Source organism: Aeromonas simiae (genome assembly GCF_000820125.1).
In the GTDB taxonomy this organism is placed as follows: Bacteria; Pseudomonadota; Gammaproteobacteria; order Enterobacterales; family Aeromonadaceae; genus Aeromonas; species Aeromonas simiae.
On record NZ_CDBY01000007.1, the window covers coordinates 55665 to 113335 of the forward strand.

At 64.1% G+C, this 57671-nt stretch carries 48 protein-coding genes (1 of these 48 only partly in view); 27 read left to right on the forward strand and 21 right to left on the reverse strand.

Going from position 1 to position 57671, the window contains the following annotated elements; all coding sequences use genetic code 11:
* Positions 1-224 precede the first annotated feature (224 nt).
* Together BN1134_RS00915 and dusC are read right to left on the reverse strand one after the other, a co-directional pair.
* The gene (locus BN1134_RS00915; RefSeq protein ID WP_042044687.1) at positions 225-1049 is read right to left on the reverse strand and encodes an AraC family transcriptional regulator; all 825 of its coding nucleotides are present in this window, start codon (positions 1047-1049) and stop codon (positions 225-227) included.
* A 56-nt stretch (positions 1050-1105) separates the two neighbouring features.
* A complete protein-coding gene (gene dusC, locus BN1134_RS00920; protein WP_042044689.1) occupies positions 1106-2050 on the reverse strand; it encodes a tRNA dihydrouridine(16) synthase DusC in 945 nt (314 codons plus the stop codon).
* Positions 2051-2159: 109 nt separating this feature from the next.
* Between dusC and BN1134_RS00925 the strand changes: the two genes are divergently transcribed.
* From BN1134_RS00925 to BN1134_RS00995, 15 genes are all read left to right on the forward strand, one after another.
* Positions 2160-2534 carry a YbaN family protein gene (locus BN1134_RS00925; protein WP_042044690.1) on the forward strand — a complete coding sequence of 125 codons (375 nt, stop codon included), beginning with the start codon at positions 2160-2162 and terminating at the stop codon, positions 2532-2534.
* Positions 2535-2638: 104 nt separating this feature from the next.
* Entirely contained in the window at positions 2639-3184 is a 546-nt protein-coding gene (gene apt / locus BN1134_RS00930) for an adenine phosphoribosyltransferase (protein WP_042044691.1), read from the forward strand.
* A gap of 212 nt (positions 3185-3396) precedes the next feature.
* A complete protein-coding gene (gene dnaX / locus BN1134_RS00935; RefSeq protein ID WP_042044692.1) occupies positions 3397-5868 on the forward strand; it encodes a DNA polymerase III subunit gamma/tau in 2472 nt (823 codons plus the stop codon).
* Positions 5869-5979: 111 nt separating this feature from the next.
* Positions 5980-6309 carry a YbaB/EbfC family nucleoid-associated protein gene (locus BN1134_RS00940; protein WP_042044693.1) on the forward strand — a complete coding sequence of 110 codons (330 nt, stop codon included), beginning with the start codon at positions 5980-5982 and terminating at the stop codon, positions 6307-6309.
* Between the two features lie 180 nt (positions 6310-6489).
* Positions 6490-6972, forward strand: a complete 483-nt coding sequence (locus BN1134_RS00945; RefSeq protein WP_042044694.1) for a putative pterin-binding protein — start codon at positions 6490-6492, stop codon at positions 6970-6972.
* A gap of 1 nt (position 6973) precedes the next feature.
* Complete coding sequence (locus BN1134_RS00950; protein ID WP_042044695.1) at positions 6974-8884, forward strand: putative bifunctional diguanylate cyclase/phosphodiesterase; 1911 nt, start codon at positions 6974-6976, stop codon at positions 8882-8884.
* A gap of 71 nt (positions 8885-8955) precedes the next feature.
* A complete protein-coding gene (gene recR / locus BN1134_RS00955) occupies positions 8956-9558 on the forward strand; it encodes a recombination mediator RecR (protein ID WP_042044696.1) in 603 nt (200 codons plus the stop codon).
* Between the two features lie 160 nt (positions 9559-9718).
* Positions 9719-11629: a molecular chaperone HtpG gene (gene htpG / locus BN1134_RS00960; RefSeq protein WP_042044698.1), complete on the forward strand. Its 1911-nt coding sequence runs from the start codon at positions 9719-9721 to the stop codon at positions 11627-11629.
* Positions 11630-11839: 210 nt separating this feature from the next.
* A complete protein-coding gene (gene adk / locus BN1134_RS00965; RefSeq protein WP_042044701.1) occupies positions 11840-12484 on the forward strand; it encodes an adenylate kinase in 645 nt (214 codons plus the stop codon).
* A 72-nt stretch (positions 12485-12556) separates the two neighbouring features.
* Complete coding sequence (hemH, locus tag BN1134_RS00970; RefSeq protein WP_042044703.1) at positions 12557-13531, forward strand: ferrochelatase; 975 nt, start codon at positions 12557-12559, stop codon at positions 13529-13531.
* 31 nt (positions 13532-13562) lie between these two features.
* Positions 13563-13946 carry an MAPEG family protein gene (locus tag BN1134_RS00975; protein WP_042044704.1) on the forward strand — a complete coding sequence of 128 codons (384 nt, stop codon included), beginning with the start codon at positions 13563-13565 and terminating at the stop codon, positions 13944-13946.
* A gap of 152 nt (positions 13947-14098) precedes the next feature.
* On the forward strand, positions 14099-15403 hold the full coding sequence (locus tag BN1134_RS00980) for an inosine/guanosine kinase (protein WP_042044705.1): 1305 nt from the start codon (positions 14099-14101) through the stop codon (positions 15401-15403).
* A gap of 153 nt (positions 15404-15556) precedes the next feature.
* Entirely contained in the window at positions 15557-17188 is a 1632-nt protein-coding gene (locus tag BN1134_RS00985; protein WP_042044706.1) for a methyl-accepting chemotaxis protein, read from the forward strand.
* A gap of 108 nt (positions 17189-17296) precedes the next feature.
* Positions 17297-17662, forward strand: a complete 366-nt coding sequence (locus tag BN1134_RS00990) for a DUF2750 domain-containing protein (RefSeq protein ID WP_042044707.1) — start codon at positions 17297-17299, stop codon at positions 17660-17662.
* Between the two features lie 101 nt (positions 17663-17763).
* Complete coding sequence (locus BN1134_RS00995; protein ID WP_042044708.1) at positions 17764-20142, forward strand: DNA polymerase II; 2379 nt, start codon at positions 17764-17766, stop codon at positions 20140-20142.
* Between the two features lie 5 nt (positions 20143-20147).
* Here BN1134_RS00995 and BN1134_RS01000 read toward each other — a convergent pair whose 3' ends face one another.
* Both BN1134_RS01000 and BN1134_RS01005 read right to left on the reverse strand, forming a co-directional pair.
* Positions 20148-20426, reverse strand: coding sequence for a peptidylprolyl isomerase (locus BN1134_RS01000; RefSeq protein WP_042044709.1), 279 nt, complete (start codon positions 20424-20426; stop codon positions 20148-20150).
* A gap of 56 nt (positions 20427-20482) precedes the next feature.
* Complete coding sequence (locus BN1134_RS01005) at positions 20483-20851, reverse strand: hypothetical protein (RefSeq protein WP_042044710.1); 369 nt, start codon at positions 20849-20851, stop codon at positions 20483-20485.
* Positions 20852-21124: 273 nt separating this feature from the next.
* Between BN1134_RS01005 and tamA the strand changes: the two genes are divergently transcribed.
* From tamA to BN1134_RS01020, 3 genes are all read left to right on the forward strand, one after another.
* Positions 21125-22888 carry an autotransporter assembly complex protein TamA gene (gene tamA / locus BN1134_RS01010; RefSeq protein WP_456503096.1) on the forward strand — a complete coding sequence of 588 codons (1764 nt, stop codon included), beginning with the start codon at positions 21125-21127 and terminating at the stop codon, positions 22886-22888.
* The gene (gene tamB, locus BN1134_RS01015; protein WP_042044711.1) at positions 22885-26631 is read left to right on the forward strand and encodes an autotransporter assembly complex protein TamB; all 3747 of its coding nucleotides are present in this window, start codon (positions 22885-22887) and stop codon (positions 26629-26631) included. Before tamA ends, tamB begins: the two co-directional genes overlap by 4 nt.
* Positions 26632-26715: 84 nt before the next feature.
* Positions 26716-27195, forward strand: a complete 480-nt coding sequence (locus tag BN1134_RS01020) for a VC2046/SO_2500 family protein (protein WP_042044712.1) — start codon at positions 26716-26718, stop codon at positions 27193-27195.
* 54 nt (positions 27196-27249) lie between these two features.
* On the opposite strand, the gene hpf is transcribed toward BN1134_RS01020, so the two are convergent.
* Entirely contained in the window at positions 27250-27612 is a 363-nt protein-coding gene (hpf, locus tag BN1134_RS01025; protein ID WP_042044713.1) for a ribosome hibernation-promoting factor, HPF/YfiA family, read from the reverse strand.
* A 339-nt stretch (positions 27613-27951) separates the two neighbouring features.
* Between hpf and BN1134_RS01030 the strand changes: the two genes are divergently transcribed.
* The 5 genes from BN1134_RS01030 to yciA all read left to right on the forward strand — a co-directional run bounded on the left by BN1134_RS01030 (position 27952) and on the right by yciA (position 35474).
* A complete protein-coding gene (locus tag BN1134_RS01030) occupies positions 27952-30816 on the forward strand; it encodes an EAL domain-containing protein (RefSeq protein ID WP_084214658.1) in 2865 nt (954 codons plus the stop codon).
* A gap of 104 nt (positions 30817-30920) precedes the next feature.
* Positions 30921-32816: a transglycosylase SLT domain-containing protein gene (locus tag BN1134_RS01035; RefSeq protein ID WP_042044715.1), complete on the forward strand. Its 1896-nt coding sequence runs from the start codon at positions 30921-30923 to the stop codon at positions 32814-32816.
* A 167-nt stretch (positions 32817-32983) separates the two neighbouring features.
* Complete coding sequence (locus BN1134_RS01040; protein ID WP_042044716.1) at positions 32984-33982, forward strand: LacI family DNA-binding transcriptional regulator; 999 nt, start codon at positions 32984-32986, stop codon at positions 33980-33982.
* A gap of 242 nt (positions 33983-34224) precedes the next feature.
* The gene (locus BN1134_RS01045) at positions 34225-35025 is read left to right on the forward strand and encodes an NAD-dependent epimerase/dehydratase family protein (protein ID WP_042044717.1); all 801 of its coding nucleotides are present in this window, start codon (positions 34225-34227) and stop codon (positions 35023-35025) included.
* Between the two features lie 44 nt (positions 35026-35069).
* Positions 35070-35474: an acyl-CoA thioester hydrolase YciA gene (yciA, locus tag BN1134_RS01050; protein ID WP_042044718.1), complete on the forward strand. Its 405-nt coding sequence runs from the start codon at positions 35070-35072 to the stop codon at positions 35472-35474.
* Here yciA and BN1134_RS01055 read toward each other — a convergent pair.
* Entirely contained in the window at positions 35471-35689 is a 219-nt protein-coding gene (locus tag BN1134_RS01055) for a hypothetical protein (RefSeq protein ID WP_042044719.1), read from the reverse strand. The genes yciA and BN1134_RS01055 overlap by 4 nt on opposite strands.
* A gap of 100 nt (positions 35690-35789) precedes the next feature.
* On the opposite strand from BN1134_RS01055, the gene BN1134_RS01060 reads away from it, so the two are divergent.
* On the forward strand, positions 35790-36635 hold the full coding sequence (locus BN1134_RS01060) for an endonuclease/exonuclease/phosphatase family protein (protein ID WP_042044720.1): 846 nt from the start codon (positions 35790-35792) through the stop codon (positions 36633-36635).
* A 69-nt stretch (positions 36636-36704) separates the two neighbouring features.
* Here BN1134_RS01060 and ahpF read toward each other — a convergent pair whose 3' ends face one another.
* The 12 genes from ahpF to gloB all read right to left on the reverse strand — a co-directional run bounded on the left by ahpF (position 36705) and on the right by gloB (position 50255).
* Positions 36705-38285 (reverse strand): alkyl hydroperoxide reductase subunit F, encoded by a 1581-nt coding sequence (gene ahpF / locus BN1134_RS01065; RefSeq protein ID WP_042044722.1) that lies wholly within the window; start codon positions 38283-38285, stop codon positions 36705-36707.
* 85 nt (positions 38286-38370) lie between these two features.
* Positions 38371-38937 carry an alkyl hydroperoxide reductase subunit C gene (ahpC, locus tag BN1134_RS01070; RefSeq protein ID WP_042044724.1) on the reverse strand — a complete coding sequence of 189 codons (567 nt, stop codon included), beginning with the start codon at positions 38935-38937 and terminating at the stop codon, positions 38371-38373.
* A 250-nt stretch (positions 38938-39187) separates the two neighbouring features.
* Complete coding sequence (locus BN1134_RS01075) at positions 39188-39811, reverse strand: CDP-alcohol phosphatidyltransferase family protein (protein ID WP_042044726.1); 624 nt, start codon at positions 39809-39811, stop codon at positions 39188-39190.
* Positions 39804-40454: an ATP-binding cassette domain-containing protein gene (locus BN1134_RS01080; RefSeq protein ID WP_042044727.1), complete on the reverse strand. Its 651-nt coding sequence runs from the start codon at positions 40452-40454 to the stop codon at positions 39804-39806. The genes BN1134_RS01075 and BN1134_RS01080 overlap by 8 nt, the downstream gene beginning before the upstream one ends.
* Positions 40448-42097 (reverse strand): ABC transporter permease subunit, encoded by a 1650-nt coding sequence (locus BN1134_RS01085; RefSeq protein WP_042044728.1) that lies wholly within the window; start codon positions 42095-42097, stop codon positions 40448-40450. The genes BN1134_RS01080 and BN1134_RS01085 overlap by 7 nt, the downstream gene beginning before the upstream one ends.
* The gene (locus tag BN1134_RS01090) at positions 42073-43227 is read right to left on the reverse strand and encodes an ABC transporter substrate-binding protein (protein ID WP_042044729.1); all 1155 of its coding nucleotides are present in this window, start codon (positions 43225-43227) and stop codon (positions 42073-42075) included. The genes BN1134_RS01085 and BN1134_RS01090 overlap by 25 nt, the downstream gene beginning before the upstream one ends.
* 2 nt (positions 43228-43229) lie before the next feature.
* Positions 43230-45341, reverse strand: coding sequence for an FAD-dependent oxidoreductase (locus BN1134_RS01095; protein ID WP_042044851.1), 2112 nt, complete (start codon positions 45339-45341; stop codon positions 43230-43232).
* Between the two features lie 32 nt (positions 45342-45373).
* On the reverse strand, positions 45374-45943 hold the full coding sequence (locus BN1134_RS01100) for a carboxymuconolactone decarboxylase family protein (RefSeq protein ID WP_042044730.1): 570 nt from the start codon (positions 45941-45943) through the stop codon (positions 45374-45376).
* Between the two features lie 8 nt (positions 45944-45951).
* Entirely contained in the window at positions 45952-46587 is a 636-nt protein-coding gene (locus BN1134_RS01105; protein WP_042044731.1) for a DUF1499 domain-containing protein, read from the reverse strand.
* 151 nt (positions 46588-46738) lie between these two features.
* Positions 46739-47632 carry a D-alanyl-D-alanine endopeptidase gene (pbpG, locus tag BN1134_RS01110; RefSeq protein WP_042044853.1) on the reverse strand — a complete coding sequence of 298 codons (894 nt, stop codon included), beginning with the start codon at positions 47630-47632 and terminating at the stop codon, positions 46739-46741.
* A 237-nt stretch (positions 47633-47869) separates the two neighbouring features.
* A complete protein-coding gene (locus BN1134_RS01115) occupies positions 47870-49420 on the reverse strand; it encodes a lytic transglycosylase (RefSeq protein ID WP_042044732.1) in 1551 nt (516 codons plus the stop codon).
* A gap of 70 nt (positions 49421-49490) precedes the next feature.
* Positions 49491-50255, reverse strand: a complete 765-nt coding sequence (gene gloB / locus BN1134_RS01120) for a hydroxyacylglutathione hydrolase (protein WP_042044733.1) — start codon at positions 50253-50255, stop codon at positions 49491-49493.
* 70 nt (positions 50256-50325) lie between these two features.
* On the opposite strand from gloB, the gene BN1134_RS01125 reads away from it, so the two are divergent.
* Complete coding sequence (locus BN1134_RS01125) at positions 50326-51051, forward strand: class I SAM-dependent methyltransferase (RefSeq protein WP_042044734.1); 726 nt, start codon at positions 50326-50328, stop codon at positions 51049-51051.
* Here the strand turns inward: BN1134_RS01125 and rnhA are convergent.
* Entirely contained in the window at positions 51039-51503 is a 465-nt protein-coding gene (gene rnhA, locus BN1134_RS01130; protein WP_042044735.1) for a ribonuclease HI, read from the reverse strand. The two genes, BN1134_RS01125 and rnhA, sit on opposite strands and share 13 nt — an antisense overlap.
* Positions 51504-51552: 49 nt before the next feature.
* Between rnhA and dnaQ the strand changes: the two genes are divergently transcribed.
* Both dnaQ and BN1134_RS01140 read left to right on the forward strand, forming a co-directional pair.
* A complete protein-coding gene (dnaQ, locus tag BN1134_RS01135) occupies positions 51553-52290 on the forward strand; it encodes a DNA polymerase III subunit epsilon (protein ID WP_042044857.1) in 738 nt (245 codons plus the stop codon).
* Positions 52291-52301: 11 nt separating this feature from the next.
* Positions 52302-53576 (forward strand): TIGR03503 family protein, encoded by a 1275-nt coding sequence (locus BN1134_RS01140; RefSeq protein WP_332309652.1) that lies wholly within the window; start codon positions 52302-52304, stop codon positions 53574-53576.
* Between the two features lie 50 nt (positions 53577-53626).
* Here the strand turns inward: BN1134_RS01140 and BN1134_RS01145 are convergent, their stop codons facing one another.
* Together BN1134_RS01145 and fadE are read right to left on the reverse strand one after the other, a co-directional pair.
* Entirely contained in the window at positions 53627-55141 is a 1515-nt protein-coding gene (locus BN1134_RS01145; RefSeq protein ID WP_042044736.1) for an HD domain-containing phosphohydrolase, read from the reverse strand.
* A 138-nt stretch (positions 55142-55279) separates the two neighbouring features.
* A protein-coding gene (fadE, locus tag BN1134_RS01150; RefSeq protein ID WP_042044737.1) for an acyl-CoA dehydrogenase FadE crosses the window boundary here: on the reverse strand, positions 55280-57671 show its 3' portion. Its footprint extends 65 nt past the window's final position; only the last 2392 of its 2457 coding nucleotides appear in the window; the start codon falls outside the window, past its right edge; the stop codon is at positions 55280-55282.

The window sequence follows — 57671 nt, forward strand, 5'->3', positions numbered from 1 at the left end:
GCCAGCGGCAGCACGATGAGGCCGAAGGCGAGGTAGCGGCCGCTCGCCAGCAGGGAGGGCGGGTAATCCGGCACCAGCAGAGGGGCGATGAAGATCAGCCCCCACATCAGGCCGGCCAGCAGAGCAAACAGGACACCAAGCAGCATGACAGGCTCGCAGCAATGAAGAAGTGGAGTGAGCACGGTAACCCGAAGCGGGCGGCGCCGTATTGAACCAGATTGCGCTTATCGCAGGGCGAGCACTTGGCGTTGGTAGCGTACCGGCGTGGTGCCGTAGCGGCGTAGAAACGCACGGGTGAGGTGTGCCTGGTCGGCCAGCCCGCAAGCGGCGGCCACGTCGGCGGCGGGCATTCCACCGGCCAGTGCGGCCTTGGCGCGTTGCAATCTTACCGCCATCAGCATCTGCTGTGGCGTGACGTGAAAATGCGCCTTGAACTTGCGCTGGAAATGATAGGGGCTCAGGTTCACCGTCGCGGCGAGCTCGCCCAGCGTGATCGACTGGGCGAAGCAGGCTTGCAGGTAGTCGACGGCGCGCGCCAGCGAGTGAGGGGCTTCATCGGGGTTGGCACGGCCCACCCCGTGGGGGCGCAGGGTCTCGCACACCGAGAGTAGCAGGCCGTCGGCCGCCAGCTTGCTGTCGCAGTGCCACAGGGCATCGAGCAACCCTTGCAGCTGGCGGGCCGTGGCGGGGGCATGGCAGACCGCCTCGGGGAAGTTCCAGTCTCGCCGACCACTGATGGCGGTGAGGTGGGGGGCGGGCAGATAGAGCATGCGGTAGCGCCACCCCTCTTCGCTGGCCGACTCGCCCGTGTGCAGCTCGTCCGGGTTCATCAACACTAGGCTGCCGGAGCCGGCCAAATGCTGGCTGCCGCGATAACGAAAGCGCTCGGCGCCGTGCTCAATCACCCCGAGACTGAATCCCTCGTGGCTGTGGGGATCGAAGGTGTGGGAGCGGATGTGGGCGCGATACAGCTCGATATCCGGCTGTTGCGGCAAGGTGCGAAAATCGGCCCTGTCGTGCTGATGAGTAAATGGCGCTGCGCCCTGCATCCTGACCTCCTGTCACTGGGCCTTCATCATAGGCTTAGCGGGGGCGGCGGCCAAGCTCAGGTCAGCGCGGTGCACTCGCGCTCGAGGGCGGCGCGGATCTCGTCTGCGGTCTTGATGGTGCGGATGCGGCGAAACAGCGCGTCGGCCTCGGCGTACTCGCGCACCACGTAGGAGAACCACTGCTTGATGCGGCTCGGGTAGTAGTCGGCCTTCTCGCTGGCCAAGTCCTGCTCGCTGTAGCGCACCATCAATCGCAGCACCTCGGGCCAGCTCAGGTGGGGGCAGTCCTGCTTCATCACGTTGGCAAGGTTGGGCAGCGACAGGGCGCCACGGCCCACCATCAGGCGATCGCAGCCTGACACCGCGCGGCAGCGCATGGCATCGGCGTGGTTCCATATTTCGCCGTTGGCGGTGACCGGAATGGGCAGGGCGCGGCGGATGGCATCGACATATTCCCAGTGGGCGGGGGGGCGATAGGCCTCAACCTTGGTGCGGGCGTGCACCGCCAGCTCGTTGGCGCCGCCCTGATAGACGGCGTCGGCGTTCTCCATGTGCAGCGCCTTGTCCTCGAAACCGAGGCGGATCTTGGCGCTCACCGGCAGATGGGCCGGCACCGCGTCTCGCACCGCCTTGACGATGGCGTGCACCGTCTCGGGGGTCTTCAGCAGCACGGCGCCGCCTTGGCTCTTGTTGACCGTGGGGGCCGGGCAGCCAAAGTTGAGATCGACCCCGGGCGAGCCGAGTTCGATGGCGCGCAGGGCGTTTTCGGCCATCCATTCGGGGTGCTGGCCCAGTAGCTGCACCCGTACCGGGGTGCCAGCACGGGTCTTGCCGCCCTGTTTCAGCTCGGGGCAGAGGCGGTGATAGACCTTGGCGGGCAGCAGCTGATCGACCACCCGCACGAACTCGCTGATGCAGAGGTCATAGTCGTTGACGGCGGTGAGGGTCTCACGCATCAGGTGATCGAGTACCCCCTGCATGGGGGCCAGGGTAATGTGCATGGCGAACGGCGTGGTGATAAAACGAAGGCGAGATTGTAGTGGCAAGGCGGCCTGCTGTCAGCCCGGATCTCTGCTAGGATGCTGGCAGTCATTGCGCTGGAGGTTGTCGATGAACGCCCTGTTGACCCTGCTCGGCTGGCTCAGCCTCATCACCGGCATCATCGGCATCGTGGTGCCCTTGCTGCCCACCACGCCGTTCGTGCTGCTCTCGGCGGCCCTGTTTGCCCGCTCTTCGCCGCGCTTTCATCGCTGGCTGCTGGATCATCCGCAATTCGGGCCGCTTATCGACGACTGGCAGCGCCACCGTGGGATCCGTCGCAGCGCCCGACGCCGCGCCAATCTGCTTATCTTGCTCTCGTTCGGGGTGTCACTGCTGCTGGTGCCGTCCGTGTGGCTGCGAGTGCTGCTGTTGGTCATGATGGTGGGGCTGCTGGTGATCATCAATCGTTTGCCTCTGGTCGAGCCAGTTGCATTGAAGCAGTGAAGTGCCTAAGCTATCGCGGCAAAATGTAGTGGAGTTGGCCTGTCATTTTTGCAATGACAGGCCTTTTTGTTTGTCGCCGTAGCGATACGAATAACGGTCAAATCATGAATCCGGATACCCTGAAGTTTCTCGAAAGCAGCATCAAGACCATTCCCGACTACCCGAAGCCGGGCATCATGTTTCGCGACATCACCAGCCTGGTGGAAAATGCCGAAGCGTTTCGCGCCACCATCGATCTGCTGGTGAAGCACTATCAGGATCAGGGCATCACCAAGGTGGTTGGCACTGAGGCCCGCGGCTTCATCTTCGGCGCGCCGGTCGCCTGTGCCCTGGGCGTCGGTTTTGTGCCGGTACGCAAGCCTGGCAAGCTGCCGCGCGAGGTGATTGAGGAGTCCTATGAGCTCGAATACGGCCAGGACACCCTGCAAATGCACACCGATGCCATCGTGCCCGGTGACAAGGTGCTGGTGGTCGATGACCTGCTGGCCACCGGTGGTACCGTCGATGCCGCCATCAAGCTGATCCGCCGCGCCGGTGGCGTGGTGGATGATGCCGCCTTCGTCATCTCCCTGCCGGCCCTGGGCGGCGAGGCGCGCCTCAGCGCTGCCGGTGTCAAGGTGTTGACTCTGGTCGAGTACGACGGGGAGTAATTCCCGGCGTCGGTATCGTGACAAGAGAAGGGCTCCTGACGAGGGGCCCTTCTCTTTTGTGTTTTTGCCCTGCGTCAGCACGCGTCCTGCCCACCGGTGCGAGTGCCCGAAAACCCGCCATTCGCGCCGCTGCGCGCCCCTTCAAGGTATTGCCGCTGCGCCCTTTGTGTTAGCATCCGTCCCATTGTCTATGAGCCCCCCGATGGAGTGCGATGAGCTATCAGGTTCTGGCCCGCAAGTGGCGCCCCCGTACGTTTGAGCAGGTGGTTGGCCAGCAGCATGTGCTGACGGCCCTCACCAATGCCCTGGATCAGGGGCGGCTGCACCACGCCTATCTGCTGAGCGGTACCCGCGGGGTCGGCAAGACCACCATAGCCCGCATCCTGGCCAAGAGCCTCAACTGCGAGCAGGGGGTGAGCAGCCACCCGTGCGGCGTGTGCGACACCTGCCGCGAGATAGAGCAGGGGAGCTTCGTCGATCTGCTGGAGATCGATGCGGCCTCGCGCACCAAGGTGGAAGACACCCGCGAACTGCTCGACAACGTGCAATACCGCCCGGCCCGTGGTCGCTTCAAGGTCTACCTCATCGATGAGGTACACATGCTGTCGCGTCACAGCTTCAACGCGCTGCTGAAAACCCTGGAAGAGCCGCCCCCCTATGTGAAGTTTCTGCTGGCGACCACCGATCCGCAGAAGCTGCCCATCACTATCTTGTCGCGCTGCCTGCAGTTTCATTTGAAGAGCCTGGATCAGACCCAGATCGCCAAGCAGCTGGAATGGGTGCTCGATCAGGAAGGGCAACCGTTCGAGCCGCGCGCCCTGCTGGCCTTGGCCAAGGCGGCCGATGGCAGCATGCGCGACGCCTTGAGCCTGACCGATCAGGCGCTGGCCCACGGCAACGGCAGCGTGCATCTCGACAGCGTGCTGGCCATGCTAGGCACCCTGGATCACCGCCACCTCTATCAACTGCTGGAGGCGGTGCTGCGCCAGGATGCGCCGGCGGCCATCGCCAAGATTGAGGAGATGGCCACGCTCGGCCCCGATTTTGACCAACTGCACGCCGAGCTGGAGGCACTGCTGCACCGCATCGCCATGGCCCAGCTGCTCCCCTCCAGCGTACAGGAGGAGGGGGGCGATGCCGAACAGCTGCGCCAGCTGGCCCAGACCATGAGCCCGGAAGAGGTGCAACTGTGTTATCAGATTGCCCTCAATGGCCGCAAGGAGCTGCAATGGGCGCCGGATGGCCGCAGCGGACTCGAGATGACGGTGCTGCGCATGCTGGCGTTTTCACCGCGTCGGGTCGCCCTGCCGGCCGCCAGTTTTAGCGCCGCGCCCCAGGCGATGGCGCCGCTTGGCATGGCTTCCCCCCACAGCGCGCCGGTGGTCGCCGCCGTGCCGGGAAAGTCTCAGGAGGGCGAGCCCGCCCCTGAGCCCGAGGCAGCACCTCAGGCCGATGAGCAGGCGCTCTTTGCCGAGCAGGCCGAATTGATGGCTCAGGCCGAGCAGATGGGCTACGGCGCCGCAGCGCCGGCCAGTGTACCGCTTCCCGAGGCGGCCAAGCCCGTTGCCGAGATGATGCCGAGCCCTGAGCCGCTGCCGGCCGAGGTGCCCGCCGCGGAGGTGATGCCGGTTCCCGAGCCGCAGCCGGCCGAGGTGCCCGCCGCCGAGAAGATGCCGCTTCCCGAGCCAGCCGTAGCGCCGGCCGCGGCCCCTGAGCCCCAGGCATCGGGCGCTCTGGCGCTGCTTGGCAAGAAGAATATGCTGCGCAGCCGCCTGCGCAGCCGCCTGCGCGCTGACACAGCGGTGCCGACCCGTGAACTGTCACCACGGCAGGCACCGGCGCCTGCCGCTGCCAAGATGCCGAGCCCACCGCCGGCTCCGGCGAAACCCGCGCCGGTCGCCGCCGAGCCGAGCCGCCCCGCGCGCCGCCTCGATCCCGCCTTTGTGCCGCTCGAGGAGGAAGAGGAGGAGGGCGTCTCCTGGAGCGACTACGAGGCGGCCATGGCCAGTAGTGACTGGCCGCCGAGCAGCGTCAGTGAGGTGGCCACGGCCCCCGCTGCCGCGCCGGTGCCGGCCGATCTGCCGCCGTGGCCGCTGGACGATGCCCCCGCCACGCCCGCTGTGGTGCCCGCCGTCGAGGTTGCACCTGCCGCTGAGGTGGCGCCTTTGGCCGCCGAGCCGGTGCTGGAGGAGGCCCCTCAGTCGGAGCGAGCCACCATCGACTGGGATGAGCTGGAGGAGGCGCAAGAGGAGCAGGGCGATTTTGGTGAGCGCCTCATCCCCTCAAGCCTGCTGGCTCACTGCGGTGACGAGTGGGCCGAGCTCATCTCCCACACTCAGGTGGGGGGGCGGCTGCGCCAGCTTGCCATCAACTCGGTCATGCGCCGGGAGCCGGGAGTGTTGCATCTGACCCTCAAGCCGGAGCAGCGCCATCTGGTGAGCGAGAAAGCCTGCCAGGCGCTGGCCGAACACCTTGGGCCCGCCCTTGGCGAGAGCGTGAGGGTGGAGGTGGTGCTGGGCGTGGTGGAAGGCCATGAGACGCCGCTTGAGGTGGAGCATCGCCTCTATATGCAGACACTCGAGCAGGCGAGTCGGGATCTGCAAGGGGATCCCCATATCCAATTTTTGCGCCAGCGCTTCGGAGCCGAATTGCATATCGACTCCATCGAGCCGCTGGTCGAATGATGTCGGGTTGACCGGCAACCGGTCCCCGGGTTGAAAAACCGCTTGCTGTCCCCATATTCTCCGGCAAGCCCCGCGGCCTTGGCCGTATCCGTTCAAGATGAGAGACGAACTATGTTTGGTAAAGGTGGAATCGGCAACCTGATGAAGCAGGCCCAGCAGATGCAAGAGCGCATGCAGCAACTGCAAGAGCAGCTGGCCGAGATGGAAGTGACCGGTGAATCCGGTGCCGGTATGGTCAAGGTCACCATGACCGGTAGCCACAGTGTGCGCCGCGTCGCCATCGACGAGAGCCTGATGGAAGACGACAAAGAGATGCTCGAAGATCTCATCGCCGCCGCCTTCAATGACGCAGTGCGCCGGGTCGAAGAGCAGAACAAGAGCAAGATGGCCGAGCTGACCGGTGGTATGCAGTTGCCGCCCGGCTTCAAGATGCCGTTCTAAGGCGAAGATGGATGAAGAGAGCCCTTGGGGGCTCTTTTTTTTATGCCGTGTATTGAGGTGCGCCTTGCTACTGTGCACGATGTTGATAGCTGGTCTACCCTTGAACTGGTCTTTTTTTTGAACTCAAAAGTATAAAAAATCAAAAGGTTAGCCTGTTTAAACCACGACAAGGAGGGGCGGATGGGCGAACGTTTGTTGAAGGCGCTGATGCTGTGCAGTGGTCTATGGAGTGCCGTGGCGGTGGCGGGGGACGCTTTTTTGACCCTGAGTGGTACAGGGTGCTGCCAGGGGGCGGGGAGGGTGCAACTGACCCGTGCCGAGTTTGAGGCCTTGCCCCAGCATGAACTCAAGACCGAAACGCCGTGGACCGAGGGCACCCATGTTTACCGGGGGGTGTTGCTGCGGGATCTGATCGCGAGGTTTTCCCTCCCAGGAGATGCCTTAAAGGCCGTCGCCGTCAACGACTACTGGGCGGCCGTACCGGTCAGCGATGCACTGAAGTACCCCGTGCTGCTGGCCTCACGCCAAGATGGCCAACCCTTGACCCTGCGCAGCAAGGGGCCACTGTGGATTGTCTACCCTCTCTCGGCTCATCCCGAGCTCGACAAGGAGCTCTACCACAGCCGCATGGTGTGGCAGCTGACCCGTCTCGAGAGCCATTAATATGCCGCGCAGCAAATTTTTCGGCCTGCTGCTGATGGTGGCGGCGTTTCTCGGGGTGACCCTCTGGTCGGCCTGGAACTACGAGCGGGCCTTCAATGCCGTGACCCGCTACACCCAGCGCTCGGCCTGGTCTCTTGCCCAGATGGAGCTGGAGCTGCGCGCCTTTCAGGGGGAGCTGGCCCTCTACCGGCTAGGGGGCAGCTCACCGCAGGCGTTGCAGCGGCGCTTCGATATCGCCTGGAATCGACTCGATGTGTTCCTGCACGCCAAGGGGGTCGGGCAGAACGAGGAGCTGCTCCCCATCCGCAAGGCGGTGAGCGATCTGCTGGCCCTGCTGCGACGCCATGAAGCCGATGTGGTGGCCGCCACGCCGGCCGATCCAGGGCTGGCTCGCTTGTCCCAAGAGCTGGATCTGCGTCTTGATGCGGTGCGTAAGGTGACCATCCAGAATTTCACCGGCCCCTCCGTCGTGACCCCCCGGGTGACGCTGGAGCGGGTCAGGGAGCAGAACTTTGTCGTGCTCGGTGTGTTGCTGCTGGTGACCATGGCGATGCTGCTGACCCTCTTTCTGGAGGTGCGGCGTCAGCATTTTCTCGCCTGGAATGACAGCCTGACCCGGCTACCCAACCGGGTGGCGCTGATGCATTTTTTGCGGCGCCACGTGGCGCGTGGTGGCCGCCGCATGACCGTCTGCCTGTTCGATCTCGGTCACTTTCGCGAGGTCAATGACAGCCTGGGCTATGAGGTGGGAGATGCCCTGCTGTGCGCCTTGGCCGCCAAGCTGCATGCATTGCGCGGCCCGGCGCTGTTTGTGGCCCGCACCGGCAGCGACGAGTTTGCCATCGTCATGATCGGCAGCATGCCCACCTATCTGCGCTTTCCGTTTCTCGAAACGCTGCACGCCGAGCTGACCCAGCTGGCCTATGAGGCCGATCCGGCGCATCGGGTGCATGTCTTCATGGGGGTAAGCCAGTATGCCCCTTCGCTCAATTCGCCGGAGGAGACGCTGCTGTTTGCCGACATCGCGCTCGAGAGTGCCAAGCGGCAAGATGCGACGCGCTATGTGATGTTCTCCTCTTCCATGTACCGGCACTATCGGCGCAACCGCCAACTCTCGGTCGAACTGCGTGAGCTGCTCGATGGTGAGGACGAGCAGCAGCTGGCGCTGCATTACCAGCCGATCGTCTGTGAGCATGAGGCAACCCGGCTGGGGGCCGAGGCGCTGCTGCGCTGGCATCACCCGGAATATGGCTTTATCGCGCCACCCGATATCGTCGAGTTGGCAGAGGAAAATGGCCTCGGCCAACGGCTCGGTGCCTGGATCTTCCGGCGGTTGCAACGGGATCTCGCCGCCTTTCCCAGCGCATTGGTGGCGCGCCTTGAACTGTCGGTCAACCTCTCGGGCTCCATGTTCCACCATCGTCTGCCGCAACAGGTCGAGGCGGCGCTGGCCGGGGGGCCACTGCAACGCCAGCAATTGGTGCTGGAGCTGACCGAGAGCATTGCCATCGACGATCTGCCGCGCAGCCAGCATATCCTGCGCGGACTACACCATATCGGCGTGCGGGTGGCACTGGATGATTTTGGCACCGGCTGGGCATCGCTCTCTTATCTGCGAGCGCTCTCGTTTGACAAGCTCAAGATTGACCGCTCCTTCATCACGGCGATCGACAGCGATGAGCGGCAGGCGTTGTTTGTCGGGATGATCACCGATCTCTCCCATCAACTTGGGGTACAGGTGGTGGCCGAGGGGGTCGAGCGCTACGAGGAGTGGCGGGCGGTGCTGCGTCTCGGGGTCGATGAGGTGCAGGGCTATTTTTATGCCAGACCGTTGCCAGCCGCGGCGTTTCACGCCTTCTGTGACGACTATTTCGGGCCAGGACTCATGCTGACCGAGGTGGCCTGTGGCTGAAGGGAGCCCATGACAAGGCCCCCCACCTTTGGGTATAGTCCTGCCCCTGTTACTGTCTGATTGAGAGCGCGATGAAATTCAGCCCCCTGCTTGACGAGATGATCAAGGCCCTGCAAGTGTTGCCCGGCGTGGGCCCCAAGTCGGCCCAGCGGATGGCGTTCCAACTGCTCGAGCGCGAGCGCAGCCGTGGCGTGCGGTTGGCCCAGACCCTGACCCGGGCGCTGACCGAGATTGGCCATTGCAGCCAGTGCCGCACCTTCACCGAAAATGAGCTGTGCGAGCTGTGTGCCAGCCCCAAGCGCGCCGAAAACGGCCTGCTCTGCGTGGTGGAGAGCCCGGCCGACGTGGCGGCCATCGAGCAGACCGGTCACTACAGCGGCCGTTACTTCGTGCTGATGGGTCACCTCTCGCCGCTCGACGGGATTGGCCCGCAAGAGTTGGGATTGGAGATCCTCGAGCAGCGGTTGCGCGCCGAGCAGATAGAGGAGCTGATCCTCGCCACCAACCCCACGATTGAGGGGGATGCCACCGCCTACTACATCGCCGAGATGGCCCGCGCTGCCGGGGTCAAGGTGAGCCGTATCGCCCATGGCGTGCCGGTGGGCGGTGAGTTGGAGCTGGTGGATGGCACCACGCTCTCTCACTCCCTGATGGGGCGCCAGCCCCTACTGTGAGTCTCGGCTGGCGCGACAGTGCGAGTGTGCAAGCCCTGCCTTTGGCGGGGCTTGCGGGTCTTTGGCGTGTGGAAAATTGCATCCTCCCCCTTGAAACCTCGGCACCTGTCCCCATCTTCCTTGTCGAATCCGTTCAACCTGAATCGTCAAGGAATTGCCGATGACCCAAGCCGTTCATGCCGAAACCCACGGGTTTCAGACCGAAGTGAAACAGCTGCTGAGCCTGATGGCCCACAGCCTCTACTCCAACAAAGAAGTGTTCCTGCGCGAGCTCATCTCCAACGCCTCCGATGCGGCGGACAAGCTGCGCTTCAAGGCGCTTTCCGAGCCTTCCTTGTATGAGAATGACGGTCAGCTGCGCGTTCGTCTCATCGTTGACAAGGACGCCCGCACCCTGACCATCTCCGACAACGGGATCGGGATGAGTCGCGACCAGGTGATCGAGCACCTGGGTACCATCGCCCGCTCCGGCACCGCCGAGTTCTTCAAGAACCTCTCTGGCGATCAGAGCAAGGACTCCCAGCTGATCGGTCAGTTCGGGGTCGGTTTCTACTCCGCCTTCATCGTGGCCGACAAGGTGACCGTGGTCTCCCGCGCCGCCGGCGAGCCGGTTGAGCGCGCCGTACAGTGGGAATCCGCAGGGGAAGGCTCGTTCACCGTGGCCGATGTGACCAAGGAGAGCCGCGGTACCGATGTGATCCTGCATCTGCGTGCCGAGGAAGAGGAGTTCCTCGACGACTGGCGCCTGCGCTCCGTGGTGGGTAAGTACTCCGATCACATCTCCATCCCGGTTGAGCTGTACAAGGAGGGTACCCCGGATCGGGAAGAGGAGGGCGAGACCGTCGTCGGCACTCCGGGCCAGTGGGAGCAGGTCAACCGCGCGACCGCCCTGTGGACCCGCAACCCGAAAGAGATCAAGGACGAGGAGTACCAGGAGTTCTACAAGCACATCGCCCACGACTTTGAGGACCCGCTGCTGTGGGGCCACAACCGGGTGGAAGGGGCCCAGGAGTACACCAGCCTGCTCTATGTGCCGGCCCGCGCCCCGTTTGATCTCTACAACCGCGAGCAGAAACACGGCCTCAAGCTCTACGTGCAGCGCGTCTTCATCATGGACGACGCCGAGCAGTTCATGCCGGCCTACCTGCGCTTCGTGAAGGGGGTGCTGGACTCGGGCGATCTGCCGCTCAACGTCAGCCGCGAAATCTTGCAAGACAACAAGACCACGGCGGCCCTGCGCAAGGCGTGCACCAAGCGGGTGCTCACCCTGCTCGGGAAGCTGGCCAAGGACGATGCCGAGAAATACGCCACGTTCTGGACTGAGTTCGGCAACGTGCTCAAGGAAGGCCCGGCCGAGGACTACGCCAACCGCGAGGAGATCGCCAAGCTGCTGCGCTTTGCCAGCACGGCCGGCGACGGCGAGGCCCAGAGCGTGTCGCTGGAGGACTATGTTGGCCGCATGAAGGAAGGTCAGCAGAAGATCTACTACATCACTGCTGACTCCTACGCTGCGGCCAAGAACAGCCCGCATCTGGAGATCTTCCGCAAGAAGGGCATCGAGGTGCTGCTGATGTGGGAGCGGGTCGACGAGTGGCTGATGAGCCACTTGAGCGAGTTCGACGGCAAGCAGCTCATCTCGGTCACCCGTGGCGAGCTGGATCTCGGGGATCTGGAAGACGACGCCGACAAGCAGGCCCAGGAGGCCTCCGAGAAGGCCAACGCCGGCCTCGTCGAGCGGGTGAAAAAGAGCTTAGGTGAGGCGGTCAAAGAGGTGCGCGTCACCCATCGCCTGACTGACTCGCCGTCGTGCATCGTTACCGACGCCTACGGCATGAGCACCCAGATGATCAAGCTGATGCGCGCCGCCGGCCAGCCGGTGCCGGAGCAGAAATATATCCTCGAGCTCAATCCTGAGCATCCGTTGGTCAAAAAGCTCGACGGTATCCAGGACGAGAGCCTGTTCGGCGAGTGGGTCACCCTGCTGCACGAGCAGGCCCAGCTGGCGGAGCAGGGCGGTCTGACCGACCCGGCCAGTTTCGTGGCTCGCATCAACCGGTTGCTGCTGGGGTGATGCCCGGAAGGCCCGCTTCGGCGGGCCTTCGCATTTATGCTGCATTTTCACGCAGTCGATGCCTGCCACCTCAGGCCGGACAAGGAGCCTGCAAGCGGGCTGCACTGGCGGCAAAATGGCCGGTTGTCCCGCTTTGGCTTGTGGAAGCGGGGGAAAGCGTGTAATTTTTCCCCCGCCAACGATTTGAATAACCAATCAATAGGAGCGTGTATGCGCATTGTTCTGCTCGGGGCACCGGGTGCCGGCAAGGGTACTCAGGCTCAGTTCATCATGGAAAAACACGGTATTCCGCAGATCTCCACCGGCGACATGCTGCGTGCCGCGATCAAGGCGGGCACCGAGCTGGGCCTCAAGGCCAAGGCGGTGATGGACGCGGGTCAACTGGTCTCCGACGAGATCATCATCGGTCTGGTCAAGGAGCGTATCGCTCAGGCCGATTGCGCCAACGGCTTCCTGCTGGACGGTTTCCCGCGCACCATTCCCCAGGCCGAGGCCATGAAGGAAGCCGGTGTGAGCGTGGACTTCGTGCTCGAGTTCGACGTGCCGGACGAAGAGATCGTCAAGCGCATGAGTGGCCGCCGCGTTCACCCTGGCTCTGGCCGCACCTATCACGTGGTCTTCAACCCGCCCAAGGTCGAAGGCAAGGATGACGTGACCGGCGAGGATCTGGTGATCCGCGCCGACGACGAAGAGACCACGGTGCGCAAGCGTCTCGACGTCTACCACACCCAGACCGCTCCGCTGGTCGGTTTCTACAAGCAAGAGGCCGAGGCCGGCCGCACCCAGTACCACAAGATCGACGGCACCCAGAGCGTCGATGCAGTGAGTCAGCAACTGGCTACCCTGCTGGGTTAAAACCTGCTAAAAAAGAGGGCCCGACCAGGGCCCTTTTTTTATGGCGATGGCACACCACCACAGAGAGGCACAGTGACAACCAAAACCGGCATTCTGCTCGTCAATCTGGGCACGCCGGCGGCACCGACCACGGCCGCCGTCAAGGCGTTTCTCGGCCAGTTCCTGCACGACCCCAGGGTGGTCGACTTGCCTCGCACCCTCTGGTGCCCGCTGCTCCACGGCATTATTCTGCCAACCCGCTCACCGCGGGTCGCCAAGCTCTACCAAGCGGTCTGGACGGCGGAAGGCTCGCCCCTGATGGCCATCAGCGTGCGCCAGCGCGCGGCGCTCGAGCAGGAGCTCACGCGCGAAGGGGTCGACGTGCCGGTGGCCCTGGCCATGACCTACGGCAGCCCCTCCATGAGTGAGGGCTGGGCGCAGCTCAAGGAGCAAGGGGTCAATCGCGTCATCATCCTGCCCCTCTATCCCCAATATTCGGTGAGCACCACGGCCAGCGTGTTTGACGCCTGGGCCAAGGCGATGAAGCGCGAGCGCAACCTGCCGGTGATGCGCCTCATCCGTGACTATCACGCTCACCCCGAGTACATCCAGGCGCTGGCCCAGAGCGTGCGGCGTCACTGGGAGCGGCATGGCCAGGGCGATCACCTGCTGATGTCGTTTCACGGCATTCCCGAACGTTATGCCCGCGAAGGGGACCCTTACGGCGATCAGTGTCGTCACACCGGCTCCTTGCTGGCGGCCGCGCTCAACCTGGAAGAGGGGCGTTGGAGCCTCACCTTCCAGTCGCGCTTTGGCAAGGAGGAGTGGCTCAGGCCCTATACCGACGAGACGGTAGCGAGCCTGCCCGGCAAGGGCGTCAAGCGCCTCGAGGTGATCTGCCCCGGCTTTGCCGCCGATTGCCTGGAAACGCTGGAGGAGATCGACGGCCAGAACCGCGAGCTGTTCCTCGAGCACGGCGGCGAGGCGTTCCATTTTATCCCCTCGCTCAACGACGAGGCGGCCCATATCCGTATGATGGTTTCGCTCATCTGTCGTGAGCTGGCCTGATCACACGGCATCACCCTAAGGAAGGAAAGTCATGCTGCACATCACCCTGTTGTATGCCGGCCTGCTCGGCCTGCTGTTTCTCGCTCTGTCGGTGTGGGTCATCTCGCGCCGCTTTAAGTTTCGCGTCTCGCTCGGCGAAGGGGAGTGCCCCGAGCTGCGCGCCGCCGTGCGTGCCCACGGTAATTTCGCCGAGTATGTGCCGCTGGTGCTGCTGCTGATGGGCGGGTTGGAGCTGGTGGGCGCCGGTGTCCTCTGGTTGCATCTCATCGGTGGCTTGCTGCTGCTGGGGCGTCTCTCCCACGCCATCGGTATTCAGATCCCCAAGGCCCCCAACCCCTATCGCCTGGTCGGGATCATGGCCACCTTCATCGCCCTGTTGCTGGGGTCGCTGCTCGCCCTCGTCCACGCCTTTTAAGGGGGCGGGTACCCCGTCGGGGGAGGGCAAACGTTTCCCCTCCCGGCCGGGCACATATACTGGGAAGAATCTTGGGTGCCGCGCCTTTTCGCCCCCCTCGGGTGTGGTAGAATCGCGGCCCTTTCGTTCCTCCTCAGCTAAAGATCAGTGCCATGAAATTTCCCGGTCAGCGTAAGTCCAAACACTACTTTCCGGTGGATCGCCGCGATCCCCTTCTCTCCCAGAGCGCGGCGCTTGCCGATCGGGGCAAGGCTTACGTGGTCGGCATCGATCAGACCCTGGTCGACATCGAGGCGCACGTGGATCGGGCCTTTCTCGAGCGTTATGGCCTGAGCTGCGGTCACTCCGTGGTCATCACCGACGAGGTGGCCGAGCGAATCTACGACGAGCTCAAGAGCAACGACATGGTGGTGAGCGAGTTTGCCGGCGGCACCATCGGCAACACCATGCACAACTACTCGGTGCTGGCCGACTCCCACTCCATCCTGCTCGGGGTCATGAGTCAGGACATCCGCATCGGCAGCTATGCCTACCGCTATCTGTGCAACACCTCGTCGCGGGTCAACCTCGACTATCTGCAACCGGTGGCCGGCCCCATCGGCCGCTGCTTCACCTTCATCACCGAGGGGGGCGAGCGCAGTTTTGGCATCAACGCCGGCAAGATGGATCACCTCGACGTGGCCCACATCCCCGAAGCCATCATCAAGGAGGCCTCGGCTCTGGTCATCACCGCCTACCTAGTGCGCGGCGAGGACGGTACGCCGATGAAAGAGGCGGCCATGGCGGCGGTGCGTTATGCCCGCGACGCCGGGGTTCCTGTGGTATTGACCCTGGGCACCCGCTTCGTCATCGAATCCGATCCCCAGTGGTGGCGCGATTTCATCAGCGAGAACGTCACCGTGCTAGCCATGAACGAAGAGGAAGGGGAGGCCCTGACCGGTTTTGCCGATCCGCTGGCCGCCGCCGACAAGGCGCTCGACTGGGCCGACATGGTGCTCTGCACCGCCGGGCCGGTCGGGCTCTACATGGCGGCTTACACCGATGACGATCACAAGCGCCAGACCTCCTTGCCGCTGCTGCCTGGGGTCATCCCCGAGTTCAACATGTATGAGTTCAGCCGCCCCATGATGCGTCGCCGCTGCCGCAAGCCGCTGCGCATCTACTCTCACATTGCCCCTTACATGGGGGGCCCTGAGAAGATCAAGAACACCAACGGGGCGGGGGATGGCGCCCTCTCGGCCGTGCTGCACGACATGGTGGCCAACGCCTATCACCGCAGCGCCGTGCCCAATTCGGCCAAGCACCTGGCCGATTTTCTCACCTACTCCTCCCTGGCCCAGGTGTGCAAGTATGCCAACCGGGTGAGCTACGAGGTGCTGGCTCAGAGCAGTCCGCGTCTTTCTCGGGGGCTGCCCGAGAAGGAAGACAGCCTGGAAGAGGTGTACTGGGAGCGGTGATCCGCACGCGGGGGCCAATGGCCCCCGGATTTTTTAAAAGGGGCGTGAGGCACCTCACCAAATTACTCATTTGCGACCCGGGTCGGATAGACAGCTCCCCCTCTTTTCACCTAGCGTGATCCTCACTCATCAAGGAATGAAGAGGATTTCACCGTGCTGACCCGCCTTTCGATCCGCCACCGCCTGCTGCTGATCACCCTGCTGGCCCTGCTTTCCCTGCTGCTGCTGACCCTGGTGGCGGCCGAGCAGTACCGCCGCAGTCTGCTTGAAGAGAAACAAGTTCAGACCCGCCATCAGGTGGAGACGGTCTGGAGCCTGGTCGATGGTTTCGCCCGGCAGGTCAGCGAGGGGACGCTCTCCGAGGCGCAGGCCAAACAGGCGGCGCTCAAGGCCATTGCCGCCCTGCGCTACGGCCATGACGACTACTTCTGGATCAACGACAGCCGCCCCTTCATGGTGATGCACCCGATGAAGCCCGAGCTCGACGGCAAGGATCTGACCGCGGTCGCCGACCCGGATGGCAAGCGCCTGTTCGTTGCCTTTGTCGAGGCGACCCGCCACGCCCCGCAAGGGGCGCAGGTGGCCTATCAGTGGCCCAAGCCCGGCTCGGCGCAGCCGGTGGCCAAGGTGTCGTTCGTCAAGCGTTTTGCGCCATGGGACTGGATCATCGGCACCGGCATCTATGTGGATGATGTGGAGCAGCAGTACCGGCAGGTACTGCTGCGCCTGCTCGGCGTTAGCCTGGTGATCCTCACCCTGCTGGCCCTGCTTTCTGGATGGCTGGGGCGCTCCATCGTGCAGCCGCTGGAGGCCGCCTCCCGCGCCCTGGCGGTGCTGGCTCGCGGTGAAGGGGATCTGCGCGCCCGGTTGCACGAGCGGGGGCGAGACGAGCTCTCCGCGCTGGGGCGTAACTTCAACCGCTTCGCCGATCAGATGGTGACCCTGGTGCAGCAGGTTCAGGGGATCGCCCGGGACAATGACGGCGCGGCCGAGCGCTTGGCCGGGGTGGCCCACAACCACCACCGGCTGGCAAACGAGCAGGTGGCCGACACCGAACGGGTGGCGAGCGCCATGTCGCAGGTGGCCGCCAGTTGCCAGGAGATCGGCGAACATACCCGTGAGGCAGCAGGCTCGGCCGCTCAGGCCATGGCGATGGTGCACGACGGCGAGGCGTTGATGCAGCGCTCGGCCGAGGTGGTACAGCGGCTGGCCGATCAGCTGGGGGCCTCGGTGGCCTCGGTCGAGCAGCTCGGCGCCGACAGCCAGAAAATCGACGGGGTGCTCGAGGTGATCCGCGGGGTGGCCGAGCAGACTAACCTGCTGGCGCTCAACGCCGCCATCGAGGCGGCACGGGCCGGGGAGCAGGGACGCGGTTTTGCGGTGGTGGCCGACGAGGTGCGCACCCTGGCCAATCGCACTCACGCCTCGACCGACGAAATTCGCAACATGATCGCCAGCGTGCAGCACGGCACCGATCAGGTGACGGCGCAGATCGGCCAGTTGCAGGGGCTCTCCGATGCGGCGGCGCACTCGGTCGCACAGATGGAGCGCGTCATCGCCGAGCTGGCCGGCCTCATCGACCGGATCGGGGGCATGAACGGCCAGATAGCCAGCGCTGCCGATCAGCAGGTCGCGTCGGTGGCGGGGATCAACCACAACATGGAGACCATTGCCCGCGCCGCGCATCGGGCGCTTGAGCACAACGAGCAGACCGAGCAGGCGGTGGCGGCATTGGAGGCGGGGGGGCGTCAGCTCTCGGCACTGGTGGATCGCTATCAAACCTGAATGATGCCCGCTTTTTGACGCTTGTCCTTGAGTCGGTAGGGGTTTTGGGAGACCATCTGCTCTAGGCGGCCATCCTGGGCCCGCGCACTGTGCAAGAGAGACCTCCCAATGAGCAAGCTAACTGACAACCTTGACGCCAATTTTCAACTGTTTATCGAAGAGGTCCGTGAAACGGGCCAGTTGTGGGGGCTGCGTTACGGTGAAGATTGGGTCGTTTGCCAGTCGGCGGAGTTTGAGGACGCAGACGTGATGCCGCTGTGGTCCAATGAGGCGGATGCCCGCTTGCACTGCGCCGAGGAGTGGGTGGACTACCAGCCGGATGCCATCGATCTGGAGGAGTTCCTCGACGTGTGGGTCAACGATCTGGACGAAGATGAAGTGCTGATCGGCCCGAACTGGAACAGCGAGCTGGAGGGGGCCGAAGTCGAGCCCATCGAGCTGGCCAAGGTGCTGGTTGAGGTCGATGAAGCCTGAACCGATCGGGTTCTGCATTGAGAGGGGCTGCCGTGAGGCGGCCCCTTTTCGTTAACGGGAGCAGCTTGCCGCTCACCACTGTACAAACGTACAATGGTGCCATGAGCGCGACGCCTTCCACGCAACCAAGCCCCCCGAGCGAGGGCTTCATCCTTACCCGCCACGCCCGCGACCATGGCGGCCGTACCGAGATCATCCTCTGGCTGTGGAGTCCAGAGGGGCCGGTACGGCTGGTGGTCGAGGGGCAGGAGCCGCTTTTCTTCCTGCCGCTGGCCCAACTGAGCGAGGCGATGGCCCTGTTTCGCGCCCACGGGGTGCGCGGGCGCACCCGTCGCCTGCCGCTGCACACCTTCGACGGGCGGGCGGTGGCGGGGGTCTATTTCCCGACCCTGGCGGCGTTTCACAAGGCGGTGGAGCTGCTGCTCATCAAGGGCATTGAGCACTTTGAGGCGGACATCCGCCTGGCCGAGCGCTACCTGATGGAGCGTTTCATTACCGCCGGGGTCAAGTTTCAGGGCGCCGTGCAGCGGCGTGCCGGCAACTGGCAGGTGGGCCGCGCGCGCTGTGCTCCTGCCACCCTCACACCGCAGCTCTCCTGGGTCTCGCTCGATGTGGAGTGCGCCATGGACGGCACCCTCTTCTCGGTGGGGCTGTCGAGCCCCATGGACGAGCGGGTCATCATGATTGGCGAGCCCGAGGAGATGGCGACCCCGGTGGAGTGGGTGAGCGATGAGCCAGCCCTGCTTGCGGCGCTGGAGCGCTGGTTCCAGCGCTTCGATCCGGATCTGGTGATGGGCTGGAACGTGGTCAATTTTGATTTTCGTCTGCTGCTGCGCCGCGCCGATCTCTACAAGCGGCGGCTGCGGCTCGGCCGTGGCCGCGAACTCGCCTTCTGGCGCGCCTCGCGCCAAGACCCCCAGAGCGGCAACGTGACCTTGCCGGGGCGCATGGTGCTCGATGGGATCGATACCCTCAAAAGTGCCACCTGGCAGTTCCCCAGCTTCAGCCTCGATGCGGTGGCAAGCGATTTGCTCGGGCGCGGCAAGGATATCGAGGACGTGGCCAACCGCGGCCAGAAGATCACCGAGCTGTTTCACTCCAACAAGGCGGCGCTGGCCCGCTACAACCTGGAAGATTGCCGCCTGGTGCACGAAATTTTCGCGCACTGCGATCTCATCGCCTTCGCGGTGGAGCGGGCGTCACTCACCGGCCTTGAGCTCGATCGCATCGGCGGCTCGGTGGCGGCCTTCACCAACCTCTATCTGCCGCGTCTGCACCGGGGCGGCTATGTGGCGCCCAACCTGCCCCAGGGGGGCGGGCTGGCCAGCCCAGGCGGCTACGTGATGGATTCGAGCCCCGGCCTCTATCGCCACGTGCTGGTGCTCGATTTCAAGAGCCTCTACCCGAGCATCATCCGTACCTTTCGCATCGATCCCATGGGGTTGGTGGAGGGGTTAAATGCCCCGGAACACGCCATTCCCGGTTTTCGCGGGGCGCTGTTCTCCCGTGAGCGGCACTTTCTGCCCGCCCTCATCGAGGGGCTGTGGCAGGCGCGCGATCGGGCCAAGGCGGCGGGCAACAAGCCGCTCTCCCAGGCCATCAAGATCATCATGAACTCGTTTTATGGTGTGCTGGGCTCGGGGGGCTGCCGCTTCTACGATCCGAGGCTGGCCAGCTCCATCACCTTGCGGGGTCACGGCATCATGCAAACCACCCGCGAGTGGATTGAGGCGCAGGGGTATCAGGTGATCTACGGCGATACCGACTCCACCTTCGTGCACCTGGGCAAGGCGGTGAGTGCGGGGGAAGCCGATGCCATCGGCCATGGCCTGGCGGATCTCATCAACCAGAACTGGCGCGAGAAGATCCGCGCCGAGTTTGACCTTGAGAGTGCCCTCGAGATCCAGTACGAGACCCACTACCGGCGCTTTTTGATGCCGACCATCCGTGGCCTTGAGAAGGGCAGCAAGAAGCGCTACGCCGGTCTGGTGGGGGAAGGGGAGGCGGAAAAACTGGTGTTCAAGGGGCTCGAAACGGTGCGCACCGACTGGACTGTGCTGGCCAAGGAGTTCCAGTCAGAGCTGTTTAACCTGGTGTTTCACGACCGCAGTCCGCGCGATTTTGTGCGAGAGACGGTGGATGAAACCCGGCGCGGGCTGCGCGATGAGCAGTTGGTCTATCGCAAGCGGCTGCGCCAGCAGCTCGAGGAGTATCAGAAAAACGTGCCGCCCCACGTGCGCGCCGCGCGGCTGGCCGACGATGAGAACCGTCGCCGCGGCTTGCCGCTGCGCTACCAGCATCGCGGTACCATCGCCTACGTCATGACGGTCAGTGGCCCCGAGCCGCTGGAGTACCGGCGCAGCGCCATCGACTACGAACACTATGTGGAGAAGCAGCTAAAGCCGATCGCCGATGCCATCCTCCCCTTCGTCGGGGAGTCGTTCGAGCGGATCTGCGGCCAGCAGCTCAAGCTGTTTTAACCGGCTCAGCGGCGGTAGAGCACCTTGATGAGGTGAAAGCCGAACTTGGTGCGCACCGGGCCGAGCACGCTGAGCAGCTCCCCCTTGAAGACGGCATCATCGAACGCCTTGACCATGTCGCCCCGGGAGAACTCCCCCAGATCGCCGCCGCGCTTGCCCGAGGGGCAGGTGGAGAAGCGTTTGGCCATCTGGCCAAAATCGGCCCCCTTGGCAAGCTTGTCGCGGATCTCGAGGCACTGGCGTTCGGTCTTGACCAGGATGTGCAGGGCGCAGGCGGTTTTCATGAGGGGCTCCTTGAGGGGCAAAAGGGTCGCAAGGGTACCCGAAATCGGGCGCCGCGTCAGCGGGTCGCCAACCGCAACTGACTGGCACGGGCCTGCCACATCACCTCAAGCGCCATCAGGCCATAGACACACCAGACCGCGATCGGCGTGATCCAGCTGGCGCCGAGCCCCATCACGGTGAGGGCGGCGCCGGTCAGCAGCAGGGTGGTGCCGAGCAGTCGCCAGTGGAAAGCCAGAGGGGAGAGCAGACCAAGCCCGACCAGCAGCAGCAGCCCGATGGGCAGGTTGAGGGCGGTGAAGGCCAGCGCCCGCTCCCCCTCCATACCGGTCAGCAGCGCCATCAGTGCGCTGACGCTGGCCAGAAAGGTCAGAAATTCGATGCGGTCGGCGACGAAGTCCGCCATCTTTTCGCTGGTGTGGTGCATGTCATCTCTCCTCTAGCAATGTGATCAGTGTCGCCTTTCTGTGGCGTGAGCGGCAGCGTAATTAATCGATTGGTGCAACCGAGTGAATCGAAGGGGAGGGTGAGGTGTATTTGTGCAAGTTGCGACAGAACTGGACAAGTTTGCGACAACTCACTCATATCTCTCGCGATTTACTACCTGACAGGGGCGGCCCGGCAAATCTGACTGTGCTAGCATGACCGTCTGGGCCCAATATGGGCCTGTTACAGTTCAGTCATGATGAGGATAACAAGCTTGAGCGACACGCATGCACAGAGAGGAACGCTGCGTGCCGGTACCCGGTCTGGTCATGGAGCCCTGCTGCTCCTGTGTGCTGGACTGTTGCTGGCGCCTTCAGCCTGGGCGGCCAAGATCACCTACAAGCTGGAAGGCCTCAAGGGCGAGCTCAAGGACAATGTGACGGCCTACCTCAACGGCCTGCCCACCTATCAGGATCGCCAGTTCCGGGCGGCCCGCGAGCGGATCCAGGAGGCGGTGAGCCAGGGGTTACAGGCCACCGGCTACTACCAGCCGAAGATTGAGATCACCCGCCAGCGCGAGACACCGAGCAAAGTGGTGATCAAGGTCGAGCAGGGGGAGCCGGTCATTGTCACGTCCCTCGACGTGTTGCTGCGTGGTGACGCCGGTCACGACGAGGCCTATAGCCGGTTGCTCGACGACTTGCCCCTCAAGGAGGGGGAGGTGCTGCACCACGGCAAATACGAGAGCATCAAGTCGAGCCTGGGGAATCTTGGCCTGGCGCGCGGCTACTTCGATGCCCGCCTGCGCAAGAGCCAGGTCAAGGTGCTGACTGACAAGAACGAGGCGCAGATCCTCATCGTCTACGACTCGGGGCGGCGCTACCGCTACGGCGAGATCCGCTATCAGGCGACCCCAGAGGCGGTCTCGCTGATCCGCCCGCTGGTGACCATTCACAGCGGTGAGCCCTATCAGGCGCTGACCCTGGCCGACATGTCCCAGGATATCTCCTCGACCCGCCTGTTTCGCGAAAGCGAGATCCGCCCGCTGGTCTCCGAGGCCGAGGACGGCGTGGTGCCGATGCAGGTGACCCTGACCCCGCGCGACAAGCACGAGATTGAGGTGGGTCTGGGCTTCTCCACCGACGAAGGGCCGCGCATGAGCGGCAGTTGGGAGAAACCCTGGATCAACCGCCACGGTCACCGCCTCAAGACCGATCTTAAGATTTCCCAACCCCAGGCCGAACTCAGCCTCGACTATCAGATCCCGGTGGGTAACCCGCTGCAGGATTACTACTCGGTGCTGGCGGGCTTTAAGCACGAGGACTACAAGGACACCCGCTCCGATCTCAGCACCATAGGTATCCACCGCTGGAAGAAGCGGCCGGATGGCTGGGATCGCGACGTCTTCGTGCGCGCCCTTTATGAAGATTACGTGCAGGGTGAGGACGCCGGTAACAGCTTGCTGCTGCTGCCGGGCATCTCTTGGTCGCGGCTGCGCATCCGCGGCAACCTGGTGCCGGATTGGGGCGATCGTCAGCAGTTGCTGGTCGAGGTCTCCGATACCCACTGGGGCTCGGACATGAACTTTGTGCGTACCTGGGGGCGAACCAAGTGGCTGCGCACCCTGGGTGACAACCACCGCTTCCTGCTGCGTGGCGAGCAGGGGGCCATCATCGGCGACAGCTTCGCCGAGGTGCCCTCTTCACTGCGTTTCTTCACCGGGGGCGATCAGACGGTGCGTGGCTTCAGCTACGAGTCCATCTCGCCGCGCGACAGCGAGGGGCGGCTACTCGGTGCCCGCTACATGTCGGCGGCGAGCCTCGAGTATGACTATCGCTTCAGCAACAGCTGGCTGGGGGCCCTGTTTGTTGATGGTGGCACCGCCACTAACGACTACTCCGAGGCCTGGAAGATTGGCACCGGCGCCGGGGTGCGCTGGGTGACGCCGATCGGCATGGTGCGCCTCGATCTGGCGGTGGGGATCTCGGAAGATGACAAGCCCCTGCGCCTCCATTTTGCTCTGGGACCGGATCTATGAAGTGGATAAAACAGGCCCTGCTGTGGCTGCTCGGTCTGCTCTTTTTGCTGCTCATCCTGGTCAGCCTGCTCGGCTTTACCCATGCGGGCAACCGCTTCCTGTGGCAGCAGGCCAAGACCTATCTGCCCCAACTCAAGGGGGAGCTGGTGGCCGGCCAGCTTGGCTATGGCTGGACGCTCGACGATCTGGCGTGGCAGGACGAGCTGGTTGACGTGCAGGTGTGCCGGGTGGTGCTCGATTGGGATCTCGGTCAGCTGCTCAAGGGGCGGCTCTGGATCAAGCGACTCGAGGCCGATCAGCCTGTGGTCAAGGTGGCCGAGAGCCAGAGTGAGCCTGAGCCCGATGATGGCGAGCCCTTCGTTTGGCGTCCGCTGCCGCTGCGCATCGATGTGGATGCGCTGGCGCTGCACGGCATGCAGCTGGCCTTGCCCGGCCTGACGTTGGCGATCAAGGAAGGGGATATCGGCGCGCACCTGACCCGTGATGGGCTGACGCTGCGCGGCCCGCGCTTAGACGGGTTGCATCTGACCATGCTGCCGACCACGACCACGACCACGACCACGACCACGACCACGACCACGACCACGGCGGCGGCCGCGCCGACCCCGGCGCAGCCGGATGCGCCGGCCGGCCCCATCACCCTGCCCGAAGTAAAGCTGCCTTTCCCGGTGCGTATCGAGGGGCTTGAGCTGACCGACACCCAGTATCGCGACGGTGAGCTGCATGAGGTGGTCAGCCGCCTGACCCTCGATGCGGGCGCCGAGGGTGAGGTGGTCACGCTCGATGCCCTGACGTTGGCCCACGAGATGGCCGAGGCCCGCCTGAGCGGCCACCTCAGCCTCACCGGGGATTATCCGCTGGCCCTGGTGCTGGACGGCACCCTTGGTAAGGGGTTGCTGGAGGGGGAGCTCAAGGGGGAGACCCTCAAGCTGGCACTCGATGGCAGCGTGGCCGACCTGACGCTGGCGCTGGAGGCCAAGGGGCCGGTTGCGGCCACCTTCAAGGGCAAGCTGGCGCCGCTCGATCCGGCCCTGCCGTTTGACGCCTCCCTCTCCTGGCCCGGGTTGCAGTGGCCGCTGCACAAACCGGCCGCGCAGGAGGCCAGCTATCGCCTGAAAAAAGGGAGCCTGACCGCTAAGGGATCGCTCAATGATTATCGCTTCGCGCTGGCCAGTGCCGGTGAGGGCACCGATCTGCCGCCCTTTACCCTGGATCTGAAGGGGGAGGGGGACATCAACCAGCTGCGCAAGATAACCCTGACGCTGGCGGCGCTGGAAGGCTCCCTCGGTATCGATGGCCAGCTCGGCTGGAGCAAGGGGGTACAGTGGCAAGGCAAGGCGCAGTTTGCCAACCTCAATCCCCATGCCCTGGTGCCCGAGCTCAAGGGGGCGCTCTCGGGGCAGATTGAGAGTCGCTTCACTCTCGATGAGCAGGGGGGCTGGGCGCTGGCGCTGCCGACGTTGAAGGTAGATGGCCGCCTCAATCAGTACCCGCTCTCCTTGCAAGGGGAGCTCAAAGGCAACGACAAGATGCAGTGGCAGCTGCCCGCGCTCTCCTTTACCTCGGGCCCGAACAAGGTGACGGCCCACGGTGAGCTGCAACCCGAGCGCTGGCAGCTCGATGCCACGCTGGCGGCCCCCCAACTGGCGAGCCTCTATCCCGGCCTCAAGGGCGATCTCAACGGGGAGGTGCGGCTGCGCGGCAGCGAGGCTCGCCCCGAGCTGAGTGCACAGCTGGCCGGTGAGCGCGTCTACTTCGAGGGGATTGACCTGCGCGGGGTGGCGCTCGATGGCAAAGGAGTGCTGGGTGAGCAACCCGCAGGTGACGTGAAGCTCAATGTGGCCTCCCTCAAGCAGGAGGGGGTCGAGCTGAGCGAGCTGGCGCTGGCCCTGCAAGGGGATGCGCCGCGTCACACCCTCACCCTTGGTTTTAAGGGGGAGCCGGTGGCGAGTCAGCTGCGCCTTGAGGGGGGGCTCACCAAGGAGATCTGGCGTGGCCGCCTGACCCAGCTTGATCTGGACACGCCGCTGCGCCGCTGGGGGCTCAAGCAGCCCTGGGCTCTCGATGTGAATACCCAGACGCTGCTGGCTCGTCTCGGTGAGCTCTGCCTCACTTCGCGCGGCGCCGATCTCTGCCTGCACGAGGGGCAGGCCTCACCGCAGCAAGGGAGCCTTAACCTCACGCTGGCCAACTTCAACCTGAGCCGGCTGCGCCCCTGGCTGCCCGACAACTTCCAGTGGCAGGCGGTGCTCTCGGCCGATGCCCGTGCCAGCTGGAAGGGGGACCAACACGAGCTGCATGCCAGGGTGAGCACCCCGCCCGGCACGCTGGTGACCGACGACATCAAGACCCCCTATCGCACCTTGGCGCTGGCGGTGGACATGGACCCGCGCCAGGCGAAGATCGATGTCGAGTTCGATTCGGAGCAGCTCGGTGGCCTGCGCACTCAGGTCGAGGTGCGCGATCCGCAGGGGCGTGGTCAGTTGGGCGGGCAGTTGCTGCTGCGCGATCTGAAACCGGATGCCTTTGCGCCGCTTATCCCCGAGGTGCGCGAGCTAAAAGGGGTGTTGGCCGGTCAGGCCCGCTTTGACGGCACCCTCAAGCGCCCGCTGCTCTATGGGGAGCTGCGGCTGCGAGATGGGGAGGTGCAGACCACCTCGGACATGGTGACCCTGACCAAGCTCGATACCCGGCTGCGTATCGAAGGGGAGCGCGCCGATATCGACGGCAAGGTGCTCGTCGGTAAGGGGCCGCTCAATCTGGGAGGCTCCCTGAGCTGGGCCCGTCAGCCCATGGTGGGACGCCTGACCATACAGGGCTCCAACCTCGAGGCGCAGTACCCCGGAATGGGGCGCCTGCGGGTTACCCCCGACATCCAGGTGAGCCTTGGCGAGCAGACCGAGGTAACCGGGACCATCACGGTGCCGTGGGCGCGGATCGTGGTCAAGAGCCTGCCGGAGAGCGCGGTCGGCCTCTCCGATGACGTGGTGATTGTGCGTGACGACGCCCCCCTGCTGCCGGAGGCGGCGCCGCTGCCGCTTAAGTTGCGGATGCAGGTGGCGATCGGCCCCGATGTGCAGCTCGATGCCATGGGGCTTCGCACCAAGCTGGTGGGCCAGCTGCGCCTGAGCCAGGACGAGGGCAAGCCGCTGGCGGGGCGGGGGGAGATAGTGCTCAACGATGGCCGCTTCCTCGCTTACGGGCAGAACCTGCTGATCAAGGAGGGCAAGATCACCTTCGGCGGGCCGCTCGATCAGCCTTACCTGAACGTGGATGCAATCCGTAACCCCAGCACGGTGGAGGACAACGTCACCGTCGGGGTCAAGGTGACCGGGCTGGCCAGCAAGCCCAAGCTGACCGTGTACTCGGACCCGACCATGTCGGAGTCGGAGCGTCTCTCTTACCTGCTGCGCGGCAAGGGGCTGCAAACCAGCGGTGAGGATGGCGGTTTCAACGGCCTGCTGGTGGCGGGGGCGGTTGGTCAGGCCAACGGCGTGGTCTCGGACATTGGGGAAACCCTGGGGCTGAGCGATGTCTCGCTCGACACGGCCGGCAGCGGAGATGACACCCAGGTGACCCTCTCGGCCTATCTGTTGCCGGGCTTGCAACTGCAATACGGGGTCGGGGTGTTCAGCCCGATTGCCGAGTTCAAGCTGCGCTACGAGCTGATGCCCCGCCTTTACTTGCAGGCGGTAACCGGACTGGCCCAGGCGGTCGATATCTTCTACCGCTTCGAGCTGTGACCCATGAGGGAGGCCTTGGCCTCCCTCAACTTTCTGTGGCGCCGGCCGATAGGCAGGACAGGTTCCTCAGCGGCGTAGCCATCGATGTCCACCTCTGCACTTCACTTTCCCCTCATCGACGAGCGCCGCCTTGGCGAGCACCTCAATGGCTCCTTGCAGCAAGGGGACAGGGCGGACTTTCGGCTCTGGCTCTCTTTACTCAACCCGCGCATCGACGAGCAACCTTGGCTGGGGGAGGCGACCCGCTCGCCTGAGCCCACCATCGACTGGCGAGCGCGCTTTGAGCTGCCCCCGAGGGCGGCGTTGCAGGGGGAAGATAGCCTGGCGTCGCAGGCGCTGGGACGGATGGTGCACGCAGGGACGCTAAGTGATCTGCGTCTGGCGCTGGCGCTGTGGCCAGCGCCACTGTGCGCGCCGACGCCTATGTTGCCGGCCGATGTGGCAGATAACGTGCCACCCCATGCCCGCGCCAGATTGGCGGGGGCGGTGCAGGAGAGAGAGGGGGAGGCGTGCGATCCGCTATTGCTGCTCAAGGTGTTGGAGGGATTGTCGCTGGCGGCGTAGCGCCCAGACATGAAAAAGGGGCGGATTGCTCCACCCCTTCCCCGTCATGTTCAATTATTCGGTGATTTCGGTCTCTTCTACATCGGCATCTACATCGCTGCGGCACTGATCTTTACCAGAGCGGAGCCCGCGATGGGCATTGGGCTTGTCGATATGACGATTCAGTTGGCGTTCCAGCTTCTGGCCCATTTCGGTGACGGCAGCGTAGAGATCCTCATGCTCGGCCTGGGCAAACAGGGTACCGTGGGGAATCCCGGTGGTGGCTTCAACGACGTAGATCTGACCCTCCTTGCGAATAACCACGCTGGGGTTGATAAGGGGTACCTGCAGACGCTCGAGCTTGTCAAAACGAGTTTCAATGCGCTCGCGGATGGCCGGGGTAATCTCGATGATACGGCTGTTCACTGCTACTTTCATAAAACCCCCTTTGGGTCGTCTTGCTTCTCTTGTACGTCTTCAGATTACCCCCTTGGCTTCTTAAAAACATGATCAAAATCAAATTTAATGCCCAAGCTGGGGGACGCAGCTGGCAACTGTGATCCCGGCGGGCATTCGCTAGAAAAACTGCTTGAGCTTGCCGGATCGGGCAGGCAAACTGGGAAAAGTAGATCGATTCTGTCCCTATGGCAGCGTCTTCTCTCGACCTGTTTCAGGTCTTCTTTCTTTCATTCGTTCCGAGCCGATGTGTCAACCTGATCCTAGATCAGCCCGTTGGCCCGTGACCCGTTGTACGGGCAAAGCAGTCCGGGGTTATACATGAGTGTCCATGCCACTCGCTTGATATGGTTTTTCGATGGGGTGAAGGGAGCCGGCTTCTGGTCTCCTGATGCCGTGGCACACGCGTTGGGGTCGGCCTTGCCCGATCCCGCCGCCTTGCAGGCGCTGGCGCATAAGGCGCTACAGGCCGGTCACTCGCTTGCCGCCTCTTTGCCCTCCCGCCTGGGGGACGCGTTGGCCGTGACCGCGCAGCCCTGCGGTGCGGATGCGGCGCTGCTTCACCTCGATGTCACCTCCCTCTGTACGGCCGGCCTAGTGCCGCTGGAGCAGGTTCAATCCCTGCTGGAGCTGGGCTGCGAGCTGTCGCGGCAAAAGCAGCTCGGCGATGTCTGGGCGGTGCTCACCTCCTGGCTGCGTCAAGCCGGAGCCGGTCGTTGCCAGCTCTGGCTGGGAGCGGCGCAGCTACAACGGCGCCTGGATACGGCGCAGTCCCCTCCCGCCACCCTGAAGACGCAAGAGCATGAGGCCTTGCTTGCCCTGCTGCGCCAGCCCACTCCGCTGCTGCTGCCGGCGGCGCACCCGCTGGCGGCCCGGCTCCCCACCCTGTGTCAGGGGGAGATGACGCTCTGGTTGCCGGTCGCACTGACCCAAGGGGGGCTTGCCCTGCTGCTGTGTGAGTGGCACGAGCCGCAGGCGTCGGCCAGCTTGAGTCACATGGCGCTGCTTGCCAGCCTCACCACCTTGCTGCGTCATTCGCTGGAACGGGAGTGCACCCAGGATCTGGAGCTAGACGGGCATCGCCGGTCACAGCAAGTGGACCGCGTCTCGCAGGCGCTGTCGGCCCGTACCGGCATGGGGTTTCTCGATACGCTGATCAACCAACTGCTGGTGACGTTCGGCCTGGATGGTGCATGGCTGGCCGAGCGCAGCGGGCATGGCCGGGCGCACCTGCTGGCAGGCAGAGGCGAGCACCCGGATCAGGATTATCCGCTGGTGGACAGTCTGTGCGAGCCGGTCTATCTCGGCCAACCCGTGCTGACGCCGCTGGCGGCGGCGCGCTACTACTACGGGTTGCCACTGCATAACGGCCACGGCATGGTGTGCGGTCATCTCGCCTTGGTCGGCTCGGACGCCTCGCGCCTGCCCGATATCGAGTCGCTATTGCAGACTCTCTCGAGCCGGATTGCGGCCGAGCTGGAGCGCTTGCAGGTCGAGGCGCAGCTGCGTCTCTCTGCCGTGGCTTTCGAGACTCACGAGGGGATCATCATCACCGATCCCGCCTTCACCATATTGCGTGTCAACAAGGCGTTCACCCAGATCACCGGCTACGAGAGCCGCGAGGTGCTCGGCTGTGTGCTCGGGGAGGGGATATGGCAGCGCGGCGGGCTCGATTATCGGCTCGATCACCTCAACCGCTGGCAGGGGGAGACGGAGCGGCAACGGCGTGATGGCAGCAGCTGTGCCCAGTGGGAGAGAGTGACGCCGGTGCCGGACGAACGCGGTCACATCACCCATTTTGTCATCTGCTTTGAAGATATCTCGGAGCGCAAAGCCGCCCAGCGCACGATCCAGGATCTCGCCTATTACGACGAGCTGACCGGCCTGCCCAATCGCAGGCAGTTGCAGGAGTCATTGGCCGGCGCCTTTGAGCTGGCCAAACAGAGCGAGAGCATCGGGGCCCTGCTGTTTATCGATCTGGACCACTTCAAGACCATCAATGACTCGCTCGGCCACGCCACCGGGGATTGGCTGCTGCGCCAGGTCGCCGACCGGTTGCAGCGGTTGATCCGCCAGGAGGATATCCTGGCCCGCCTCGGCGGCGATGAATTCGTGCTGCTGCTGCCGCGCCTGTCGACCAGCCCGCCGCAGGCCGAGATGCAGGCCGATCTCATCGGCGAACGGCTGATTGCCGAGCTCTCCACTCCCTATCCCTTTGAGGGGCAGTCGCTGCACATCGGTGCCAGCGTCGGCATCACCCTGTTCCCGGGGCGGGATCAGTCGGTCGATGATCTGCTCAAGCAGGCCGATACCGCCATGTATCAGGCCAAGTCGGCAGGACGGCGGACCCTGCGCTTTTTCGACAGCTCGATGCAGTTGCAGGCCGATCGCCGCCTGCTTATCAACAATGAGCTGCGCTCGGCCCTCGATAACAATGAGCTGCTGCTTTACTACCAACCGCAGCAGATGGTCGAGGGGGGGGATCTCATCGGCGTCGAGGCGCTGCTGCGCTGGCAATCGCCCGGACGGGGGATGATTTCGCCGGCCGAGTTCATCCCGATCGCCGAGGAGACCGATCTCATCGTCGACATCGGCTACTGGGTCCTGCTGCAAGCCTGCCACCAGTTTGTAGCCTGGCAGGAGGCGGGGCTGCACATACCGCAGCTGTCGGTCAACGTGAGTGCCAAGCAGTTCCATGCGCCTGACTTTGTGGATCGGGTGTACGAGGCGCTGGCGATCACCGGCATGGAGCCCACCTGTCTTAATCTGGAGATCACCGAATCGGTGGTGCTGGGTCATGCCGAAGACACCATCCAGAAGATGGCGGAGCTCAAGGCGCTGGGCATCAGCTTTGCCATCGATGACTTCGGGGCGGGCTACTCGTCGCTCAGTTACCTCAAGCGCCTGCCGGCCGACGAGCTCAAGATCGATCGCTCCTTCATCCAGGACATCCCCCACGATGCGGACAACATGGCGATCGTCGAGGCGGTGCTGGCGATGGCCCGCCACATGGGATTTAGCGTGACGGCGGAAGGGGTGGAGTCGCGCCAGCAGCTGGCCTTTTTGCAGGCGCAGGGGTGTAACTTCTATCAGGGCTTCCTGGCCTCCAAGCCGTTGCCGGAGGCCAACCTCAGGCGCTATGTCGGCCGCCTTGCCGAGCGGCGTGCAGCTCTGCTCGATGCCTAATGCGAAATCTGTTCATCCCAAGTCAGGTAGTTGGATAGAATAATGCGATCTTTTACGTTTGTTGGTGGCAGCAGGATGCTGTCGCCCCTGCCGGAGTGCTCTCGTTGAAAGCTGTGGTCGCCTTTACGCTCTGTGCCCTGGCCTTGCCGGCCCTGGGTCAAACTCTGGAGCAGTCGCTGTATCGTCAAGCGCACGACGCGGTGCGTGCCAATGACATGGATCGCTTCTACCAATTGCGCTCCCGTCTGACTCACTATCCGCTGCTGCCCTATCTCGACTACTACCGCTTGGCGTTTCGTCCCGGTCAGGCCGATTACGGCGAAGTGACCGGTTTTATCCGCCAGCACGGGGATACCCCCCAATCCAACCGGCTCGAGCGCAGCTACCTGCAATATCTGGCCGATAGCGGCCAGTGGAGCACCTTCCTGCACTTCTATCCCAAGGAGCCGAGCTCGACCGGCCTGCGCTGCCTGCATTACGAGGCCAAGTATCACACCGGGCAGCGCAATGAGGCGCTGCGCGCCGCAGGCCAGATCTGGATGAGCGGCGAGTCACGTCCCGATGCCTGTGACAGCCTGTTCAAGCTCTGGCAACAGGCGGGGCTGCGCAGCACCGACAAGGTGTGGCAGCGCATGACCCTGGCCTTTGCCGAAGGGAACGGCAACCTGATCCGCCATCTGATGCCGGCGCTGGGCAGCAGCCAGGGGGATGGACAGCTGCTGCTCGACACCTTCGAGCGCCCCGCCAAGGTCAGCAATCCGGCCAGCTATGGCAGCGCCGGCAAGGGGCGCCAGGCACTGCTGCTCGGCCTGACCCGCTATGCCAATGAGGATGCTGATAGGGCTATCTCGCTGCTGACCGATTATCGCAGCCGTTACCGCCTGAGTGCGGCCGAGATGGCGCCGGTTGAGCGGGCTGCCGCCCGCCGACTGCTGCTCGATCGCGCCCTGTTCCAACGCGATTGGGTCGATGCGACAGTGCGCCGGCTCAAAGAGCCTGAGCTGCTCGAGCTGCGCGCCCGCTTGGCGCTGTGGGAGCTCAACTGGGCCCAGCTCGGTGAGTGGGTCAAGTTGATGCCGATGGCGCTGCAAAAGAGCGACCGCTGGCGTTATTGGCAGGCGCGCGCCCTGTCCGAGCGGGGCCAGCAGCAGCCGGCCCATTCTCTGTTCCAAGAGACCGCCAACCTGCGCGGCTTCTATGGTTTCATGGCGGCGCAGCGCATCGGGGTGCCCTACCGGCTCAAAAACGAGCAGGTGGGGGCCGTGCCGGCCTGGCCATCGGCGGTGAAGCAGTGGCCTTTCCTGGCCCGGGTCCGCGAGCTCAAGGCGATGCAGGATCTGACCGGGGCGCGCGCCGAGTGGGTGCACAACCTCGATCGCAGCAGCTACCAACAGAAACTCACCTTCGCCGCCCTGGCTGAGCAGCAGGGGTGGCATGACCTTGGCATCCTGGCCACCATCCGCGCCGAGGCGTGGGACGCGCTCGATCTGCGCTTCCCCATGCCGCTGCGACCCACCTTTGACCGGGTGGCGCGCGAACACGGCATGGAGTCGACCCTGCTCTACGCCATCTCGCGTCAGGAGAGTGCCATGTACCCGCTGGCCCAGTCGCCGGTCGGGGCGCGCGGTCTGATGCAACTGATGCCGGCTACCGCCCGCCACACCGCCGGCAAGGTGGGTTACCCCTATCGCGATGAGCAGCAGCTGTTTGATCCCGAGGTGAACATTCAGCTCGGCAGCGCCTACCTGAGGGGGCTGCTCGACAACTACAACGGCAACCGGGTCTTTGCCGCCGCCGCTTACAATGCGGGGCCGGGACGGGTCGCCCGCTGGCGGGCCCAGAGTTCGGGCAAGCCTATCGACGTGTGGGTGGAGGGGATCCCGTTTCGGGAGACCCGCAACTATGTGCAGAATGTGCTCTCGTTCAATCTGATCTATCAACACAAGAGCAACCGGGCACCGCAGCTGTTTAGCCAGCAGGAATTGCAAGGACGATATTGAGCACGAGACCCTCTGGGGGCAGTAAGAAGCGACGAATCAAGCCGCGAGCACGCTCTGATAATCAATTTTTCAGTGCATTCATGGCGTTGAGGTGATCTTGACCAGACTTGTCGCCGCCGGTTCAGGTATACTGGCCCCCATGACGGATCCCAGATAAGGATTTGAGTGTGGCAACGATCAAAGATGTCTCCCGATTGGCCAATGTGTCGATCTCGACCGTATCCCGGGTTATCAACAACACGGCTCAGGTGGCACCAGAGAAGCGAGAAGCTGTGCTGGCCGCCATGAAGGAGCTGAATTTCCGTCCCAACAGCTTTGCCCAGGCGCTGGTGAGCAAACGTTCCAATTGCGTCGGCGTGCTGGTGGGCGATCTCTGTGGTGGCCCCTTCTTCGCCCAGATGATGCGCGGTGTCGAGCGGGTGGTGGACGCCAGCAACAAGTTCACCATCGTCATGTCCGGCAACCATGAAGAGGATCGTGAGCGTCACGCCATTCAGGCGCTGCAACAGCGGCAGTGCGACGCGCTGATCCTGCACAGCAAGGCGTTGCCGGATGAAGAGCTGGCCGAGCTGGCCGCCGGCGACACCCCGGTCGTGTTCATCAACCGCCTGATCCCTGGCGTTGAGGATCGCTGCGTCTGGTTCGACAACCGGGCCGGCATCATGACCGCCTGTCAGCATCTGATCGACAAGGGGCATCGCCGCATCGCCTTCGTCACTTCGGACGATGAGATCTTCGTCGATGGGCAGCAGCGGATGCGCGGCTATCGCGAGACCCTGGCCAAGGCCGGCATCGACTATGACGAGGCGCTGGTGGGCAAGGGGTATGCCGACGAGCAAGGGGGCTATGTCGCCATGGCCTCGCTGCTGGAGCGGGGAGTCGACTTCACCGCCGTGCTGGGGTTCAACGATGGTATGGTGGCCGGCGCCATCTCCTGCCTGCTGGAGCATGGTTACCAGATCCCGAGCCAGGTTTCGGTGGTCGGGTTCGATGATATTCCCTATGCCCGCTACACCTACCCCAAGCTGACCACCGTCAGGTATCCCATCGAAGAGATGGGCGAGCGCGCCGCCGATTTGGCCATGGCGCTGCTCGATGGGCGTGGCGAGGAGCTGCTCGAGCGCAAGTTTGAGCCTGAACTCATCGTACGTGAATCGGTAGCCTGATCGGAGGGCGCCCCCGGGCGCCCTATTTCTGCGCTCAAATTTGAAAGCGATTTCAGAAATCATTTTCAAACGTGATCTGCTTCAAAGCTTTTTACAGGCCGGGGCTCTAGGATAGGCTCCACGAATTAGGAGCCTGTGCTCCCGATTTTCCCGCTGTGGGAAGTATCTGGATATCCAGCTATTTCCTTCGTTACTTTCGACGGTCATCATGGATGGCCGTTTTTTTTTGCCTGGAGTCAGAGATGGGACGTATTGCCATCGTGGGGGCCGGTTGGCTGGGAGAGCCCCTGGCGCGCGCCTTGTTGGCGCGAGGAGAGGCGGTGGTGGCGACCACGACCGACTCCTGCAAACAGGCCAGGCTGGCCGGGGAGGGGATAGAGACCCACCTGCTGCACGCCGATGAGGCGGGTGCATGGCCGCTCGGCCAGTGCGACGCCCTGGTTATTACCCTGCCTCCAAGCCGGGTGGCCGATTACCCGCAGGCGATCGCCCGCCTGTGCGCGCAGGCGCGCCAGCACGGGGTGACGCGGCTGCTGCTCATCGGGGCCACCTCGGTCTATCGCCCCGGGCAGCGCGAGGAGGACACGCCTGCCGGCGAGGGGGAGCGGGCGTTGCGGCTGCTGCGTGCCGAACAGGCGGCGCGGGGAAGTGGCATAGCGCAGGTGGTGGTGCTGCGCGCGGCCGGGCTCTATGGGCCAGGACGCCATCCCGGCCGCTTCCTCGCCGGGCGCGAGTGTCATGGCGGCGCCCAAGCGGTGAATCTGGTGCACCTCGATGATGTGGTGGCGGCCTGCATGCTGCTGCTTGAGTCCGCTGCGCGCCGATGTGCCTACGTAGTGAGCGCCCCGGTCCATCCTTGCCGCGCCGACTTCTATGAGCAGGCGGCCAGGGCGCTGGGCCTTGCGCCGCCACGTTTCGTCGCGCCACAGGGGGAGTACCTGCCGCTGAGCGGAAAGGCGCTGTGTGATGAGCTCGGTTTTGTGTATCGCTGGCCGGACCCGCTGGCCTGGCTTGGGCACGATGCGGTTTGCCAAGGGGAGTAGCGGCCTCTATCATGCCGCCCATCCATCCTAGCGGAGCAGTAAGAATGGTTGATGCAGTACGATACCCGGACGGCGATCTGCTGTTGCGGACCCTGGCCATGCCGGCCGACACCAATGCCAACGGCGATATCTTCGGTGGCTGGATCATGTCCCAGATGGACATAGGGGGCGGCATTTTGGCCAAGGAGCTGGCGCGGGGGCGGATCTGCACCGTCTCGATAGAGGGGATGACCTTCCACCACCCCATCAAGGTCGGCGACGTGGTCTGCTGTTATGGGCGCTGCCAGCGTATCGGTCGCAGCTCGATGCAGATCAAGCTGGAGGTGTGGGTCAAGCCGGTGCTGCGCGAGAACGAGGCGCAGCGCTACTGCGTCACCGAAGGGGTCTTCAACTATGTGGCCATCGACGAGCTGGGGCGCCCGCGGGCGGTGCCGCAGGCCGTCGCCTAGAGGGGATGGGCGCTGATGATGGAGATCGCTTCATCGAAGCCGCCCTTTTGCCGTATCATGAGCTCCAGCATCTGCTCTGAGCCGATGCAGCGCTGCTGATCAAACAGACAGAGATCGCCCTGAACGTCACGCATGATGAGATAGGGCAGAGTCAGCTCGATATGCTGGTTGATGCCATATCGGTTGAGATAGTGAATCCGGTAGTGGTAGGCCATGGGGCATCTCCCTGTGCTGTCACAAAGCTATGAGCCTAGCCGTTTTTTTGCCCTCTTCCTGCCCATGGCGGGCAGAAAGAACAGAGATGGTTGTCCGCTAATGAAAAAAAGCTATCGCATCGTAGGAACGTCCCTGCTCGCTCTGGGGCTGGTGGGGTGTTTTGAGGTGCCCGAGCAGGGCTACTTCGTGACCGCAGCCGGGGTCGTGGATGGGGTGGATTGCGCCCGTCCCCCCCTGGTGGCGTTGGCCAACCGGGCCCTGCCGCAGGAATTCAGCCTCACGGTGTGGAACCTGTTCAAGGGGCAGCGCAAGGATTGGCTGGAGGGGATGGAGCGCTTCGTCAAGGAGCGGGATCTGGTGCTGCTGCAAGAGACGCGCACCAGCCCTGAGCTGTTGCAGTGGCTGCGCCAGGATAACTACGAGTGGCAGCAGTTGCAGGCCTTCACCCAGGGCAGCAGTTCGTTCGGGGTGATGACGGCTTCCAAGACGCCCCAGGCGTTCGTCTGTGGCGTGCGCTCACCCGAGCCCTTCATCCGCATCCCCAAGTCGGGGCTGGTCAGCCTCTATCCGCTACAGGGAGATCCTGACGGGGTCATGGTGATCAACCTGCATGCGGTCAACTTCGAGCTCGGCATGGCCGGGTTTCGCGAGCAGCTGCGCGAGTTGACCGCGCTGGTGCACCAGCATCAGGGGCCGGTGATCCTGGCCGGTGACTTCAATACCTGGAGCGACAAGCGTCAGCGCTGGATAGATGATCTGGTGAGCGATCTCTCCCTTAGCGAGGCCATCCCGGCGCCGGATCTGCGCCGTACCGCCTTTGGCCGCCCGCTCGATCACCTCTATTACCGCAACCTCGATCTGGTAGAGGTGAGTGCCCCGCAGACCACAGCGTCGGATCACAACCCGATCCTGGCGCGCTTTCGGGCGCAGAAGCTGACGCCCTGAGCGGCATCATCGTCCATTTTCACATAAAAAAAGCCGACGCATTGCGTCGGCTTTTTGCATCGGATGACCTTAGGCGGTCACGGCCTCGGCCTGCTCGCGCACCGGTGCCGGGGTGCGGATCAGGTAGTCAAAGGCGCTCAGGGCGGCGGTGGCGCCGGAGCCCATGGAGATGATGATCTGCTTGTAGGGGGCGGTGGTGGCATCCCCTGCGGCAAACACGCCCGGCATGGAGGTGGTGCCCTTGGCATCGATCTCAATCTCACCGAAGCGAGTCAGGGCGACGTCGGTGCCCTTGAGGAACTCGGTGTTGGGCACCAGGCCGATCTGGACGAAGATACCGGCCAGTTCGACCTGCTTGATCTCGCCCGTGGTGCGATCTTCATAAGTCAGTCCGGTCACCTTGTTGCCATCCCCCAGCACCTCGGTGGTGCGGGCGCTCATGATGATGTCGACGTTGGGCAGGGAGCGGGCCTTCTGTTGCAGCACCTCGTCGGCGCGCAGGGTGTCGGCGAACTCCAGCACGGTGACGTGCTCGACGATACCGGCCAAGTCGATGGCGGCCTCAATGCCGGAGTTACCGCCACCCACCACGGCGACTCGCTTGCCCTTGAAGAAGGGACCGTCGCAATGGGGGCAGTAAGCCACGCCCTTGGTGCGGTACTCCACTTCACCCGGCACGTTCAGGTCGCGCCAGCGGGCACCGGTGGCCAGGATCACCGAGCGGCTCTTGAGGGAGGCGCCGGAGGCCAGATCCACCTCGACGTAGTCGCCCTTCTTCACGGTGGCGGCACGCTGCTCGGTGATGATATCGACGCCGTACTGCTTGACGTGCTGCTCGAGGCTGGCGGCCAGCTTGGGGCCCTCGGTATAGGGGACGGAGATGAAGTTCTCAATGCCCATGGTATCCATCACTTGGCCCCCGAAACGTTCGGCCAGAATGGCGGTACGGATCCCCTTGCGGGCGGCGTAGACGGCCGCAGCGGCGCCGGCCGGGCCACCGCCCACCACCAGCACGTCATAGGGCTCGCGCTCGCTCAGCTCGGCCGCTTTACGCTCGGCGGCGCCGCTGTCGACCTTGGCGAGGATCTCTTCCAACGTGATGCGCCCCTGGCTGAACGGCTGACCGTTCAGGTAGACGTTCGGCACGGCCATGATCTGGCGCTCGTTAACCTCATCTTGGAACAGGGCGCCGTCGATCATCACGTGGCTGATGTTCGGGTTGAGGGTCGCCATCAGGTTCAGAGCCTGCACCACGTCCGGGCAGTTGTGGCAGGAGAGCGAGATATAGGTCTCGAAGTGGAACTCACCCTTGAGGTTCTTGATCTGCTCCAGCACGGCCGGATCGGTCTTGGAGGGGTGACCGCCGTTTTGCAGCAGGGCCAGCACCAGTGAGGTGAACTCATGACCCATGGGAATGCCGGCAAAGTGAACGCGCGGCGCCTGCCCCTGGGGGGCGATGCTCATGGAAGGCTTGCGATCGGCATTACCCTGGGTCAGGGAAATTTTGGGCGACATCTCGCTGATCTCGCGGGCCAGGGCCTGCAGCTCGGCGGACTTGTCGCTGTCGTTGCCGGACACGCTGATCTCAATCGGATGGACTATGTACTGCAGATAGGTGTTCAGCTGTTGCTTGAGGTTGGTATCCAACATCTTCAAAGTTCCTTATATCAAGATTCAGTGAGCCGGAAATGGAACCGGCCCATATTCGGGCCGGTCACAGGGGATGCTGGGAGACTTAAATCTTGCCTACCAGATCCAGGGACGGGGCCAGAGTGGCTTCGCCTTCCTTCCACTTGGCCGGGCAGACTTCACCCGGGTGGGAGGCAACATACTGGGCAGCCTTGACCTTGCGCAGCAGCTCCAGGGCGTCACGACCGATACCGCCGGCGTTGATCTCAACGATCTGGATGACACCTTGCGGGTCGATGACGAAGGTACCACGGTCAGCCAGGCCGGCCTCTTCGATCATCACGCCGAAGTTGCGGGTGATGGCGCCGGTCGGGTCACCGATCATCGGATACTGGATCTTCTTGATGGTGTCGGAGGTGTCGTGCCAAGCCTTGTGGGTGAAGTGGGTGTCGGTGGAGACGGAGTAGATCTCGACGCCCAGCTTCTGGAATTCGGCGTAGTTGTCGGCCAGGTCACCCAGCTCAGTCGGGCAGACGAAGGTGAAGTCAGCCGGGTAGAAGAAGACGACGGACCACTTGCCCTTCAGGTCGGCATCAGAGACGTCGATGAACTTGCCATTGTGGTAGGCGGTGGCGTTGAACGGCTTGATTTCGGTGTTGATGTAGGTGGACATTCGCGATGCTCCTTGGTCAATGTCTCTCGGTGATTTCTGCTCTTGGTTGGCATTGCTGCCTAACTGGTTGTCACTATAGCGACTTCAAATAATCGATTAAAGCGGCAAAACTCTATCGCTTAAATCAGTTTTTTAGATTAATCCATCATGCGTGTATGCAGTATGAATGAATCAAGGCCTCTTATACCCCTGTCCAGCCAGAGACTCAACCGGATGAGAGGGGGGCGTTCGTTTTCCGTGAGGCAGTCGGCTACTGAGCCTGCTCAGCCCGGCGAATGGTGTGAAAGCCGTAGTAGACTCGCCCCGCCGTGGTGAGCAAGCACAGGGCGCCAAAGCCCCAGGCAAGCGGGGAAAAGCCGGCCGGCCACAGGCACATGGCGGCGAACAGGGCCATGGTCTCGCTCCCCTCTGTGAGCCCCCCCAGGTAGTAGAGCGACTTGTTGTGATAGACCGGGCTCTGTAGCCCATACCTGGCCGCCATGACGGCGAAGGCGAGAAAGCTGGCCCCCGTGCCCATGAAGCAAAACAGCAGGAAGGCCGCTGGCAGGGCGTTGCTGGCCGGATCGGCGAGGGCAAACCCCAGCACCACGGCGGCGTAGAAGATGAAATCGCAGACGATGTCGAGAAAGCCGCCGCTGTCGCTGCCACCGCTATGTCGCGCCAGGGCGCCGTCGAGCCCGTCACACAGGCGGTTGAGGGCGATCAGTAGCAGCGCCGCCCCATAACAGCCGAAGGCCAGCAGGGGCACGGCCAGCAGGCCGATGGCAAAGCCGGCCAGGGTGAGCTGGTTGGGCGAGATGTGGCGCCGGGCCAGTGGCGCGGCCAGGGCCGCCAGCGGGCGGCGCACCAGAGGGATGAGGTGGCGATCAAGCATGGGGGCTCTCGGGGGTGAGGTTCACTATCTCGCCCGGCGCATCGGCCGGATCATGGGTCACCAGCAGCACTGGGATGGTGCAGGTCTGGGCAAACACCCAGTCGCGAAACGCGGCGCGCAGGGGCTGATCGAAGCGGGAGAAGGGCTCGTCGAGCAGCAGGGCGCGCGGGCGGGCCAACAGGGCGCGCAGCAGGCTTACCCGGGCGCGCTGGCCGCCGGAGAGCTGGTGGGGCAGGCGGGCCCCCAGCTCACCGAGCTGGGCGCTGGCCAGGGCATGGGCAACCGCGGCGCGGCGCTCGGCCTGCGGGCCAGCCGGCACGGCGAACAGCAGGTTCTCGGTCACATTCAGGTGACCAAACAGCAGATCATCTTGAAACAGGATGCCGATCCCGCGCGCCTCGATGGGCTGATGGCGCAGCGGCTGCCCCGCAAGGCTCAGGCTGCCCTCCCAGGTGAGGGGAGCATGGCGCGGCGCCCGTTCCCGGTGCGGCAGCGCCCCCATGATGGCGCCGAGCAGGCTGCTCTTGCCGCAGCCGCTGGGTCCCATCAGGGTCAGCGGCGCCCCAGGGAGAACATCAAGGTCGGGCACCCGTAGCAGAGGGTGGGCCCCCTGATAGAGGGTGACCGCGTGGAGAGTCAGCATGGGGATCGCTCCAAGGGGTTGAGGCGCCGCGGCAGCCAGATGGCCAGGGCGAAGGCGGCCAGCGGCAGCGCCAGTTGCAATAGGCCATAGAGGCCAGCCAAGCGGCGGTCGAGGCCGCTCCCGATGGCGACCGCCTCGGTGGTGAGGGTCACCACTCGGCCGCCGCCCAGCAGTAGGGTGGGCAGGTATTGGGCCAGGCTCACCGCCACCCCGACCGCCAGCGCCGCCAGCAGGGGGCGTGCCAGCAGGGGCAGCTTGATACGCCACCAAGCCCGAATGGGCGAGGCGCCGAGGCTGCGGGCGGCGATGAGCAGCCGCTCATCAAAGGCCTGCCAGGGGCCGCGCAACGTGAGGTAGAGATAGGGAAAGACATACAGCAGCTGCCCCCACACCACCCACAGCAGGCTCGGCTCGGCGCCGCACTGCGCCAGGGCACGCTCCAATCCGAGCAGTAGGCTGGCCTGGGGCAGCAGCAGCGGCAGACAGAGCAGCCACAGAGGCCAGATGGACGAGGCGCGCCCTGTCTCCAGCAGCAGCAGGGCCCAGAGCGCCCCGAGCAGGGTCACTAGCAGGGCGATGGCGGCGGTGACGCCGAGCAGGGGCAGGGCGCCGGGCAGCGCCTCGTGCCATTGGCTCAGGGTGAACTCGGTGGGCCACAGAGCGGGAAAACGCCAGCGCCGGGTCAGTGACCAGAGCAGCAGGGCCAGCAGTACCAAGGCGTTGAGGGCGATCAAGAGGTTGACCAAGGCGCCGGGCCAGCCGCGATGAAGGGCAGGGCGGCGCCGGCCATCGAGCTGGCGGGCGCGCAGCCCCCGGCAGCAGAGCCACTCGATGGTGCGCAGCAGCGCCAGCACGAGCAGGCTGAGTGCGAGCAGCAGCAGGGCCCCCAGGTGGGCCAGTGGGTGCAGGGCGAGATCGGCATCCTGGCTCCACAGCCAGATGCGTTGGGCCAGCACGGGCGGTGCATCGGGGCCGAGCAGCAGCGGCAGATCGACCACCCCGCAGCCGTAGGCGGCGATGGCGAACAGGGGCAGCCGGAGGCGCGGCCACAGGGCCGGCAGCAGCAGGCGCCACCACAGTTGGGCCGGGGCGTAACCCAGGCTCTGGCCCAGGGTCAGTTGGGCCATCACCTCATGGCGGCGCAGGGCGGCCAGCGCCATCAGCAGCAGGAAGGGAAGCTCCTTGGCCAGCAGCGCCAGCAGCAGCCCCATGCCGAGGGGATCGCGCAGGGTCTGCCAGTCCGGCGGTAAAGACCAGCCGAGCAGGGTCGCCGGCAGGCGAAATAGCCAGCCGGAGGGGGCGAGCAGAAACGCCAGCCCCACGGCAAAGGCCACATGGGGCAGGGCCAGCAGGGGGGAGAGAGCCCGCTCGAGGCGGTGCAATGCCGGCTGCTGCCAGCCGTGGGCCAGCAGGGCGAAGGTGAGCAGCAGCACCAGCAGGGTGGAGAGCAGCGCCAGCGCGGCGCTGAGCCAGAGCGAGTGGCACAGGCTCGGCACCGCCAGCAATGGCTGCCAGAGCCCCTTATCCAGGGCCAGCGGCAGCAGGGCGCCGAGGCCGGCCAGCAGGGGCAGGCCGAGCAAGAGCAGGGTCACGGCATGGGCGGTGGCGCGCAGCATGGTCAGGGGCCGTAGCGACGCAGCCATTCGGCCTCAAGACGGGTCTGCCAGCTGGGGTGTGGCTCGGATTGGGCCGGGAAGCGCAGTGAGGGTGGGGTGCCGGCCGGCAGGGCGTTTTGGCGCAAGACGCTGGGATCACCCCAGATCTCGGGATCTGCCTTGCGCGCCTGGGCCTCGGGGCTCAGCAGGAAGTTCACCACCACCATGGCCCCCTCGCGGGCGCGGGCGTTGAAGGGAATGGCCAGAAAGTGGGCGTTGGTGAGGGCTCCCTTTTCCATCGCCACGGCCTGCACCGAGGGGGGCAGGGCGCCGCTGTGCACCGCGAAGGCGGCCTCCTGCGGGTTGAAGCTGATGGCCATGTCGAGCTCGCCGTCATCGAGCAGTTGCCGGGTCTCGGCGGCGCCGGTGGGAAAGAGCTTGCCGGCGCGCCACAGGGCCGGGTGCAGGGCATCGAGCCATGCCCATAGCGGCGCGCTAAGGCGGGCAAAGGTGGCCGCATCGGCCGGCTGGTAGAGGGGGGCGGAGGTGGGTGCGAGCTCGAGCAGGATCTGCTTGAGAAAGCTCGAGCCGTGAAACTGGGGCGGTTTGGGATAGGTAAAGCGGCCGGGATGGGCCTTGGCCCACGCCAGCAGCGCCGCCGCATCGCGGGGGGGGTGAGGCACCCGCTCGCGCTCGACCATCAGGTTGAGCTGGCCTATGCCCCAGGGGGCCTCGAGCCCCTCCACCGGCACGGTAAAATCCTCGTGCACCGGCAAGGCCGCATCGACCAGTGCCATGTTGGGCAGGGTGGCGCTAAACGGCGCCCCCAGCAAGCGCTGCTCCTTCATCGACTTGAAGTTCTCGCCGTTGACCCAGAGCAGGTCGATGCTGCCCCCTTGCGTCTTGCCGGCGCGGCGCTGGGTTTGCAGAGCCGCAATGCTGGGGGCGATGTCGGCCACCTTGACCGGCACCAGAGTGATCTCGAAGCGGCGTTTAATCTCGGTGGCCGCCCAGCCGAGGTAGCGGTTGACCTCCTGGCTGCCGCCCCAGGCATGCAGGTAGACCTGCTGGCCGCGCGCCGTGCGCAGGGTCTGCTGCCAGGCCGGGTCGGCCTCGGTCACGGCCAGGGCGGGCAGGGTGAGCAGGGTGAGCAGCAGGGCGCTGAGCCGTCTGTGCATGGTCATGCCTCCGGGTGGGATGGCGCGCCGCGGCGCCAACGGTGAAAACGGCCGGCCAGCGTCAGCAGGCGGGCCGACGTATGGGTGCGGCGCCACAGGCCCGCCACCTGCCGGTTGCCCTCCATCCGCGTCGGGTAGGGGTGGACGGTGGCGAGGATCTGGTTAAGCCCGAGCCCGTGTTGCAGGGCCAGGGTGAAGGGGACGATGCGCTCGGCGGCCTCGGACCCTATCAGGGTGGCGCCGAGCAGGCGGTCGCTGCCGGGGACGGTGAGCACCTCGACAAAGCCGTGTGGCTCGCCATCGCACAGGGCCCGATCGAGCTCGGCGAAGGCAAAGCGGGTGCGCTCGAACGGAACGCCGCGGGAGGTGGCTTCCATCGTGGTGAGCCCAACCCGCGCCAGCTGCGGCTCGGTGTAGATGGCATGGGGGATGGCGCGATAATCGATGCGCAGGGGATAGAGATCGCCAAACAGGGCGTTGAGGGCGGCATAGCTCCCTTGATGGGCCGCCGCGTGGGTCAGCTGATAGGGGCCGGCCACGTCGCCGACGGCCAGCACCGAGGGGAGCGACGTGGTGAGCGTCTCATCGACCTGGATGAAGCCTTGCTCGGTCAGGGCCACGCCCAGCGCCTCGAGCCCCAGCCCCTCCACGTTGGGTTGGCGCCCCAGCGTCAGCAGCAGCCGATCCCCGGTGACGGTGTGGCGCCGCTCCCCTTGCCGCAGGGTGAGGGTGATGCCGGTTGCCTCCTGCGCGGCCGCTAGACATTCGGCGCCGAGCAGCAGGGTGACGCCGCTGTGGCCCAGCTGCTCTGCCAGCAGGGTGCTGGCATCGGGCTCTTCGCGCGGCAGCAGCCGCTCGGCCTGCTCAATGAGCGTGACCGGCACCCCGAGCAGGGCGAAGGCCTGGGCCAGCTCGCAGCCGGCGGCGCCGCCGCCGAGGATCAGCAGGTGTGCCGGAGGCTGGCGCAGTGCCCAGAGGGTGTCCGACGTCAGATAGTCAATCTTATCGAGCCCCGCTATCGCCGGCACCCGGGGCCGGGCGCCGGTGGCGATGACGATGCGCCGGGCGCTCAAGCGCTGGGTGCCGACCTCCACCTGCCAGGGGGAGACGAGGCGGGCACGCCCCTGGATGCACTCCACGCCGAGGGCGCGGTAGCGCTCGAGTGAATCGTGAGGCGCCACCTGGCTTATCACCTGCTGCACTCGCTCCATCACGGCGGCAAAGTCGCACTGGGCGTCGGCGCGAAAGCCCAGCTCGGCGGCGCGGCGCAGCTCAAGGCCAACGCGGGCCGAGCGCAGCAGCGCCTTGGAGGGCACGCAGCCGTGGTGGAGGCAATCTCCCCCCATCTGTGCGGCCTCGATGAGCGCGACGCTGGCCTTGGCCTGCGCCCCGATATAGCTGGTGACCAGCCCCCCAGCGCCGGCGCCGATCACCAACAGGTTGTAGTCAAAGCGGTGCGGCTTGCCCCAGCGCCTGGCGAGACGCAGGGCCGCCAGACGGCGTGCCAGGGCTCGCCCCAGCCAGGGCAGGGCACCGAGCAGGCAGAGCGCCCCAATCAGCCCGGGCGTGAGCACCTGGCCTGTGCTCGCCAAGCTTGCCAGCTCGCGCCCCGCCAGCACATAGACCAAGGTGGCCGGCAGCATGCCAAGCTGGCTCACCCAGGCGTAGGTGCGCAGGGGCATGCGGGTCAGCCCCATCAACAGGTTCACCAGAAAGAAGGGAAAGAGCGGTACCAGGCGCAGGGTCAGCAGGTAGTGTACGCCCTGGGCGTCGAGCCCCTTGTCGATGGTGGCCAGAGGCTTGGCAAAGCGCCGGGCTACCCAGCCGCGCAGCAAGAAGCGGGCGCACAGGAAGGCAAGACAGGCGCCGAGGGTGCTGGCAAACGAGACCAGCAACAGCCCCCACGCCACCCCGAACAGGGCGCTGCCCGCCAGGGTGAGCAGGGTGGCGCCGGGCAGCGAGAGGGCGGTGCTGGCTACATAGAGCAGGAAATAGGCCAGTGCTGCCTGGATGAAGTGGGCATCGACCCAGCCTTGCAGCTCTTTTTGATGGTGTTGCAAGGTGGCGAGATGGAGCCACTGGCCCAGATCGAAGGCGAGATAGCCGCCCATCATGATCAGCAGCAGGGCCAATAGCAGCAGGCGCTTCACCGCGGCGGCTCCTGGCGCGTTGGCTGTACCGGTAGCTGACAAAAGCCCTGGGGCGGCACATCCAGCGCCGCATTGAACTTGGCCGACAGGTTTTGAAAGGCGATCAGCCCGGTCAGCTCGACGATGCCATCGTCATCAAACCACTGGCGCAGGCGTGCCGCCTGCGCATCGCTCACCCCGTCGAGTCCGGTCATCGCCTCGGTGTAGTCGAGCACGGCCCGCTCGCGTTCATCGAACAGGGGAGAGTCGCGCCACTGGGCCAGCGCCTCGACCTTGGCACTCGAGCCGGCCCGCTGAGTCAGGGTCATGGCGTTGATGTCGACGCAGAAGCGGCACCAGTTGAGCTGGGAGACCCGCACCGTCACCAGGGAGCGCAGCACCGGATCAATGGGGGAGCGGCGCCGATTGATGACGCCGTAGAGGGTGGCGACAGCGGCGAACAGGCGCGGTGAGCGCCCCCAGCACTTGCCAGGGATCAGCACCTGGCCGTAGTTGCGTTTTTGCAGCCAGAAGAAGGGGCGGATGAACCAGGCGTACTCCCGATCCGGTTTGAGTTCGATGCGCATGGTCGCTCCTAATGGCGTGTGGTGGCGGCCGCTGGGGCCTCTTTGGCCAGCTCGCGGGCCAGCTCCTGCATGAAATCCACGACTCGCTCCCGGTTGACGCCGAGATCCGAGCGCCCGACCCGGGAGGCCGAGCGCAGATCGACCCGCACCTCACGGCCGATGCGCAGGCGCAGGGCAATGTCATCTTCAAAGCCAAACCAGGGGCTGGTGGCCACGGCCTGTAGGCCGTCCGGGGTGCGGATGGTACGCCAACCCTTGGCCTGCATCAGGCGTTCGGCACTGCCGATCACCTCTTCGGGTAAGGCGCTGGTGTAGAGGGGGCCTGGGTTGTCGGCCAACCCTTTGAGCGGCCCCTCGCTGACCGGCAGATCCTGGCTTGAGCGCAGCTGCTTGGCCCAGATGAGGGCAGGGGGATCTTGCGGATCGGTGCTGATGTCATTGTGGGGCGGCGCACTGATGGCCTTGGTGAGAAACCAGAGCAGGGGGAGTAGCGGCAGCGCTCCGAACAGGGCGCTCTTTTTGTGGCGGCGCCAGGGCAGACGTAGTAGCAGAAACAGGCCGCACAGACTGCCTGCGGCACAACTCAGAAACCCCATCCACCAAGGCCAGATGGCAAAACGGGTCAGCAGGGGGCCGGCCAGCATCAGAGTCCATGAGAGGAGAGGAAGCAACAGGGAGGACACGGGAAAACCTTGTTTGCACAAAGTGTTAAGAATAACGCGCTGGGCGAGGGGAGAACAGGGTTTCACGCCCAATCGGGGTGAGAAACGCCGGCAGGTGCCGGCGTTGTGAGCGTCATTGGCCGGAGAAGACCCCCTGCGTTGCCGCCAGACTGACCCGCCCCGAGCTCTCGAGCCAGCTCTTGACCCGCTTGGCATCGGCGACCCGAGCATCTGTGGTATCGGCATTGAGCAGCACCATGATCACCGGCTCATGGCGCACCCTGGTCTCCATCACTAGACAGCGGCCTGCTTCGCGAATGTAACCGGTCTTGGAGACGTTGAGATCCCACAGCCCCTCGCGCACCAGACGGTTGGAGTTGCGATAGTGCAGCTGGCGCTTGCCGGCGCTGACCAGGCTCTGCTCGTCGGTCGAATATTGGCGGATCAGCGGATAGCTGGAGGCGGCGGCCACCATCTTGGCCAGATCGTGGGCCGTGGAGACATTGCGCGGGGTGAGCCCCGTGCTGTCGTGGAAGCGAGTGTTCCACATGCCGAGCATTCTCGCCTTGGCGTTCATCGCTTCGATGAAGGCGCGTCTTCCCCCCGGGTAGTGGCGGGCCAAGGCCGAGGCGGCCCGGTTTTCCGAAGACATCAAGGCCAGGTGCAGCATCTGGGCACGGCTCAACCGGGTGCCGAGCGCCAACCGGGAGCCGGTTCCCTTGAGTCGATCCACATCGGCATCGCCAATGGTGAGGGTCTCGTTCAATCGCAAGCCCGCATCCAACACCACCATGGCCGTCATCAGCTTGGTGATGGAGGCGATGGGCATCACCCGATCCGCATTGCGTTCGGAGAGCACCTCGCCGGTGCGGTGATTGGCGACCACAAACGAGGCCGAATTAAGGGCTGGCTGCTGGTCGCGATGTTGCAGCCACTGTCCCCCTGCGGCGTTGGCGGTGACGGGCAGGGCGCCGATAGGGAGCAGTGCCGCTCCTAACAACCAGGAAAGAAGAGTTCGCTTCATGATGTCAGTTACACGAATGGCCAAGAGAGCTGGTTTAGTTATAAGTCGATTACTGTCGTATCACAATGGTACTTGCTTGTGATTGTGCTGCAAGTGTGATCTTGGATGATGGGGGGCAGCCAGGTACGGCGCAGCGCGGGGATGATGCCACCACAGGGCGGTCGGGGTCTAGCAACAATGCTTGGTCGCGGTGAGAAACAAAAAGGGCAAGGCGGATGCCTTGCCCTTGGCAGGAGAAGATCAGCCTGGATCGCCGATAAACAGGGTGAGAGTTTGCCCGGGTTGCAGATGGTTACGACGATCAAGTTGATTCCAGCGCACCACGTCCACCACAGCGACCTGGAACTTGGCCGCAATGGAGGAGAGAGAGTCTCCACGCCGCACCTGATAGCTGACCGAGCTCGAGGAGGCCGTTGCGCTCTTGCCTGAGACGATCAGACGAGAGCCCGGTTTAATCGTGGCCTTGGCCGAGAGGCCGTTCCACTTGAGCAGGCTCTGCTGGCTGATGCCGTGCTTGCGGCTGATGCTCCAGAGGGTGTCACCACTCTTGACTGTGTATTGAGCCACATTGGTGGCGGGGCGGCTGCGTTTGGCTACGGCCGGCTCGGCATCGGTAAAGGCCTGGCCGCTACTCACGCCGCTGCCGGGAATACGCAGTGACTGACCGGTACGCAGGGCATGACCACTGAGGTTGTTGGCCATCTTCAGCTCATTCACGCTGACGCCGTGGCGGCTGGCAATGAGAGAGAGGGTATCCCCGCGGTTCACCCGGTAGTCGCGTCCGGTCACCCGGTTGTTGCGGGGCAGGTCAGCCAGGGCCAGCTCCAGCGCATCGGCATACTCCACCGGCACCAGGAGGCGATGGGGGCCGCTTGGGGAGGTGACGCCGCGAACCAGCGCTGGATTGAGCTCCTTGAGCTGGCTGGCTCGCACCCCGGCCAGGTTGGCGGCCGTGGCGATATCGAGTTGCCCCTCGATCTCAACGGCCCTGAGCTTGGGCTCGTTGGCGAGCGCAGGCATGCTGACGCCGTACTGATCCATGTTGCTGATCACATCGGCCATGGCCAGGATCTTGGGCACGTATTGCAGGGTTTCGCGCGGTAAATCCAGCGACCAGTAGTCGGTGGGGCGCCCCCGCTTTTGGTTGCGGACGATGGCATTGCGTACCCGACCTTCGCCTGCGTTATAGGCGGCCATGGTATTGAGCCAGTCGCCATCGAAGAAGCGGTTGAGGTACTCAAGGTAATCGAGAGCGGCGCGGGTGGAAGCCAGCACGTCTTTGCGTCCGTCATACCAGCGATCGTGACGCAGGCCGAAGTTGCGGCCCGTCTGTGGCACAAACTGCCACAAGCCGACGGCATTGCTGCGCGAGCGGGCGGTCGGATCGAACATGCTCTCGATCATGGGGATGGTCACCAGCTCCATTGGCAGCCCGCGCCGTTCAATCTCCTCGACCATCAGGTAGAGGTAGGGTTCAGCACGGCTGGCAATGGTCGCCATATGGCTATCACTGCGCAGAATGGCGGCGCGTTGTCGTCGCACGCGATCGTTGTCGGGCACATCCAGCTGCATATCGTTGCTGATACGCACCCACAGATCGTCGCTCTCCTCTGCCGCATCCAGCTGATCGTCGCCGAACAGGGAGGGAGCAGGGTGACGTTTGTGCGCTTTTTTATTGACTTGGGGGGACTTACTCGGCTCGATTGCCGCTAGCGCCCGGTCATCCTGATGGCTCAGGTTTTGGCAGCCACTGAGAAACAGCGCCGCCAATAAGGCCGTTCGAACCTTCATCACTCACAGGTCATCCAATGGAAAAACAGCCGCAATAGTAAGCGGCTATCGCCTCGTGATCAAGGTTTGTTCAAAAAACATCCTTCCAAAGGCGTAGTGTATGGAACACTTTTTGCGGAGTATCTAGTTGAGATAACGCGTGTTTTTCAGCAGAAAATCGCACTGAGTCGAGGTGGCACCGCAGGAACACGTTCACGTCCCGCTCCCGCCCCAGCGTGGTGGGCAGGCTGGGCAAGCCTTGCTGGCGCAACTTGCTGATCTCTTTGATGATCTCGGCAATCTTCCGGTTCTGTGGTTCGACCGCATGGGCAAACCTCAGGTTGGAGAGGGTGTATTCGTGAGCCGGGTAGACGCGAGTCTCGTCTGGCAATGCCAGCAGGCGTTGCAGGGAGCCATACATCTCCTCTGCACTGCCTTCGAACAGGCGGCCACATCCTGCTGAAAAAAGCGTGTCGCCGCAGAACAACATGCCGCCCCCATGATAGGCCACATGGCCCCGGGTGTGTCCCGGTACATGCAGCACCGACAGGGTCAGGTCATGCCAGCGGATCTGATCCCCCTCTTCGACACGGGTGCCATCAAAGTGCAGTTGTGTCTCGTGGCGTGGCTGATAGAGGCGGGCGTTGGGGTAGGCGGTCAGGAGTTCGGTGACCCCGCCAGTATGATCCTGATGGTGGTGAGTCAGCAAAATGGCATCGAGCGTCAGCCCCAGTGAATCGAGGCGCTCCAGCACCGGGCCGGCACTGCCAGGGTCGACCACAAGGCAGTGTTTTTCTTGCCGAATCAACCAGATATAGTTGTCTTGAAAGGCCGGGATGGTCAGTACTGAGTACATAGGTTGGCTTCTCTTTGGGCTGGGTATCTTATATAAAGGAGGAAAGCTCCTCTGCGGAAGTATGCCCATTATGCCGTTGCGTCGCAGCGAACCTCAAATCAGGAGTCCAGCCAGCTGGCACGAGTTGCCAATGGGAGACTGGATCGCCGGCGAGCTGCAACATCGTCTCGATGTCTGGTGTCCGCATCTGTTCGGTTATCACCTGCTCAAGCTTGGAGCGTTAAGCGGGGAGCTCTCCTGCACCATGTCGACCATCCGCCACCAGTTGGTGGTGGCGCCGGAGGGGCGCCTTGCGACAGTGCGGGCCGATCTGGATGCCCTGCCGATCCGCTGCGGCAGTGTCGATGCCTGCCTGCTGGCCCACACCCTGGATTTCAGTCGCGATCCGCACCAGGTGCTGCGTGAAGTGGAGCGGGTGCTGACCGATGATGGCTGGGTCATTGTCAGCGGCAGTAATCCCCTGAGCCTGCTCGGCATGGGGCGTTCCATGCCTTGGTTGCGACGCCGTCTGCCCTGGTCGGGGCGTATGTTTACGCCGCGGCGCATCATCGACTGGCTGAAGTTGCTGGGGTTCGAGGTGATGTTTGACGAACGCTTCGGCTATGGATGGGGCAGCGGTGGTGGCTGGTGGTACGAGAGCCTGGGACATGACTACTGCCGCCACCTGGCCTCGACGTATATCATCGCCGCCCGCAAGCGACGGGCTCCCCTGCTGCCTATCCAAAAACGCTGGGCGCTGCCCCGCTCGTTGGCCACGCCGGGCATGGCCAGGGTGTTTGAGGATCAGGGGCGATAGCCGCTGTCTTCAATCAATGCCGTGCCACTGGCGGCATCACGGGCCAGCTCATCGCAGCGCTCGTTCTCCGGGTGACCCGAGTGACCCTTGACCCACAACCACTCGATCTGATGACGTGCCACCTCGGCATCGAGCTGTTTCCACAGATCCACGTTCTTCACGGGCTCCTTGCTGGCGGTGAGCCACCCTTTGCGCTTCCAGCCGGTGATCCACTGGGTGATCCCCTGGCGTACATATTGACTGTCGGTCGTCAGGCGGACCTGGCAAGGCTCGCTTAGGGTGCGCAAGCCGACAATGGCGGCCATTAGCTCCATGCGGTTGTTGGTGGTGAGGCGAAATCCACCGGCGAGCTCCTTGCGGTGCTGGCCGTAAATGAGGACTGCACCATAACCACCGGGACCTGGGTTGCCGAGGCAGGAACCATCCGTATACAAATCAATCTGTTTTAGCATGCACATTGGGGTAAACTGGGAAAAATCAGAGTTTGACACAGATTGCACCATGAACACACCCCAAGCCAGCCGCCAGATCATCCTCGATACCGAAACCACGGGTATGAATATGAGCGGCGGACCTCACTATCTGAACCACCGCATCATCGAAATCGGCTGCGTTGAGGTCATCAACCGCAAGCTGACCGGCAACCACTTCCACGTCTATATCAAGCCGGATCGGATGGTGGATCCCGAAGCCATCCAGGTTCACGGCATTACCGATGAGTTTTTGCGCGACAAGCCGTCGTTTGACAAGATCGCCGATGACTTCATCGAGTACATCCGTGGTGCCGAGCTCATCGCCCACAACGCCCCCTTTGACGTGGGCTTCATGGATTACGAGTTCAGTAAGCTAGGGCTGACCCTCAAGACGACCGATATCTGCACCGTTACCGATACCCTGGTGATGGCCCGCGAGCTCTTCCCTGGCAAGCGCAACAACTTGGATGTGTTGTGCGATCGCTACGGTATCGACAACTCTCACCGTACCCTGCACGGGGCCTTGCTCGATGCGGAGATCCTGGCCGACGTCTATCTGATGATGACCGGTGGCCAGACCAAGTTGAATCTGGCCACCGAGAGTGCCGAGGCCAACAATGCCTCTATGGACACGGGGATCCGCCGGCTGGCGGCCGATCGCCCCCGTCTCAAGGTGCTGCGTGCCGAGGGGGAGGTACTGACCGCCCACGAGGCGCGTCTCGATCTGGTACAGAAGAAGGGCGGCAGCTGCCTGTGGCGCCAATAAGGAAGAGTCTCATGCAAGGAATGCTGCGGCACTGTGTGCCAGTGATGGTAGGGGCGGCCGCGCTGCTCTCGGGCTCGGTTGGGGCGGCAGACAGTGTTGGCGCGGCGGATGTGCCCTTGCTGGCCAACCGTTTTCGCATCGACTATGGGGTGAAGGAGGTAACCTTCATCATCCACCGCAAGCCGGATTCGGCGCCCGTAGTGCTGGTGCAACCCGATGGCAGCAAGCTCTACAGCATCCGCCATCCGGCCGGACAGGTGGGGTGGCAGGTCACTCCCCGGGCCGATCTCATCACCATTCGCGATCCCATGCCGGGCCCCTGGCAGGCGATTGGCGATACCGATCCTGACAACCGGATCCGCCTGCTGACCGACGTGCAGCTGGCCTATGATCCCATTCCCCTGCGCCTCTATCAGAACGAGGTGGTCAAGCTGACCAGCCGTCTGGTGATCGAGGGGGCCATCAGCCGCGATCCCGCCTATCTGGACAACCTGGCGATGACGGCGCGGTTACAGCGTTTCCATGAGGGGCAGGGAAGCGATGGCGAGCCCCTTGAGGATATCGAGATTGGCCGCTACCTCGACGATGGCAAGGGGCTCGACGAGGTGCCGCATGATGGTGTGTTGACGGCGGAGACGACGCTGCTGGCCCCTCCCGGCAAATATCGCGCCGTGATCACCACAGGCAACGAGATCTTCACCCGTGCCCGTCATCAGGAGATCATGCTCTATCCCCTGCCGTTTCGTTATGAGTTGCTGGCGCCGAGTGAGGGGCAGCCTCCCAAGCTGACCTTCATCATCGATAAAGAGGAGCTCGATCCTGCCAGCGTGGTGCTGGCCGGCGTGCTCACTGACAGCACAGGCCACCCGCTTTCATTTCGCGGCAATGCCGTCAACGCGACCATGACGGTGACCCTGCCGTTGCCGAGTACGGTGGGGCAGTACCGGGTGAGTGGCACCCTTTATGGCACCAGCGTGAGCGGACGAGAGGTTCGCATTACCCTGCCGGAGAAGAGTTTCAACATCTATCCGCCGCCACCGCCTCCCGAGCCGGTGGTCAGCCAGAGCCTGCCGGCCCCGGCGCCCGTTGCCGAGCCGGAGGCCAGCTCATGGTGGCCATGGGTGGCGGGGGGCGTAGCGGTACTGCTCACGTTGGCGGCGGCGGCCGGCATGCTGGTGTTGCAAAAACGCAAGGCATTGCGCCGGGCCCTGGCGGCCCAGCAGGAGGGCAAGGCATCCGCCAAGGCCCCTGCTACCGAGGTCGATCTGAACCAGATGGAGCAGTAAAACAGAAAGGAGCCCGAGGGCTCCTTTTTATATGGTGCCGCGTTTGCCGCTCAGTGGTCGCCCAGGTAGTGGTCGCGATATTGGTCGCGAATGGCGAGGAAGTCGTCGAGGTGCGCCATCATGAGATCGACTAAGGTCGGGTCGAAATGGTGGCCACGCTCCTTGCTGATGAGGGCGAGCACCTGGTCGAGCGGCCACGCCTTCTTGTAGCAGCGATCCGATCCTAAGGCATCGAACACGTCGGCGAGTGCCACGATGCGCCCTTCCAAGGGAATGCTCTCACCGACGAGGCCGCGTGGATAGCCGGAGCCGTCCCACTTCTCATGGTGATAACCGGCGATGGTGGCGCCGATCTGGAACAGCTCGAGCTGGCTGCCCGAGAGCATATCCTGACCGAGCTGGGCGTGGGTCTTCATGATCTCCCACTCCTCCGGGGTGAGCTTGCCCGGCTTGTGCAGGATGGAGTCGGGAATGCCCACTTTGCCGATGTCATGCAGGGGGGAGGCGCGCTTGATGAGTTCGCAGCGATCCTCTTCCATGCCGAGCAGTTGGCAGAACAGCTCGGTGTAGAGGGCCACCCGTTTGACGTGGAGACCCGACTCCTTGGAGCGGGTCTCCACCAGCTCGCCGATGCGGTAGATGATCTCGCGCTGGTTGTCGGCGATCACCTCGTTGAGCCGGATGTTCTCCAGCGCCACTATGATGTTTTCGGTAAACAGGCTGAGCAGGCCGGTGTCGACCTCGCTCAGGTGCTGGTTTCCCTCGACATGGAACAGCAGGTGGTGACGGCTGTTCTTGCAGTAGAGCACCAGCTCCTTTTGGCCATAGATATTGCTTTGCGCCTGCATGGCTTGCTGGACAATGGGCGGGGCAAGGGCGAGATCGACGCTATCGGGTAAGGCATCGAGCGTCTGCAACTGGTTATCCTGCACCTCATACGCGCTCTGCTTTAGATCGTAGAGCACCGAATCTTCCAGATTGAGCAGGGCACTGAGCTGCTCGCGCGCCCCCTCGATGAAGGTACGCAGCGCGCGCTTTTCGAAGATGCCGCGCGAGGCTTCGATCACCTTCTGCAGGCCGCGCCGGTTGCGCTCGAGGGTTCGAATGTCGCGATAGGAGCGCAGGCTGGCCCGCAGCAGGGTCCGCAGCTTCTGCGAAGTGAGTTCGGTCTTGTCTTTGTAGTCGTTGATGTCGAAGTTGCTGACCACATCGTCTTCCGGCGCCTGGCCGGGCTGACCGGTGCGCAGCACGATGCGCACCATGTTGTTTTGCAGCGTCTCGCGCACGAAGCGCACCACCTCGAGACCGGCGTTGTCGGTCTCCATCACCACATCGAGCAGCAGCAGGGCGATGTCACCTTGTTGCTCCATCAGGCTCATGGCCTCACGGGCGCTGTAGGCGTGCAGCAGATCCAGTCCCTTGCCGTCGAACTCGAACTGGGAGAGGGTGACGCGGGTGACGCGGTGCACTTCGGGCTCATCGTCGACGATCAGCACTTTCCAGTAGCGTCTGGGTTCGTCGGCGGGGGTTGCCTCGTCATCAATGATCAGGATGTCGTCATCCATATGCCAATCCTGTTGGGCCTCTCTGGTAACAATACCGGTTTACCCAAGCTTAGGAAACTTGCAGGGATATAAAAAAGCAAAAAATGCTGGTACATCAATGAACAACGCCTCCCGAAGGAGGCGTTCCATATCACAAAATCAGGCGGCGTGGTGCAGGCTGGCACTCTGATAGAGCGTTTTATCCGCCGCCAGCGCCGAGGGCTCGAAGTCATCGACGTTGATGGTGCGAAGTCGCCCTTGCTCGGCCCGGCGCAGTTGCTCCGCTTCGACCTGGGTGAGCACGCCGGCCGCCACTCCCTCGTCGGCCACCTGATCCAGCGCCATGAAGGGGCGGCGCACGCCTGCGGCCTTGCACACCTTGTCAAACAGCGGCTCGGCGGCGAGCACGTCGTCGAGCGCTTGCTCGAGCAGGCCGAAGGGGTTGCCCTCTTCGCGGGTGAGGTACTGCCCCTGGGCCAGACGGCTGCGGGTAGCGTTCGGGCTTTGCAGCAGGCGGGCGACCTGGCTGTCGAGCTTGTCGCAAGGCTTTTGCATGTCACGGCCAAGCGGCAGCACGACCAGGCGCAGGGCCAGCCCCAGCCAGCGGTTGGGGAAGTTGCGCAGCAGCTCGTCGATGGCCAGCTGGGCCTTGTAGAGGGCATCTTGCACCGACCAGTGCAGCAGCGGCAGATCCTCTTTCAAGCGCCCCTCGTCGTTGAAGCGCTTGAGGGCGGCCGAGGCTAGGTAGAGCTGGCTCAACACGTCACCCAGGCGCGCCGAGATGCGCTCCTTGCGCTTGAGCTCGCCACCCAGCGTGCCCATGGCCACGTCCGAGAGGAAGGCCAGGTTGGCCGACAGACGGCTGAGCTGCTGGTAGTAGCGGCGGGTCTCATCCTTGAACGGGGCCTTGGCAAAGCGGGCGCCGGTCAGCCCCAGCCAGAAGCTGCGCAACTTGTTGCTGATGGCAAAGCCGACGTGACGGAACAGGGCCTGGTCGAAGTCTTTGAGCCCCTGCTCGGCATCCGGGTGACCGGCGGCCAGCATTTCGGCCAGCACGTACGGGTGGCAGCGGATCGCCCCCTGGCCGTAGATGATCATGCTACGGGTCAGGATGTTGGCCCCTTCCACCGTGATGGCGATGGGGGAGCCCTGGTAGGCGCGCGCCAGGTAGTTGTTCGGCCCCATGCAGATGGCCTTGCCGCCGTGGATGTCCATGGCATCGATGACGCACTTCTGGGCCCGGTCGGTGAGGTGGTACTTGACGATGGCGGAGATGACCGACGGCTTCTCGCCGAGATCGATGCCGGCCACGGTCAGATCGGCGGCGGCCCCCATGATGTAGGCGTTGCCGCCGATGCGGGCGAGTGGCTCCTCGATCCCCTCCATCTTACCGATAGGCAGTTTGAACTGGCGGCGGATCCGGCTGTAGGCGCCGGTGGCCAGGGCCAGCATCTTGACGCCGCCTGTGCTGTTGGAGGGCAGGGTGATGCCGCGTCCGACCGACAGGCACTCGACCAGCATGCGCCAGCCCTGACCGGCCATGGCCGGGCCACCGATGATGAAATCGAGCGGGACGAACACCTCCTTGCCGCGGGTCGGGCCGTTTTGGAACGGCACGTTGAGCGGGAAGTGGCGGCGGCCGATCTCGACCCCCTTGATGTGGGTCGGGATGAGGGCGCAGGTGATGCCGAGCTCCTCCTCGTCACCGAGCAGGTGATCCGGGTCGCGCAGTTTGAAGGCCAGCCCCAGCACGGTGGCGATGGGGGCCAGCGTGATGTAACGCTTGTTCCAGGTCAGGCGCATGCCGAGCACTTCCTTGCCTTCCCACTCCCCCTGGCAGACCACGCCGATGTCGGGGATGGCGCCGGCATCCGAGCCCGCCTCCGGACTGGTGAGGGCGAAACAGGGGATCTCCTTGCCAAGGGCCAGGCGCGGCAGGTAGTGATCCTTTTGCGCCTCGGTGCCGTAGTGTTGCAGCAGCTCGCCCGGGCCGAGGGAGTTGGGCACCCCGACGGTGGAGGCGAGCACGGCGCTGGCGCCGCACAGCTTTTGCAGCACGCAGGACTGGGCGTAGGCCGAGAACTCCAGACCCCCGTACTGCTTCTTGATGATCATGGCGAAGAACTTGTTGTCTTTGAGGTACTGCCACACCTCGGGGGAGAGATCCGCGCGCTGGTGGGTCACTTCCCAGTCGTCGACCATGCGGCACACGGTCTCGACCGGGCCGTCGAGGAAGGCCTGCTCCTCGGCGGTCAGGGTATTGACCGGCACCGAGTGCAGCTTCTTCCAGTTCGGGTTGCCGGCGAACAGCTCGGCCTCCCACCAGGTGGTCCCCGCTTCGATGGCCTCTTTCTCGGTGCGCGACATCTCCGGCATGATCGATTTATAGAGCGTGAAGAGGGGGCGCGAGAGGTAGTGGCGGCGCAGCTCGATCAGGTTGAGCGGCAGCGCGACGGCGGCAAACAGCAGCCAGAGCGGCCAGGGCAGGTGGCCGAACAGGGCGCCGATCAGCATGGCGCCAAACAGCATCAGGGTGGACATCAAGAGAGGG

Excerpts from the sequence above, each read along its gene's own strand:
- hpf (WP_042044713.1), bottom strand. The coding sequence starts at position 27,612 with ATGAAAGTAGCAGTGAACAGCCGTATCATCGAGATTACCCCGGCCATC.
- BN1134_RS01145 (WP_042044736.1), bottom strand. The coding sequence starts at position 55,141 with ATGGATGACGACATCCTGATCATTGATGACGAGGCAACCCCCGCCGAC.
- BN1134_RS01085 (WP_042044728.1), bottom strand. The coding sequence starts at position 42,097 with ATGGCTGCGTCGCTACGGCCCCTGACCATGCTGCGCGCCACCGCCCAT.
- BN1134_RS01020 (WP_042044712.1), top strand. The coding sequence starts at position 26,716 with ATGTCCACCTCTGCACTTCACTTTCCCCTCATCGACGAGCGCCGCCTT.
- BN1134_RS00995 (WP_042044708.1), top strand. The coding sequence starts at position 17,764 with ATGAGCGCGACGCCTTCCACGCAACCAAGCCCCCCGAGCGAGGGCTTC.
- BN1134_RS01005 (WP_042044710.1), bottom strand. The coding sequence starts at position 20,851 with ATGCACCACACCAGCGAAAAGATGGCGGACTTCGTCGCCGACCGCATC.
- adk (WP_042044701.1), top strand. The coding sequence starts at position 11,840 with ATGCGCATTGTTCTGCTCGGGGCACCGGGTGCCGGCAAGGGTACTCAG.
- ahpC (WP_042044724.1), bottom strand. The coding sequence starts at position 38,937 with ATGTCCACCTACATCAACACCGAAATCAAGCCGTTCAACGCCACCGCC.
- tamB (WP_042044711.1), top strand. The coding sequence starts at position 22,885 with ATGAAGTGGATAAAACAGGCCCTGCTGTGGCTGCTCGGTCTGCTCTTT.
- BN1134_RS01055 (WP_042044719.1), bottom strand. The coding sequence starts at position 35,689 with ATGGCCTACCACTACCGGATTCACTATCTCAACCGATATGGCATCAAC.
- BN1134_RS01115 (WP_042044732.1), bottom strand. The coding sequence starts at position 49,420 with ATGAAGGTTCGAACGGCCTTATTGGCGGCGCTGTTTCTCAGTGGCTGC.
- BN1134_RS00975 (WP_042044704.1), top strand. The coding sequence starts at position 13,563 with ATGCTGCACATCACCCTGTTGTATGCCGGCCTGCTCGGCCTGCTGTTT.
- BN1134_RS00980 (WP_042044705.1), top strand. The coding sequence starts at position 14,099 with ATGAAATTTCCCGGTCAGCGTAAGTCCAAACACTACTTTCCGGTGGAT.
- yciA (WP_042044718.1), top strand. The coding sequence starts at position 35,070 with ATGGTTGATGCAGTACGATACCCGGACGGCGATCTGCTGTTGCGGACC.
- BN1134_RS01045 (WP_042044717.1), top strand. The coding sequence starts at position 34,225 with ATGGGACGTATTGCCATCGTGGGGGCCGGTTGGCTGGGAGAGCCCCTG.
- ahpF (WP_042044722.1), bottom strand. The coding sequence starts at position 38,285 with ATGTTGGATACCAACCTCAAGCAACAGCTGAACACCTATCTGCAGTAC.
- BN1134_RS01000 (WP_042044709.1), bottom strand. The coding sequence starts at position 20,426 with ATGAAAACCGCCTGCGCCCTGCACATCCTGGTCAAGACCGAACGCCAG.
- BN1134_RS01075 (WP_042044726.1), bottom strand. The coding sequence starts at position 39,811 with ATGCTTGATCGCCACCTCATCCCTCTGGTGCGCCGCCCGCTGGCGGCC.
- BN1134_RS01105 (WP_042044731.1), bottom strand. The coding sequence starts at position 46,587 with ATGCTGGCCGGCCCCCTGCTGACCCGTTTTGCCATCTGGCCTTGGTGG.
- BN1134_RS01080 (WP_042044727.1), bottom strand. The coding sequence starts at position 40,454 with ATGCTGACTCTCCACGCGGTCACCCTCTATCAGGGGGCCCACCCTCTG.
- BN1134_RS00950 (WP_042044695.1), top strand. The coding sequence starts at position 6,974 with ATGCCGCGCAGCAAATTTTTCGGCCTGCTGCTGATGGTGGCGGCGTTT.
- BN1134_RS01095 (WP_042044851.1), bottom strand. The coding sequence starts at position 45,341 with ATGATGGGCGGCTATCTCGCCTTCGATCTGGGCCAGTGGCTCCATCTC.
- gloB (WP_042044733.1), bottom strand. The coding sequence starts at position 50,255 with ATGTACTCAGTACTGACCATCCCGGCCTTTCAAGACAACTATATCTGG.
- BN1134_RS01030 (WP_084214658.1), top strand. The coding sequence starts at position 27,952 with ATGAGTGTCCATGCCACTCGCTTGATATGGTTTTTCGATGGGGTGAAG.
- dnaQ (WP_042044857.1), top strand. The coding sequence starts at position 51,553 with ATGAACACACCCCAAGCCAGCCGCCAGATCATCCTCGATACCGAAACC.
- apt (WP_042044691.1), top strand. The coding sequence starts at position 2,639 with ATGAATCCGGATACCCTGAAGTTTCTCGAAAGCAGCATCAAGACCATT.
- BN1134_RS01125 (WP_042044734.1), top strand. The coding sequence starts at position 50,326 with ATGCCGTTGCGTCGCAGCGAACCTCAAATCAGGAGTCCAGCCAGCTGG.
- BN1134_RS01090 (WP_042044729.1), bottom strand. The coding sequence starts at position 43,227 with ATGCACAGACGGCTCAGCGCCCTGCTGCTCACCCTGCTCACCCTGCCC.
- BN1134_RS01140 (WP_332309652.1), top strand. The coding sequence starts at position 52,302 with ATGCAAGGAATGCTGCGGCACTGTGTGCCAGTGATGGTAGGGGCGGCC.
- htpG (WP_042044698.1), top strand. The coding sequence starts at position 9,719 with ATGACCCAAGCCGTTCATGCCGAAACCCACGGGTTTCAGACCGAAGTG.
- dnaX (WP_042044692.1), top strand. The coding sequence starts at position 3,397 with ATGAGCTATCAGGTTCTGGCCCGCAAGTGGCGCCCCCGTACGTTTGAG.
- recR (WP_042044696.1), top strand. The coding sequence starts at position 8,956 with ATGAAATTCAGCCCCCTGCTTGACGAGATGATCAAGGCCCTGCAAGTG.
- BN1134_RS01060 (WP_042044720.1), top strand. The coding sequence starts at position 35,790 with ATGAAAAAAAGCTATCGCATCGTAGGAACGTCCCTGCTCGCTCTGGGG.
- dusC (WP_042044689.1), bottom strand. The coding sequence starts at position 2,050 with ATGCACATTACCCTGGCCCCCATGCAGGGGGTACTCGATCACCTGATG.
- BN1134_RS00915 (WP_042044687.1), bottom strand. The coding sequence starts at position 1,049 with ATGCAGGGCGCAGCGCCATTTACTCATCAGCACGACAGGGCCGATTTT.
- BN1134_RS00990 (WP_042044707.1), top strand. The coding sequence starts at position 17,297 with ATGAGCAAGCTAACTGACAACCTTGACGCCAATTTTCAACTGTTTATC.
- rnhA (WP_042044735.1), bottom strand. The coding sequence starts at position 51,503 with ATGCTAAAACAGATTGATTTGTATACGGATGGTTCCTGCCTCGGCAAC.
- BN1134_RS00925 (WP_042044690.1), top strand. The coding sequence starts at position 2,160 with ATGAACGCCCTGTTGACCCTGCTCGGCTGGCTCAGCCTCATCACCGGC.
- BN1134_RS00945 (WP_042044694.1), top strand. The coding sequence starts at position 6,490 with ATGGGCGAACGTTTGTTGAAGGCGCTGATGCTGTGCAGTGGTCTATGG.
- BN1134_RS01100 (WP_042044730.1), bottom strand. The coding sequence starts at position 45,943 with ATGCGCATCGAACTCAAACCGGATCGGGAGTACGCCTGGTTCATCCGC.
- BN1134_RS00940 (WP_042044693.1), top strand. The coding sequence starts at position 5,980 with ATGTTTGGTAAAGGTGGAATCGGCAACCTGATGAAGCAGGCCCAGCAG.